General features: G+C 49.8%; 48 protein-coding genes (2 of these 48 running past the window's edge). 43 read left to right on the top strand and 5 right to left on the bottom strand.

Annotation, left to right across the window (positions count from 1 at the left end; genetic code table 11):
• The 8 genes from Q0090_RS06840 to Q0090_RS06805 form a co-directional block, all read left to right on the top strand.
• A protein-coding gene (locus Q0090_RS06840) for an ATP-dependent DNA helicase RecQ (protein ID WP_297949080.1) crosses the window boundary here: on the top strand, positions 1-72 show its 3' portion. The gene continues 2064 nt to the left of window position 1, outside the view; only the last 72 of its 2136 coding nucleotides appear in the window; its start codon lies beyond the left edge, outside the window; the stop codon is at positions 70-72.
• Between the two features lie 163 nt (positions 73-235).
• Positions 236-2893 (top strand): C10 family peptidase, encoded by a 2658-nt coding sequence (locus Q0090_RS06835; RefSeq protein ID WP_297949073.1) that lies wholly within the window; start codon positions 236-238, stop codon positions 2891-2893.
• A 179-nt stretch (positions 2894-3072) separates the two neighbouring features.
• On the top strand, positions 3073-3420 hold the full coding sequence (locus Q0090_RS06830) for a PEGA domain-containing protein (protein WP_297949067.1): 348 nt from the start codon (positions 3073-3075) through the stop codon (positions 3418-3420).
• A gap of 290 nt (positions 3421-3710) precedes the next feature.
• On the top strand, positions 3711-5435 hold the full coding sequence (locus Q0090_RS06825; protein ID WP_297949062.1) for a glutamine--tRNA ligase/YqeY domain fusion protein: 1725 nt from the start codon (positions 3711-3713) through the stop codon (positions 5433-5435).
• 12 nt (positions 5436-5447) lie between these two features.
• Entirely contained in the window at positions 5448-6104 is a 657-nt protein-coding gene (locus Q0090_RS06820; RefSeq protein ID WP_297949060.1) for a DedA family protein, read from the top strand.
• A gap of 13 nt (positions 6105-6117) precedes the next feature.
• Positions 6118-7047: a hydrogen peroxide-inducible genes activator gene (locus Q0090_RS06815; protein ID WP_297949058.1), complete on the top strand. Its 930-nt coding sequence runs from the start codon at positions 6118-6120 to the stop codon at positions 7045-7047.
• Between the two features lie 32 nt (positions 7048-7079).
• A complete protein-coding gene (locus Q0090_RS06810; protein WP_297949055.1) occupies positions 7080-8804 on the top strand; it encodes a phosphoethanolamine transferase in 1725 nt (574 codons plus the stop codon).
• A gap of 377 nt (positions 8805-9181) precedes the next feature.
• Entirely contained in the window at positions 9182-9436 is a 255-nt protein-coding gene (locus tag Q0090_RS06805; protein WP_040580449.1) for a GlsB/YeaQ/YmgE family stress response membrane protein, read from the top strand.
• A gap of 263 nt (positions 9437-9699) precedes the next feature.
• Here the strand turns inward: Q0090_RS06805 and Q0090_RS06800 are convergent, their stop codons facing one another.
• Complete coding sequence (locus tag Q0090_RS06800) at positions 9700-10359, bottom strand: methyltransferase domain-containing protein (RefSeq protein ID WP_297949052.1); 660 nt, start codon at positions 10357-10359, stop codon at positions 9700-9702.
• A 176-nt stretch (positions 10360-10535) separates the two neighbouring features.
• Between Q0090_RS06800 and Q0090_RS06795 the strand changes: the two genes are divergently transcribed.
• Positions 10536-13040, top strand: a complete 2505-nt coding sequence (locus Q0090_RS06795; RefSeq protein ID WP_297949049.1) for a ribonucleoside-diphosphate reductase subunit alpha — start codon at positions 10536-10538, stop codon at positions 13038-13040.
• 36 nt (positions 13041-13076) lie between these two features.
• A complete protein-coding gene (locus Q0090_RS06790) occupies positions 13077-14117 on the top strand; it encodes a ribonucleotide-diphosphate reductase subunit beta (RefSeq protein ID WP_004333130.1) in 1041 nt (346 codons plus the stop codon).
• Positions 14118-14328: 211 nt separating this feature from the next.
• On the opposite strand, the gene gcvP is transcribed toward Q0090_RS06790, so the two are convergent.
• The 3 genes from gcvP to rsmG all read right to left on the bottom strand — a co-directional run bounded on the left by gcvP (position 14329) and on the right by rsmG (position 18644).
• A complete protein-coding gene (gcvP, locus tag Q0090_RS06785; protein WP_297949045.1) occupies positions 14329-17220 on the bottom strand; it encodes an aminomethyl-transferring glycine dehydrogenase in 2892 nt (963 codons plus the stop codon).
• Between the two features lie 112 nt (positions 17221-17332).
• On the bottom strand, positions 17333-17986 hold the full coding sequence (locus Q0090_RS06780) for an MBL fold metallo-hydrolase (RefSeq protein ID WP_297949043.1): 654 nt from the start codon (positions 17984-17986) through the stop codon (positions 17333-17335).
• A 16-nt stretch (positions 17987-18002) separates the two neighbouring features.
• Positions 18003-18644: a 16S rRNA (guanine(527)-N(7))-methyltransferase RsmG gene (gene rsmG / locus Q0090_RS06775; protein ID WP_297949041.1), complete on the bottom strand. Its 642-nt coding sequence runs from the start codon at positions 18642-18644 to the stop codon at positions 18003-18005.
• A 384-nt stretch (positions 18645-19028) separates the two neighbouring features.
• Here rsmG and gap point away from each other — a divergent pair, with 384 nt between their 5' ends.
• From gap to prmA, 28 genes are all read left to right on the top strand, one after another.
• On the top strand, positions 19029-20033 hold the full coding sequence (gene gap / locus Q0090_RS06770; RefSeq protein WP_297949039.1) for a type I glyceraldehyde-3-phosphate dehydrogenase: 1005 nt from the start codon (positions 19029-19031) through the stop codon (positions 20031-20033).
• Between the two features lie 317 nt (positions 20034-20350).
• Positions 20351-21373: a phenylalanine--tRNA ligase subunit alpha gene (gene pheS / locus Q0090_RS06765; protein WP_297949037.1), complete on the top strand. Its 1023-nt coding sequence runs from the start codon at positions 20351-20353 to the stop codon at positions 21371-21373.
• Positions 21374-21462: 89 nt separating this feature from the next.
• Entirely contained in the window at positions 21463-21906 is a 444-nt protein-coding gene (locus Q0090_RS06760; protein ID WP_297949035.1) for a dCMP deaminase family protein, read from the top strand.
• 28 nt (positions 21907-21934) lie between these two features.
• On the top strand, positions 21935-23536 hold the full coding sequence (locus tag Q0090_RS06755; protein ID WP_297949033.1) for a S41 family peptidase: 1602 nt from the start codon (positions 21935-21937) through the stop codon (positions 23534-23536).
• Positions 23537-23561: 25 nt separating this feature from the next.
• The gene (locus Q0090_RS06750; RefSeq protein WP_297949029.1) at positions 23562-24107 is read left to right on the top strand and encodes a 5-formyltetrahydrofolate cyclo-ligase; all 546 of its coding nucleotides are present in this window, start codon (positions 23562-23564) and stop codon (positions 24105-24107) included.
• A gap of 24 nt (positions 24108-24131) precedes the next feature.
• Positions 24132-26135, top strand: a complete 2004-nt coding sequence (locus Q0090_RS06745; RefSeq protein ID WP_297949027.1) for a urocanate hydratase — start codon at positions 24132-24134, stop codon at positions 26133-26135.
• A gap of 479 nt (positions 26136-26614) precedes the next feature.
• Positions 26615-27151, top strand: a complete 537-nt coding sequence (locus Q0090_RS06740; RefSeq protein ID WP_297949024.1) for a hypothetical protein — start codon at positions 26615-26617, stop codon at positions 27149-27151.
• Between the two features lie 305 nt (positions 27152-27456).
• Positions 27457-28050 (top strand): hypothetical protein, encoded by a 594-nt coding sequence (locus Q0090_RS06735; RefSeq protein WP_297949023.1) that lies wholly within the window; start codon positions 27457-27459, stop codon positions 28048-28050.
• Between the two features lie 21 nt (positions 28051-28071).
• Positions 28072-31338, top strand: a complete 3267-nt coding sequence (locus tag Q0090_RS06730; RefSeq protein WP_297949022.1) for a hypothetical protein — start codon at positions 28072-28074, stop codon at positions 31336-31338.
• A 211-nt stretch (positions 31339-31549) separates the two neighbouring features.
• Positions 31550-34210: a DNA mismatch repair protein MutS gene (mutS, locus tag Q0090_RS06725; RefSeq protein WP_297949021.1), complete on the top strand. Its 2661-nt coding sequence runs from the start codon at positions 31550-31552 to the stop codon at positions 34208-34210.
• Positions 34210-35244 (top strand): tRNA 2-selenouridine(34) synthase MnmH, encoded by a 1035-nt coding sequence (gene mnmH / locus Q0090_RS06720; RefSeq protein ID WP_297949017.1) that lies wholly within the window; start codon positions 34210-34212, stop codon positions 35242-35244. Before mutS ends, mnmH begins: the two co-directional genes overlap by 1 nt.
• Positions 35245-35256: 12 nt before the next feature.
• Positions 35257-36708 (top strand): D-alanyl-D-alanine carboxypeptidase/D-alanyl-D-alanine-endopeptidase, encoded by a 1452-nt coding sequence (gene dacB / locus Q0090_RS06715; RefSeq protein WP_297949013.1) that lies wholly within the window; start codon positions 35257-35259, stop codon positions 36706-36708.
• Between the two features lie 28 nt (positions 36709-36736).
• Positions 36737-37327, top strand: a complete 591-nt coding sequence (pnuC, locus tag Q0090_RS06710) for a nicotinamide riboside transporter PnuC (protein WP_297949009.1) — start codon at positions 36737-36739, stop codon at positions 37325-37327.
• A gap of 9 nt (positions 37328-37336) precedes the next feature.
• Positions 37337-38485 (top strand): HAMP domain-containing sensor histidine kinase, encoded by a 1149-nt coding sequence (locus Q0090_RS06705; protein ID WP_297949005.1) that lies wholly within the window; start codon positions 37337-37339, stop codon positions 38483-38485.
• Entirely contained in the window at positions 38478-38837 is a 360-nt protein-coding gene (gene folB, locus Q0090_RS06700) for a dihydroneopterin aldolase (RefSeq protein WP_297949002.1), read from the top strand. The genes Q0090_RS06705 and folB overlap by 8 nt, the downstream gene beginning before the upstream one ends.
• A gap of 317 nt (positions 38838-39154) precedes the next feature.
• Positions 39155-39865 carry a UMP kinase gene (gene pyrH, locus Q0090_RS06695; protein ID WP_297948995.1) on the top strand — a complete coding sequence of 237 codons (711 nt, stop codon included), beginning with the start codon at positions 39155-39157 and terminating at the stop codon, positions 39863-39865.
• A 30-nt stretch (positions 39866-39895) separates the two neighbouring features.
• Positions 39896-40459, top strand: a complete 564-nt coding sequence (gene frr, locus Q0090_RS06690; protein WP_297948993.1) for a ribosome recycling factor — start codon at positions 39896-39898, stop codon at positions 40457-40459.
• A gap of 103 nt (positions 40460-40562) precedes the next feature.
• Positions 40563-41516, top strand: coding sequence for a ribosome small subunit-dependent GTPase A (rsgA, locus tag Q0090_RS06685; protein WP_297948989.1), 954 nt, complete (start codon positions 40563-40565; stop codon positions 41514-41516).
• Positions 41517-41588: 72 nt separating this feature from the next.
• Entirely contained in the window at positions 41589-43799 is a 2211-nt protein-coding gene (gene rnr / locus Q0090_RS06680) for a ribonuclease R (protein ID WP_297948987.1), read from the top strand.
• Between the two features lie 16 nt (positions 43800-43815).
• The gene (gene rlmN / locus Q0090_RS06675) at positions 43816-44835 is read left to right on the top strand and encodes a 23S rRNA (adenine(2503)-C(2))-methyltransferase RlmN (RefSeq protein ID WP_297948984.1); all 1020 of its coding nucleotides are present in this window, start codon (positions 43816-43818) and stop codon (positions 44833-44835) included.
• A 91-nt stretch (positions 44836-44926) separates the two neighbouring features.
• Entirely contained in the window at positions 44927-46027 is a 1101-nt protein-coding gene (locus Q0090_RS06670) for a DUF4831 family protein (RefSeq protein ID WP_297948981.1), read from the top strand.
• 49 nt (positions 46028-46076) lie between these two features.
• Positions 46077-47633: a peptide MFS transporter gene (locus Q0090_RS06665; RefSeq protein ID WP_297948979.1), complete on the top strand. Its 1557-nt coding sequence runs from the start codon at positions 46077-46079 to the stop codon at positions 47631-47633.
• Positions 47634-48022: 389 nt separating this feature from the next.
• The gene (locus Q0090_RS06660) at positions 48023-48763 is read left to right on the top strand and encodes a (Fe-S)-binding protein (protein WP_297948977.1); all 741 of its coding nucleotides are present in this window, start codon (positions 48023-48025) and stop codon (positions 48761-48763) included.
• On the top strand, positions 48760-50130 hold the full coding sequence (locus Q0090_RS06655) for an LUD domain-containing protein (RefSeq protein WP_297948975.1): 1371 nt from the start codon (positions 48760-48762) through the stop codon (positions 50128-50130). Before Q0090_RS06660 ends, Q0090_RS06655 begins: the two co-directional genes overlap by 4 nt.
• A gap of 8 nt (positions 50131-50138) precedes the next feature.
• On the top strand, positions 50139-50726 hold the full coding sequence (locus Q0090_RS06650) for an LUD domain-containing protein (protein WP_297948973.1): 588 nt from the start codon (positions 50139-50141) through the stop codon (positions 50724-50726).
• A gap of 205 nt (positions 50727-50931) precedes the next feature.
• Positions 50932-51306 carry an IS30 family transposase gene (locus tag Q0090_RS08005; RefSeq protein WP_366136524.1) on the top strand — a complete coding sequence of 125 codons (375 nt, stop codon included), beginning with the start codon at positions 50932-50934 and terminating at the stop codon, positions 51304-51306.
• 266 nt (positions 51307-51572) lie between these two features.
• Positions 51573-52562, top strand: coding sequence for an Ig-like domain-containing protein (locus Q0090_RS06645; RefSeq protein WP_297948971.1), 990 nt, complete (start codon positions 51573-51575; stop codon positions 52560-52562).
• Positions 52563-52696: 134 nt separating this feature from the next.
• Positions 52697-53584 (top strand): 50S ribosomal protein L11 methyltransferase, encoded by an 888-nt coding sequence (prmA, locus tag Q0090_RS06640; protein WP_297948969.1) that lies wholly within the window; start codon positions 52697-52699, stop codon positions 53582-53584.
• Positions 53585-53666: 82 nt separating this feature from the next.
• On the opposite strand, the gene Q0090_RS06635 is transcribed toward prmA, so the two are convergent.
• Positions 53667-55124 carry an aminoacyl-histidine dipeptidase gene (locus Q0090_RS06635; protein WP_297948967.1) on the bottom strand — a complete coding sequence of 486 codons (1458 nt, stop codon included), beginning with the start codon at positions 55122-55124 and terminating at the stop codon, positions 53667-53669.
• 55 nt (positions 55125-55179) lie between these two features.
• Here Q0090_RS06635 and Q0090_RS06630 point away from each other — a divergent pair, with 55 nt between their 5' ends.
• From Q0090_RS06630 to Q0090_RS06610, 5 genes are all read left to right on the top strand, one after another.
• Complete coding sequence (locus Q0090_RS06630; protein ID WP_297948964.1) at positions 55180-55392, top strand: hypothetical protein; 213 nt, start codon at positions 55180-55182, stop codon at positions 55390-55392.
• Between the two features lie 32 nt (positions 55393-55424).
• Entirely contained in the window at positions 55425-56060 is a 636-nt protein-coding gene (locus Q0090_RS06625; RefSeq protein WP_297948963.1) for an OmpH family outer membrane protein, read from the top strand.
• A gap of 89 nt (positions 56061-56149) precedes the next feature.
• Positions 56150-57169 carry a DUF805 domain-containing protein gene (locus Q0090_RS06620; RefSeq protein ID WP_297948962.1) on the top strand — a complete coding sequence of 340 codons (1020 nt, stop codon included), beginning with the start codon at positions 56150-56152 and terminating at the stop codon, positions 57167-57169.
• A 113-nt stretch (positions 57170-57282) separates the two neighbouring features.
• Positions 57283-57447: a rubredoxin gene (gene rd, locus Q0090_RS06615; protein WP_297948960.1), complete on the top strand. Its 165-nt coding sequence runs from the start codon at positions 57283-57285 to the stop codon at positions 57445-57447.
• A gap of 195 nt (positions 57448-57642) precedes the next feature.
• A protein-coding gene (locus Q0090_RS06610; protein WP_297948958.1) for a thioesterase family protein crosses the window boundary here: on the top strand, positions 57643-57671 show its beginning. The gene runs 346 nt beyond the window's last position; only the first 29 of its 375 coding nucleotides appear in the window; the start codon lies at positions 57643-57645; its stop codon lies off the right edge, out of view.

Genomic DNA, 57671 nt, shown 5'->3' with positions numbered 1-57671 from the left:
TTTGAGGCTTTGCAGCAACTTTTGGCAAGGGGGCGAGTCATTCTCGACGGAGATAGTTGCCGTATCGCCTAATTCTCTGCCGTATTATACACTTTTCACCTGACAAAGTGGTAGAAGTTGGCCTAGGATATGTATCTTTGTGGGATGGTTAGTCGGTTTGATACTAGCAACACACCTTAGTGCAACTACGGCAATAATAACGAAATCAATTAACTAAAGTATAAATATAGAACCTATGAGAAAAATTTTCCTCTCTACACTGGCGGCAGTGATCTCTCAGTTGGTGCTTCTGGCGGGGCCGGTTACTCCCGAGCAAGCACAGAAGATAGCAGAGAGCTATCTTAATGGGTCAGATCTCCGCAGTTCAACCCCTGTGGCATTGACTTATACGCACCGGGGTAGTAACGAGTTGCGCTCTGGCAATTCATCTCAACTACTCTCTTCACCGGCCTATTACTATGTATTCAATCGAGGTACCGATGAGGGTTTTGTAATTGTTTCGGCAGACGATCGTACCGCAGCCGTGCTAGGGTACTCAGAGACGGGTCACTTCGATTTGGCACAAGCTCCGGCACAAGTTCGTTACTGGATGTCTCAGTACGATGCTGAGTATCAGTATCTCTATACCCATCCCGAGGCTAATTACATTCAGCCTCGCCAGTCTCGTCTGGCATCGGTTCTGCGCCAAGAGAGTGATATTGCTCCCCTTCTCAAGGGTATTCGTTGGGATCAAGGCCATCCCTATAATAGTATGTGCCCCTCAGATATGGGAGGGCGTGCAGTAACCGGATGTGTGGCTACGGCTATGGCACAGATACTCCGCTGCTATCAATGGCCTGCCCGCTCAGTACCCGGAGACTATAGCTATAAAGATAGAGGTGTAACTCGCTCTATTACCTTTGGTCAGAAGGATTATGACTGGAGTCATATGCCGGAAAACTTCGGCAATGGCCGCAAGCCGACCAAAGAGGAGGCTGATGCGATTGGACTTCTGCTCAAAGAAGTTGGCTACGCTGTAGATATGAATTACTCTTCGTCGGCCAGTGGTGCTTTGGAGTCTGACGCTTTGGAAGCTTTTAAGACGCGTTTCCATTTTAAGAAACAGGCTCGTCTTCACTTTCGCTCTGCACACACGGTAGAGTCTTGGACTAAGATTATTCTCGAAGAACTTAAGGCTCAGCGTCCTGTCTTCTACTGCGGTGCAGGAGAAGGGGGTGGCCACGCTTATGTGTGCGATGGCTACAAAGCAAGCGACAATACCTTCCATTTCAATTGGGGTTGGAGCGGTATGGCAAATGGTTACTATCGCCTAAATGCCCTCGAGCCTGCTGAGCTAGGTACCGGTGCCGGTATGGGTGCTTACAACATGGGACAAAGCGTTATTGTAGACCTTATCCCCGACCGCGACAATAACCCCGGTGAGGAGCCTCGCCCCTCTGCTCCCAATCTCTATACACGTGCCTATGTATATAGCACCGGAGAAACCATTAGTGCCGATGTTCTAATATCTCAGGCTTCGTACAAACAATTGGAGATCAAAGCGGTAGCAACGATCTGCACTAAGGGTACTACAAATGTGGTCGATAGCAAAGAAAAGTCTTTTACGCTTAAGATGCAAGAAACCAAAAAGGCTGATTTCCTCTTTGGTGTGACCAAAGAAAAGTATCCTGATGGAGAGTATGAGATTAACTATACTTGGTACAACCAAGCCTTCCCCACACCGGAGCCTTTTATTGCTACCAACGATGAGCCCCAGGTGATCTACTTCTCGGTAAAAGATGGTAAGATTGTAGAGAACTCGGTTGCCTACGATAATACGTTGCTACCGATGGAAGCTAAGCTTGTTGCCGATCAAAAGTTCTATTCTTTTGCTCCCTCTAAGATTAAGATACAGGTTACCAACCCCAATAAGAAGGAGTATTATGGCCCCGTAGAGTTGTATCTCGTTGCCAAAGACAAGGGTGAACAATGGTATCCTAGAGAGGAAAAGATTCGCACCAACTTCATCTCCGTACCTGCCGGTGAGACCGTAGAAGTAGAGCTTGATCCTACGATCGACCTCTACGAAAACACTCAGATTTTCCCCTATGTTCGCTTTGCTAATCTTAGAGAAACCCTTGATCCGGAGTTGGTAGGTTACTTTACAGCTCGCCTTTCGGGCAGCAACGCCTTCCGTCTCTCAGATACTCCTGTAACGATTGTACGCCCTGACACCTATAAGGATGTTACTCTTGTGGTAACGAGTACTCAAGCTCCTGCGTTCTTGTACGACATTGATCCCGATGAACAGACTACACAGGCATTTGAGATCGAAAACCGTGGAGAAAAAGCCCTCCCCGACTCTTCGAAAGATGGTATTGTAGTAGGTTCTTTGCTAGCAGCAATAGCTGGCGGAAGAACACAACTCGTTGGCATTTCTTCGAACTTCCTCGAGACCGGTATCGGTGCTAAGGCTCATGCTACTTATACTCCGAAGTTCGAAAACTCGCGTTATGTGAAGAGTGCTTCGGGCCGTAAGGGTACTGTTGTTCTAGGAGTTTTCCGAAAAAATGAACAGGGTCAGATCTCTCGCTCTTTTTATAAAGTGTACCACCAATTCTCTTACGGGGTATCTTTCTACAGCAAGAGATCTAACGAGGAGATAGAAGTGACCATGGATGATACTATGATCGCCCCCAATCCGGCAGATGCTTCTACCACGATTCGTTGTGAAAAGGGCATCCAATACATTGCCGTATTTAGCACGGATGGTACCCAAGTAGCTGCTCTTGAGCTCAATGGCGAAACAAGCTATACGCTCGATACTTCTGCGCTAGCTTCGGGTAGCTACATCATTGGGGTTACCAAGGCTGATAATGCTCTTGCTACCTCTGTACTGATGGTTCGCCACTAATTCATAGGGCAAAAGAAAAACTTTTTTAGCTCACTACTTTTTCGCTAGGCACCCTCTTTTTTGCGAGATGGTGCCTAGTTTTCTTTTTGCTTTAGGGGGAGAGTGTGCGAGAATAGTGTGCTAAAACGATTTTTTTTACCTTTGCCTCATAGATTTTAGAATGAGTAATAGAAACAGAAATGAAAACATTCTTTAGGAACTTTGCCCTCCTCGTTGTAGGGCTTATCACCTTGGCAAGTTGTACAAGCACCACCATTATCAATAGTGTTCCACAGGGGGCGGCTGTCTATATCGGTCAGGAGCGAGTAGGTACTACGCCATTTACCTACAGCGACACAAAGATTGTGTCAAGCAAAACACCTATGGTTCTTAAGCTTAATGGTTACGAAGATTGCCATATACTACTCGTTCGTAACGAAAGAGCTGACGTGGGAGCCATTGTTGGGGGCTGCTTCTTCTGGGTACCCTTCCTCTGGACTATGCAGTACAACCCCTCGCATACGTACGAATTGGTGCCCGTCAAATAGTGTAAAGGTCGGTCTACTTTGTTAAGAGCATCCTTGCTCTTTTCCCTACAAGGGTTGGTGAAGTCTCGAGGCTTTTCCAACCCTTTTTGTATCCAAAAGAGAGCTGCCTCGCTAAGGGTAGACCGACCTCTTCTCCTCTCCCTCGGGGCCCAGGATCCTTGGCGATGCCACTCCCTTATCCCCACCTCTTGCTCGAGAGAAGATGCGAGGGAAGGGTAGGAGAAGGTAGCCCCAAACGTTCTATTTACTATCTTTGTGGCATTATATCCTATCGTAGCCGGTATAGAAAGATGAACGAAAATGCCCCTGCTCTTCCTATTGAAGAGCCTAAAGAAGAAAAACGCTCCCTTAATTTTGTGGAGCAAATTGTGGAGCAAAACCTTGCCGAAGGGCTTAATGAGGGTCGCGTGCAGACGCGCTTCCCACCCGAACCCAACGGCTATCTGCACATTGGGCATGCAAAAGCTATTTGCATAGACTTTGGTATTGCTCAGCGGTACGGAGGGGTATGCAATCTGCGCTTCGATGATACAAATCCCATTAAGGAGGACGTGGAGTATGTAGACTCCATCAAAGAGGATATCCATTGGCTCGGCTTTGAGTATGGCAATATATACTATGCCTCCGATTATTTTGAGCAGCTCTACGCTTTTGCCGAGCGGCTGATTATGGAAGGGCACGCCTATGTAGATGAGCAGAGTGCCGAGGATATTGCCAAACAAAAGGGGACGCCTACAGAGCCCGGGGTGGCAAGTCCCTATCGGGATCGCCCCAGAGAGGAGAGTCTCGACCTCTTCCATCGCATGAATGCCGGTGAGTTCCCCGAGGGCGCAATGACCCTTCGTGCCAAGATCGATATGGCATCGAGCAACATGCACTTCCGCGATCCAATTATCTATCGTATCATCAAACATCCGCACCATCGCACGGGGAATACATGGAACGTCTACCCCATGTACGACTTTGCCCATGGGCAGAGCGACTACTTCGAGGGGGTAACGCACTCTATCTGTACACTCGAGTTTGTACCCCACCGTCCCCTATACGATTATTTTATAGACCTATTAAAGCCTCAGGATAGCGACTATCGTCCGCGTCAGTATGAGTTCAATCGACTCAATCTAACCCACACGATGATGAGTAAGCGTAAGCTACTTGCTCTCGTAAAAGAGGGGCTCGTTGCAGGTTGGGACGACCCCCGTATGCCTACAATCTGTGGCTATCGTCGCCGTGGTTATACCCCTCAGGCGATCCGCAATTTTATTGATAGCATCGGCTATACCAAGTACGATGGTATGATCGATGTAGCCCTCCTAGAGCACGCTGTACGCGAAGATCTTAACCGCATTTCTACGCGTGTATCGGGGGTACTCGACCCTATCAAACTTGTCATTACCAACTATCCCGAGGGGCAAACAGAGGACTTTGAGGCCATCAATAACCCCGAAGATCCTGCATCGGGTAGCCACGTTATCACCTTCTCTCGTGAGCTCTGGATCGAGCGAGACGACTTTATGGAGGATGCTCCTAAGAAGTATTTCCGCCTCACCCCCGGGGGAGAAGTGCGTTTGAAGAATGCCTATATCGTACGCTGCACCGGCTGCAAAAAAGATGCTGATGGCAACATTCTCGAGGTATATGCCGAGTATGATCCTGAGACGCGTAGCGGTCTCCCCGGTAGCAATCGCAAGGTAAAGGGTACCATCCACTGGCTCTCTATTGCGCATTCTATGGATGCTGAGGTGCGTCTTTACGACCATCTGTTCTTAGACGAAGATCCCTCAAGTGTGGAGGGGAAAGAGCTGGCAGAGCTACTCAACCCCGAGAGTTTGAAGGTATTGCCTCATGCCAAAGTGGAGACCTTCTTGCACGATGCCGCTGTAGGCGCTCACTACCAATTCCAACGCATTGGCTACTTCGTAGTCGATAAGGATACGGCAAAAGAGGGGCGTCTTATCCTCAATCGTACAACCTCCCTCAAGGATACTTGGGGTAAGATTGCTACTAAAAAATAGTACCTCCTAGGGATGCAAGACCTTTCTTTTATCGCTTGGTGCCTAGAGCATCTCAACTATGGAACGATCTTCCTCTTGATGACCATCGAGAGCAGTTTCATCCCGTTCCCTAGTGAGGTGGTGGTGCCTCCGGCTGGGTATCTGGCCCGAGCCGGCGAGCTCTCTTCGTGGGGCGTTGTGCTGGCCTCTTCCTTGGGAGCTGTAGCCGGTGCCCTCATCAATTATTACTTAGCCCTCTGGTTGGGGCGCCCCCTTGTCTATCGCTTTGTGAATAGTCGCTTGGGGCATGCTCTTTTGCTGAGTGAAGCTAAGCTGATCAAAGCCGAGCAGTATTTCGATAAAAAGGGAGCTGTCTCTACGTTTATAGGGCGTCTCTTGCCGGGGATTCGCCAGCTTATCTCCATCCCGGCAGGGGTGGCAAAAATGCCTCTTCCCGCATTCCTTTTTTATACGTTGCTTGGTGCCGGCATCTGGAATACCATCCTTTTCCTTATGGGATACTTCCTTCCCTCCATGGTGCCGGGCATAGATACCAAGGAACAGCTCGTGGAGCAGGTTACCAAGTACAGCCATGAGATAGGCTTTACCCTGCTCTCACTCGTCGCTTTAGTACTAGCGATTTTAATTGTAAAACACTATCTAAAGCGCAGAAAAGTCCCCAACAACTAAATCTTTCTTTGCTATGACCCTCCAACAGCTAGAGTATTTGGTTGCCCTCGACAAGCATCGTCAGTTTGCCAAAGCCGCGGCTGCTTGTAACGTAACGCAACCTACGTTGAGTACCATGATACAACGCCTCGAAGAGGAGTTGGGGGTACAACTTTTTGATCGCCAGAGACAACCCGTACAACCTACGGCTATTGGAGAAAAGGTGATAGAGCAAGCACGGCGGACGTTGGGCGCATCGGCCCTCATTGAGGAGCTCATTGCCGAGAGCCGAGATACCCTATCGGGCAGCTTTACCCTGGCGGTCTTGCCCACAATTGCTCCCTATCTTATTCCCTTGGTGTTGCCCAAATGGAAAGCCCGCTTCAAGAATCTCAAACTCGAAATTGTGGAGCTTAAGACGAGTCAATGCCTTGCGGCCTTGCAAGAGCGCAGTATAGATATGGCCATCATAGCAAGTGCGCCCGAGGTAGAAGGGATGCAATACCGCCTCTTGTTTTACGAAGAGTTTTTGGGCTATGTCTCCCGCAACGAAAAGATTTATTGCTCGTCGGTAGTGCGTAGTAGTGAGGTGGATGCTTCTCGTCTCTGGCTACTTGATGAAGGGCATTGCTTCCGCGATCAGTTGGTGCGTTACTGCCAACTATCGGCCAGTGCCAAGCGCGCTATTCGCTATTCGGAGGGCAATCTCCTCTCCTTTATGCACCTTGTAGAGGGGGGGCAGGGGATGACTTTTATTCCCAAGTTGGCAGAGCGTTATTTGGGTACAGACCAACGCTCGCTGGTACGCCCCTTTGCGATCCCTCGCCCCGTGCGTGCCATTCATTTGGCCTTCAGAAGCGATTTTGTCCGCACCTCATTGCTGGATGCCTTCGCCAGTACTATATGTGCCTCTGTACCGCAGGATATGTTGCAGATGGCTCCCAACCAAGCGTTGGCGAAGTAGTACCCATCTACGTGTAGCATAAATACACACCCATGAAGTCTTTTTGTTGGCAGAAACTCTCTCGGCACATCCCTTATTTGCCCCCCTATGTAGCCCTCGGGGTGATGGGTTTTTTGTGTTTTGCTCCGATGATTGGGATCGTTTGGGCAGACGAAGAGGTGCGCTCTAGCGGGTATAGTCTGCTCGCTATCCTTGTGCTAGCTGCCCTATTGGTGGGGATGTTGGCCTCCATTGGCGGACGAAAATATGCCCCGTGGCTGGGGGCGGTATGCCAATTATTTTTCCCGGCGGAGCTGGCTTCTCTCATTCTTGCCGGCTCTCCCGTTTCGTTTGGTTTGATACAAGCCACTTTCCAGACCAACGCAGGAGAGGCGAGCGAATTGGGGGGGATGTATCTTTTGATAGGCGCTATTGTGCTGGTCGTTTGGGCTATTTACCTCTGGGCTTGGCTCTCCTGGCGTAGGGGGAATAAGCCTATCTCCAAATGGGTGCGAGGTAGCATTGCAGGCTCCTTTGTGCTCTATTCTGTGATTATTTTCGCCAAAGGATTTCCCGTTTCTGCTTCCGATGAACCGGCGTTGGAGCGAATCGACTCTGCCGCTTCTTCTACGTTTGCAAAGTACGTCAAGGTATTTCCCTACGATATATTCTACAGCACAGCTTCTTATTTACGGGTACGGAGGCGAGAGCTCTTCTACTCTTCCCGCATTGGGGAGGGCAACTTGGAGGTTACCACTACGCCTGCCTATGGCACGGATCGCCCTATTGTGATATTTGTAATAGGGGAGACCGGCAACGCCTCGCACTGGCAACTAATGGGCTACGAGCGAGAGACGAATCCTCTTCTCTCGAAGAGATCTCGGATTATTCTCTTCGAAGATGTGGCATCGGGAGCCGACCTCACCTCCCTCTCTATACCTATGCTGATTAGCCGCTCTAAACCGGAAGACTTTATGCGTTGGCAGCACGAGGGCTCTCTTATGCATCTATTTCGCAAGGCTGGTTTCTCCACCGCATGGATTGGGAATCAGGCTTCCGACTTCTCGGTGGTGCAGGCGGGGCTGGAGCAAACTGACTATCATTACTATTCGGGTAAGGAGGTTAATAGCCTCTCTTCGTACGATGAGATTTTGCTTCCACGCCTAGAGGGCTATCTGCGATCCGTTGTGCGGAGTAATAAAGCCGCCTTTGCCGTGGTGCATACCTTGGGCAGTCACTTCAGCTATGATGCACGTTGTCCGGAGAAGTTTGACGTCTTCCGGCCCACTACTCGTGGGTTACGTTCGATAGAGTCGCTCAACCGCATGCACCAAGAGGAACGGATCAATAGTTACGATAATACCATTCGTTATACCGACTATCTTTTGGATCAAATGATAGCCTCAATAGAGGCTCTGTCTCGTCCTGCCGTACTCGTGTACATCCCCGATCATGGCGAAGGGTTGGGAGAGATCAATCCACAGCACAAGTTACATGGTTCTGAGTTCCCATTAAAGGATGAGCTAGAAGTTCCGCTTTTCGTCTCCTATAATGAGGCTTACGCCAAGCGCAATGGTCCACTCCTTGCCACTCTCAGCAGGAATCGCCAAATGCCGATAAGTGCAACAGAAGTACCGGCCTTGCTGGTGCGTTTGTCGGGCGTGGTGTCGCCCCAATTCCCCATTTCGGTAGGCGATAGCACCTTCCGGCCTCAGCCTCGCTACTACCTAAGCCCTAGCTTGCAGGTGCGCTCGGCAGACGAAGTGCTTAGACGGTAAAAGAGAAAACCCCCGCATTTTTCTCCCCTTCTAGATATGATTGCGTTCCCTCTCTCCCTCGTGGATGAGGGCCTTGCCACGCATCCCAAATTATAACGAAAGCCCTCCTCCGATAGTTTCGGGGGGAGGGCTTTTTCGTTCGCTACCTGGTTTTGGATTTTTTCTTCCCTGATTTGTAAAACTTTTTCAGCTGGTTTAGGACTCCCTTTCCGGCTGATTTCTTTTTTTATTTCAGGCAAGCAGTTCCCGACTTTCTGGCGTGTTGTATTGCTCAACAAACTCATTTCTCTTGCCGTTGCGCCTGATTCTGGCCGTTGTACAATTTGTTTTGTGGATAATTGTTCTTACCTTTACTTCCCAAGTTAATGTTGAAGTTTATGGGTATTATTGCAACACTTATTATTGGAGCCATCGCGGGATGGTTAGGCGGAACTATCTACAAAGGCAGTGGATTAGGACTTATCGGGAATATCATTGTTGGTCTTCTCGGAAGTGGCGTGGGCTACTGGCTTTTAGGATCCGTATTTAATATCTCTCTTGGTGAAGGTTGGATTGCTTCCATCTTGACAGGGGCTATCGGGGCTATTGTGATCTTGTTCTTAATAAACTTGATAGTTAAGAAGAGGAAATAGGGAAAGGCCGTATTCGCTTCTGCTATATTTGTATCCTTAGAAGAGAAAGGCCTTGAAACACAGAATGTTTCTGGCCGCCATAGCTTACATATCCCGATTTTAGTATACTCATACGGAACAAGAGAGGGCTCTTGATAGATGCAGGAATCGGATTGTAGTTCCGATAGGTGGCATTTATCAGGGGCCTTTTTTCTTATTTCTTTTAGCCCTTTAATGTGTCCCTCCAGCGGCTAGAGAAGTTGGAGGTGCTGGGGTTGAGGGAGCTATCTCTTCGTGCAGCGGAAGGTGGCAACGGAGCAGGGTGCTTTGACCTCTACCTCGGATCCATAGAGTGCGGTGAGTCGCTCGTGAAACTCCGTAGGGGTGAAGTAGGGCGGCATAAAGAACCCCTTCTTCTCTAGTATGTTGCGTGCAAACCAATCTGCCACCGGGCGCATCCCTTTTACATATAGGCATCCAAAGAAAATCCCTCCGGGCTTTAGCACACGATACATTTCGCTAAGGGCACGCTCCTTATCGGGGAAGACATGGATCCCATTCATGGATAGTACGGCATCGAAGGAGGCATCCTCAAAGGGGAGGGCACCCACATCGCCTTGTACTAACTCTAGATTGTGGGGTATTTTTCCGTTGTAGCGAGCTCGGGTAATCTCCAGCATCTGGGGGGAGTAGTCAAGTCCAACGATATGGGCTTGCTTGAGCAAACTATATTTTTGATGGGTGAATACGGCAGTGCCTATGGGTACGTCAAGGAGTTTCCCCGAGAAGTCGTCGGGGAGTGTAGCGAGTACTTCGCGTGCTATTTGCTTGTCGTCTGTGTGCCAAATACCATGCATATAGAGCCACGACCACCAGCGTCGCCCCGTAAGGACATCGTCGTATCGATTCATCAGCTTGGCATAGGCGTTCTTTTGATTGCTCATACAAGTGCATCTCTATTTTAGGCTGCAATAGTACTTGATTTTCCACAATGCTGCAATACCCACATCGCGTTATGGGAGGCTGTTTTATATTCTTTCTTTTTATGTAGCGATAGATTTTGTCTATACGAGGAGGGGGGAGTTAGAAGTACCTTTGTTACAAATATAGGACCCATTCGATGAAGATAATTAAGCGAAATAAGCAAGTCGAATCTTTCTCTGTGGAGAAGATCAAAAACGCTCTGCGTAGAGCCTTCCGAGCAACCGAAACACGTGTTACCACGGCAGAGCTTAATGCTCTGTGCGAAAGCATCTTAGCGGAGCTTGGCTCCCCCGAAGCTGTGGAGGTGGAAATGGTGCAAGATATTGTAGAAACGCGCTTGATGGCTAGTGGCTACTATAAGGTGGCCAAGGCTTATATCCTCTATCGAACGAAGCACAGCGAAGCGCGTGAGGTGGTCAATCGCTTCCGCCAGTTTATTACCGATGAGGAGGTCATTTCCCTACTCAAAGAGCTGCAAGAGCAGTACACGGGTGCGGCTTATGCCCTAGATCTCCTCTATGCTAAGTTTTATGCCTTCTACAAAGAGGGGGCAGAGCCGTTGCAGATGCTCACCAAGGCTGCTGTGGAGTTGATTACCCCCGAGGCTCCCAAATGGGAGTTTATAGCGGCACGGTTCCTAGGGTTAGAGCTGCGTAAGGGCTTAGAAAAAGTGGAAGAGAAGTACCATCTATCGGGCTTTTATGCAAAGATCAAGTTCCTCACAGAAGAGGGGCTTTATGGCCGCTATATTCTAGAGCATTACACCAAAGAGGAGATTGACGAACTGGCCAAAGTAATAGACAACAGTCGTAGCAACCTCTTGACCTATAGCAGTTTACATCTTATTGCCAAGCGATACCTAATTCACTCTAGCGACCATATTATACTAGAGAGTCCCCAAGAGATGTTTATGGGTATTGCCATGCACCTAGCGATGCCCGAGCGGCATAGGGTGCAATGGGCGACGAAGATTTATGATATTCTCTCCCAACTGAAGGTGACTATGGCAACGCCCACAATGAGCAATGCTCGTAAGCCCCTCAGTCAGCTCTCGAGTTGTTTTATCGATGTGATGCCGGATAATCTTATCGGTATCTACCGCACGATAGACAACTTTGCCCAAGTCTCTAAGTACGGAGGTGGCATGGGTATTTACCTGGGTAAGGTGCGTGCCGTAGGGAGCGATATACGAGGCTTTAAGGGTGTGGCAGGCGGAGTGCTCAAGTGGGTGAAGCTCGCCAATGATACCGCCATTGCAGTGGATCAGTTGGGCGTGCGCCAAGGCTCTGTTGCCCTCTACCTTGATATATGGCATCGAGATATGCCGGAGTTCCTTCAGATTCGTACCAATAATGGGGATGACCGCATGAAGGCACACGACGTATTCCCCGGTGTTTGTATCCCGGATCTCTTCTGGCAACAGCTGGAAGAGGACCCCAACAGCACGTGGTATATGCTCTGCCCTCACGAGGTGCTTTCGGTTAAGGGGTATGCTCTCGAAGACTACTGGGGCGATGAGTGGACACGCCGCTACAAGGAGTGCTTGCAAGACAGCCGATTGGCCAAACGCCCCATTGCCATCAAAGATATGCTGCGCCTTATCATCAAGAGTGCAGTAGAGACCGGTACTCCTTTTATATTCAATAGGGATACAGTGAACCGCATGAATCCCAACGGCCATTGCGGTATCGTCTATTGCTCCAACCTCTGTAGCGAGATTGCTCAATCGCAGAGCGAGATCCGCCTCAAGCAGCAGACTGTAGTGCTGGAAGAGGGCGAAGAGGTGGTTATCGAGAAGACTATTGCCGGCGATTTCGTAGTTTGCAACTTGGCGTCTCTCGTATTGGGGAATATCGATACAGAGAGTGCAACCGAGTTGCGAGACACGGTGCATACCATCGTTCGAGCTCTTGACAACGTGATCGATCTCAACTTCTACCCTATCCCTTACGCCGAGATTACGAACCTAAAGATGCGCCCCATTGGGTTGGGTAGTAGCGGCTATCACCATCTACTTGCTAAGCGCGGTATTGCCTGGGAGAGCCAAGAGCACCTCAGCTTTATGGACAAGCTATACGAGCAAATCAACTACTATGCGATAGAGGCTTCATCTCTCCTCGCTGCCGAGAAGGGGCAATATGCTCGCTTTGAGGGGAGTGACTGGCAAACGGGGCAATACTTTGCAAAGCGCAACTACACGAGCGAACGATGGCAAAAACTTGCCGCACAGGTGGCAGAGTTGGGGATGCGCAACGCCTATCTCATGGCGATTGCTCCCACAAGTTCGACCTCTATCATTGCCGGTACAACGGCTGGTATCGACCCCATTATGAACCGATTCTTCCTCGAAGAAAAGAAGGGTTCGATTGTGCCACGTGTGGCTCCGGATCTCTCCGACGAGACCTTCTGGCTCTACAAAACAGCGCATCAGATCGATCAGAAATGGGTGGTGGATGCAGCCGGTATTCGTCAGCACCACCTCGATCAGTCCCAGAGCGTCAATCTCTATATAACCCAAGATATTACCTTTGGAGGCATCCGCGATCTCTACCTCCGTGCTTGGCACGAGGGGGTAAAGACCCTCTACTATATCCGTAGTCTCGCCCTAGAAGTGGAGACGTGCGAAACCTGTTCGGCTTAACAAATCCGTTCCCCTCACATAAATACATTCCCTCTTATGGATCTCAAAAAGAAGGCGCTCTTTAACGAGCATGGCGATATAGAGCTCTCGAAGCGTAGGCTCATCAATGGTAATACGACCAACCTAAACGACTTCAACAACATAAAGTATCCGTGGGTATCGAATTGGTACCGCACGGCGATGAATAACTTCTGGATCCCCGAGGAGATTAACCTCAGTCAGGATGTCAAAGACTACCGCATTTTGAGCAAAGCCGAGAAGACGGCCTACGACAAGATACTCTCGTTTCTGATTTTCCTTGATAGCATCCAGACGGCCAATCTGCCCAATGTAGGCGAATACATTACGGCCAATGAGGTAAACCTCTGCCTTACGATCCAAGCCTTCCAAGAGGCGGTTCACTCGCAGAGTTACAGCTATATGCTCGATACGATCTGTTCGCCCGAGGAGCGTACTTCTATCCTATACCAGTGGCGTGATGATGAGCATCTCTTGCGGAGAAATAAGTTCATTGGGGATATATACAACGACTTCCAGCTCCACAAAACCCCCGATCAACTGGCGCGTACAATGGTCGCAAACTATATCCTCGAAGGGGTCTATTTCTATTCGGGATTTATGTTCTTCTACAACCTCGGGCGCATGGGTAAGATGCCGGGTTCGGTGCAGGAGATTCGCTACATCAACCGCGATGAGAATACCCACCTGTGGCTCTTCCGCTCTATGATACTAGAGCTAAGGCGAGAGCAACCCGAGCTATTCACGCCCGAGCGTGAGGCGGAGTTCTTAGAGATGATTCGGGAGGGTGCTTTGCAAGAGATCGCTTGGGGTAAGTACGTAATTGGCGACGAGATAGAAGGCCTTACCTCGCAAATGGTGAGTGACTATATTATGTATCTAGCGAATTTGCGCAGTGCCAATTTGGGTCTTGGGGTGATATTCCCGGGGCACGAAGAGGAGCCTGCGAGCATGAGTTGGGTATCGCAGTACAGCAATTCGAACCTAATCAAGACCGACTTCTTCGAGGCAAAGCCGAGTGCTTATGCCAAGAGTGCTTCCATAGAAGACGACCTCTAATCTCAGCGGCTACCACCGGCGAGGCTTTACTTCCCCAGAAGAAGTGCCGCCCTCTTGCCGCCTTTGTAGCTCAGAGAGATCCTATATTTCGTTTTTCATAAGTGTGCCTTGGCGCACAAAAAGCCCACTAAAGGATTTCCTCTAGTGGGCTATGTTTTATAGATTCTCTCCCTACTTTATGTAGCAAAGTAGGGGAGAAAGTGGGAGAGAATTACTTGTCTTGCTCCTCTTTGAGCTTCGCAAAGAACTCATCGCAAGCGCACATCGTGGGCACGAGGTTACGGTCTCCGTAGCCGTTGTCTACCCGAGCTACATTGATCCAGAACTTATTATCCTGCAAGAAGGGGAGGGCAAAAGCGGCCTTCTGGCGCGAATAGCTGTGCTTCCACTCGTCAGCCACAATTTCGTATTGGGGGTGAGGTGCATTCTTGAGCACGTTGTCTTCTTTATCAGCCTTACCTTGGGCGATCTCTTGAGCCTCTTGGTAGATGCAATCCATTACCTCACAGAAGCGGTCGAGTTCGGCCTTGCTTTCGCTCTCGGTGGGTTCTATCATAAGCGTACCATGTACGGGGAAAGAGAGCGTAGGAGCGTGGTAGCCAAAGTCCATCAGACGCTTAGCGATATCGTTTTCGTCTACTCCGGTCTCTTCTTTTACCTTGCGGCACTCTAGGATGAGCTCATGCCCAACACGTCCCGTAGCACCGGTATAGACGATGCCGTAGGTGTCTTTGAAGCGTGATGCCATGTAGTTGGCATTGAGGATAGCGATAGCCGTAGCTTCACGAAGTCCCTCAATACCGAGGAGACGAATGTAGCTGTAGGTAATCACCTGTACCCCGGCTGAGCCGTAGGGTGCTGCGGATACTTGGTTGCTGCCATCGCCAAAGCGAACTACATGCTTGGGGAGATGCGGAGCGAGGTGGGCGCGTACGCAGATAGGACCTACACCGGGGCCACCACCACCGTGGGGGATAGCGAAGGTCTTATGTAGGTTGAGGTGGCATACGTCCGCCCCGATGAAGCCGGGGTTGGTATAGCCTACCTGGGCATTCATGTTGGCTCCGTCCATATAAACCTGCCCGCCACAGTCGTGGATACGTTGGCATAGGTCTATAATGTTGGTCTCGAAGATACCGTGTGTACTGGGGTAGGTAATCATCATGGCTGCGATCTGATCCTTGTGGGCTTCGGTCTGTGCCATAAAGTCTTCCCAGTCTACATTGCCTCGCTCGTCGGTCTTTACAATTACGGTCTTATAGCCACATTGTACGGCACTTGCAGGGTTTGTTCCGTGGGCAGATGCCGGTAAGATCACTACATCACGATGCCCCTGCCCGATGCTTTCGAGGTAAGTGCGGATGGTGCGTAGCCCCGTGTACTCGCCACTTGCACCCGAGTTGGGCTGGAGAGACGTAGCGTCGAAGCCCGTGATCTTCGCGAGGTACTCGGCAAGGTTGTCGAGCATTTCGGTATATCCCTCTACCTGATCTTCGGGAGCGTAGGGGTGGATATTGGCGAAGTAAGGGTTGCTGAGGGCAAAGAGTTCGCTTGCGGCATTGAGCTTCATGGTGCAAGAGCCGAGCGAAATCATAGAGTGTGCGAGCGAAATATCCTTGCGGTCGAGGCGTTTGATATAACGCATTAGCTCCGTTTCTGTGTGGTAGCTGTTGAATACCTCGTGCTGCAAGAAGTCGCTTGTGCGTTGCCACTTCTTATCCACATAGAGCGTATCTTGGGGTACATTGTCCACTTCGGGAGCCTCTTTGCCGGCAGCCTCTGCAAAAACATAACCGAGTACACCCAAATCGGAGGGTAGAGTGGTTTCGTCAATGCTGATACCTACACAGGTGCAGCAAGTGAAGTAGCGAAGGTTGATGCGGCAGTCGAGAGCAACCTCACGAAGGCGCTCCATGCTTACCCCCTCGGGTAGCCCAATGATAAGGGTATCGAAGTAGTCTTTGTTGTACTGCTTGTAGCCGAGCTTCTCGAGCATTGCAGCCAAATAGCCGGCATAGCTATGGATGCGGCGAGCAATGTTTCTGAGCCCTTCGGCACCATGATACACGGCATAGAATCCACTCATTGTGGCAAGAAGTGCTTGTGCTGTACAGATATTTGAGGTTGCCTTCTCGCGTTTGATGTGTTGCTCACGAGTCTGGAGTGCCAAGCGGTAAGCGGGGTGCCCGTAAGCATCCTTAGAGATACCAATGATACGTCCGGGTATCTCGCGCTTGTATTCCATACGGCAAGCCAAGTAACCGGCAGAGGGGCCGCCGAAGTACATGGGGATACCAAAACGTTGAGCCGAGCCGAAAACAATATCAGCGCCCCACTCTCCCGGAGGGGTGAGCATCACGAGGCTCATAAGGTCGGCAGCCACGGCAACCATAGAGCCATTAGCCTTGGCTTTGGCTACAAAATCTTCGTAGTTGTTGATGGCCCCTACCGAGTCGGGATATTGTATGATAACTCCAAAAATATCGGGGGTGAACTCGAGGGTTTGGTAGTCGCCCACTACGAGCTTCATCTCTTGGGGCTCTACACGTGTGCGGATTACGGCTTGGGTGGTCTCAAATACGCGCTTATCCACAAAGATGGTATTGGCTCCGGCTTTTACTTGCGCACGGCTTCGTTCGTTGAATAGTAGCATGGCAGCCTCAGCTCCGGCTGTTGCTTCGTCGAGGAGCGAGCAGTTGGTAAGCGGGAGGGATGTAAGTTCGCTGATCACCGTTTGGAAGTTGAAAAGCGCCTCAAGGCGACCCTGCGAAACTTCCGCCTGATAGGGTGTGTAGGAGGTGTACCAAACGGGGTTCTCGAGCACATTGCGCTGGATGGGAGCCGGAGTAACCGTGTCGTACCACCCCTGACCTATATAAGAAGTGAAGGGTTTGTTCTTAGAAGCAAGCTCTGCAAGATGCTCTGCAAGCTCTCGCTCCGTCATGGCTTCGGGGATGTCGATCTGCTCCTTGAGAAAAATATTCTCGGGGTAGACTTGGTGCATGAGTTCGTCTACAGACTTTACTCCAACGGCTGCAAGCATCTCGGGTAAATCCTTGTCTGAGATGCCCATGTGCCGCACAGAAAACTTATTTGTATCCATACTGACTATTATGATTTATAGTATTTCTTTTCTTGAGGATAGGTGCCGATATGCTCGGCATTGTGGGATAGATCTGATCTCATCTCCATAGATGCTCTCTACGAGGGTAGGGCTAGCGGATATAGCTATTCGCCTCCCGCTCAAAACCTATGGAGCTCTGGGGTCCATGCCCCGAGTAGACAATGGTATCGTCGGGGAGGGGCATTAACTGCGTTTTGATACTATTAATAAGAGTGGTGTAGCTCCCTCCCGGTAGGTCGGTACGCCCTATGTCGCCTCCGGCAAAGAGTACGTCGCCGGCGAATAGAAGGTGCTGCCGAGGCTCGTAAAAGGCAACATGCCCCGGGGTATGCCCCGGCACGAAGAGAACCTCCAGGAGAGTCTCGCCTAGCTTTAGCCTCTCGCCCGTCTCAAGGGGTTGGTAGGGGAGGTCGTGACGCTCGGGCGAGGGAGGCATCCCAAACATACGCATTTGTTCGTCGAAGGGAGGCATCAACTCGATCTCTACACGGTGAGCACGAGGGGTAAGTTCCCACTTCTGAGCCGCAAAGGGTACGCCCCACACGTGGTCGAAATGCAGGTGAGTTGCAATGAGTAGGGTGGGGGTAGCATTGAGCTCTTCTACCTTAGAAGAGAGTAGCTTTTCTTCGGCGGGAGACATGCACCCACAGTCTATAATAGCAGCTTCTCGTGTGGCTGTGTCCACCAATAGATAGGTGTTGACCTGCACGAAATTGAAGCTGAAGGAATGTACTTCTAAAGCCATAATTTTTTTGAGAATATCACTGCATGGGGAGGTAAAGCACTCGCTTCTCTTCGTAGTATTCATCCGAGAAGAAGGGATAGAGATCCTCTACGATCACTCTATTTTTATAGGCTGCACACTCGCCATCTAGGTTGCCGCCCTTGAGGGCAATGATGCCATTAGGGAGGGCATTGTGCCCTTCCGGAGAAAAAAGGTGGCGAGTAAGTTTGACGAGCTCTCCCAAAAGCATGGTGGCACGGGTCACTACAAAGTCGCACTTCTCCCGAAGTTCCTCTATACGGATATGATGTGTTGTGACATTTTGTAAGCCTAGAGAGTCGGCAACTGATTGGGCAACACGTACTTTTTTGCCAATGCTATCCACGAGGGTAAACTGCACCTCGGGGAAAAGTATTGCCAGCGGGATGCCCGGGAATCCGCCCCCGGTACCTACATCGATCACATGGCTCCCTGCCGTAAAGTGTAGCATGGTTGTAATCCCAAGAGAGTGTAGCACATGGTGCATATAGAGGTTGTCTATATCTTTGCGCGAGATCACATTGATCTTGCTATTCCAGTCTGTGTAGAGATCCCAGAGGGCGGCAAACTGCTCACGCTGTTGCTCATTTACCTCCGGAAACTTTTGGTAGAGTAATGCTAATTGCTCCTCGGGTGTCATTTTGTTGAATCTTGAAAGATTACTCGGATATCTACCGCAAATATACGCTATCTCCCGCAATTGAGAGGAGTTGTACAGGGCAAAGGATTGTATATTTTCTCCCCATCGTGCTGCCTTGCAAAAACTCACCTCTCCTCTCTTTTGGGAGAAAGTCTTTTTAGCCCTTGTGCTAAGGGAGTTTATTTTTTCCTTATCCGAGGCTTGGGGGTGGCTTGGTCACTAAAGATTTAGTACCTTTGTGGGGAGAGCAATAGGTACTTGTGTCGCAGTTCGTATGGCGGCTGTGGCAGATCGTTGCGATGGTGTGGATTGGAGAATCCGAATGCCATCCTTCTCGCCTAGGCTCTGTGGAAAAGATATTTCATACACTAAATAGAAAGCATTATGATTAAAGTAGGTATTAACGGTTTTGGTCGAATCGGTCGTCTTGTATTCAGAGCATCTCTTCTCAGAGACGACATCGAAGTTGTAGCTATTAACGACCTCATCGAGGTAGATTACATGGCGTACATGCTCAAGTACGACTCAGTGCACGGGAAGTTTGAAGGCACTGTAAGTGCAGAAGATGGTATGCTTGTGGTGAATGGTCGCAAGATCCGTGTTACCGCCGAAAAAGAGCCCGCCCTCATCAATTGGGGTGCTGTAGGTGCTGACTATGTGGTTGAGTCTACAGGACGTTTCTTGACCAAAGAGTTGAGCGAAGGGCACATCAAGGCTGGTGCTAAGTACGTGGTAATGTCTGCTCCTTCTAAGGATGATACCCCTATGTTTGTAACGGGTGTAAACCTCGATACTTACAAGAAGGGTACTCAGTTTGTATCTAATGCTTCTTGTACAACAAACTGTCTTGCTCCTCTTGCAAAGGTGCTTAACGATAACTTTGGCATCGAAATGGGGCTTATGACTACGGTACACGCTGCTACTTCTACACAGAAAACAGTAGACGGCCCCAGCAATAAGGACTGGCGCGGTGGTCGCTCTGCATTGGGCAACATCATCCCCTCTTCTACGGGTGCTGCTAAGGCTGTGGGAAAGGTTATCCCCGAGCTTAATGGCAAACTTACGGGTATGTCGTTCCGTGTTCCCACAATGGACGTATCTGTAGTAGACCTCACGGTAAGCCTCAAGAAGGGTGCTACTTATGACGAAATTTGCGCTGCCGTTAAGAAGGCTTCGGAAGGCGAACTCAAGGGTATCCTCGGTTATACCGACGAAATGGTGGTATCTACCGACTTTACCACAGACCCCCACACTTCTATCTTCGACGCTAAGGCCGGTATCGCCCTTACCGATAAGTTTGTAAAGGTTGTATCTTGGTACGACAACGAATGGGGCTACTCTAATAAGATACTCTGCCTCATCGCTCACATGGCTAAGGTAAACGCCTAAGCGAGACAATAGGGTGTAGATATGGCTTCGAGGCCGTGATAGCCACGAGGCCATAGCACCAAATTCTCAAAAAAAAACTCGGAGGGATCGTCTGTGGATAGTGCAGCTGTGCTCTACAGATGCCCGGAGAGATGGAGAGGATCCCTCCGAGTCTTTGATTTATATCGTCTCTAAGGGGGGAGAGGCGATGCCCATAAAAGAAGAGAGGAACAGCCGTTTGTCTCACCCTCTTCGCCCCGGGCGTATCGCACTCTTTTGCCCGCCCCACATGGTATAATAGAAGGATTTCAAACTCTCTCATAATAGAAGCAAAGCACGTGTCTTTAGCAGAAAAAATCAAAGCCCTCCAAGAGGAGGTGCGCTCACAGCAGGCCAAGAGCCACGAAGAAGTGGAGGCGCTACGCATTAAGTATCTCAGCAAGAAAGGGATTATCCCTTCTCTCTTTGAGGAATTTAAGAGCGTGCCCAACGAAGAAAAACGCACCTTGGGAGCACTTATCAATGAGGTGAAGACGCTGGCCACAGAGCACATCAATGCTTTGCGTGATGCCCTACAAACGGAGGAGGCGACTGAGCATCTCGATCTTTCGCGTTCGGCCTATCCCGCCGGTATCGGAGGGCGTCATCCTTTGACCCTAGTGCGTGAGGAGATTATACAGATTTTCGCAAAACTAGGATTTAGTATCGCCTTGGGGCCGGAGGTCGAAGACGACTATCATGTTTTCTCCGCCCTCAATTTTGCTCCGGATCACCCTGCCCGCGATATGCAGGATACCTTCTTTGTGGAGCGTAATCCGGATGTTTTATTGCGTACGCACACCTCTTCGGTGCAGGTGCGTGTGATGCAAAACTCTAAGCCTCCTATACGTGTTATTTGTCCGGGGCGTGTGTATCGCAACGAAGCGATTTCGGCTCGTGCGCACTGCTTCTTCCATCAGATTGAGGGGCTTTATATCGATAAGAATGTTTCGTTTGCCGACCTTCGCGAAGTGCTTTTCTACTTTGCTCGTGAGCTATTCGGCCCCGATACGCAAATCCGTTTGCGCCCGAGTTACTTCCCCTTTACGGAGCCAAGTGCCGAGATGGATATAAGCTGTAATATCTGTGGAGGAGAGGGCTGTGCCTTCTGTAAGCACACCGGTTGGGTAGAGATCTTGGGCTGCGGTATGGTCGATCCGAATGTGCTTCGTGAGAGCGAAATAGACCCCGAGGAGTACAGCGGCTACGCCTTTGGCTTGGGGGTAGAGCGTATCACCAACCTCAAGTATCGAGCAAAAGACCTCCGTCTCTTCTCCGAAAACGACAAGCGTTTCCTCACACAATTCCAAGGCGTCCACTAAGGAGAGAGGGGTGTGGTGGATTAACTATTTGTCACTACTTCTGCAGCAGAAAAATCGTAAGAACGGGATAAGCAACGATTCCCACACCTATGGAACAACAAGAAGACAAGCAATTAGTACTCGACAAACGCTATCTGAGGATGGCGCGTATCTGGGCGGAAAACTCCTATTGCACCCGCAGAAAAGTGGGTGCTCTTATCGTTAAAGATCAGATGATTATATCTGATGGTTACAACGGTACTCCCTCAGGGTTTGAGAATGTGTGTGAGGATGAGAGTGGCCTTACCAAGCCCTACGTGCTCCACGCTGAGGCAAATGCCATTACCAAGGTAGCCTGCTCGGGCAATAATAGCGATGGCGCTACTATTTATATTACGGCCTCCCCTTGTGTGGAATGTGCCAAACTCATCATCCAAAGCAAGATAAGGCGAGTGGTCTATGGTGAGGAGTATCGGCTGACCGATGGGATAGACCTGCTGAGAAGGGCGGGCATCGAAGTGGAGTTTGTAGCTCCGGACAAAGAGAGTGTGTGACTTTAGCAAATACGCTATATAAGGGGATATGAAAAAGAGATTCTCCTCGTTTACGATTGTAATTGTAGCCCTATTGGGGATACTTTTTGGGGGGCTGTTGAGTTGGATGGTTGCCACTCGTTCCCCATTTTTCCGCCCTGCCTTTATCCGTAGTCTCAGCCCCATAGATCAGGTCTTGGAGCTGATTTCTGAGCATTATGTAGACTCGATAGATGTGCGAGAGCTGCAGATGCGCCTCCTCCCCAAGCTGGTAGAGGAGCTAGACCCACACTCGGCCTATATCCCCAGAGAGGAGAGCGACCTGGAAAACCAGCGTCTCAATGGCAGCTTCTGCGGTATTGGCATCTCCTTTAATACCCTGATTGACACCCCCGTAGTGATCGAAGTCTTACCCGGAGGTCCCTCCGAGCGAGCCGGTTTGCAAGCCGGAGACCGCATTATAAAGGCCGGCACACGTTCTTTGGTGGGGCAAAAAATGTCCCCCGACTCCGTACGAAGCATTTTGTTGGGCGAAGAGGGTTCTGTCGTTTCTCTCCAGCTCCTGCGCAAGGGGCAGTCTCTTGCGAAGAAGGTGGTGCGTGGCGAGGTGCCCATTCACAGCGTGGATGTGGGCTATATGCTCGACAATTCCACCGGTGTGATCCGCATCGTTCAGTGGTCGCGCAATACGGTCGCAGAGTTCCTAGACAAGTACACAAAGTTGCGTGGAGAAGGGCTACGCAACCTTATTATAGACCTACGAGACAATGCCGGAGGGTATCTAGAACCGGCGATTCGTCTCTCCAACGAATTTCTTAAAGAGGGGCAGCTCATTGTCTACACGGAGGGTAAGGCCTATCCTCGTGAGGAGTACAAAGCCAATGGCAATGGCGTACTACAAACGCTCCCAGTGGCCATTCTTATCAATGAATTTTCAGCTTCGAGTAGTGAGGTATTCTCGGGGGCTATGCAGGATCACGACCGCGCAACAATCGTGGGACGGCGATCTTTTGGTAAAGGCTTGGTGCAAACGGCTTTTTACCTCCCCGATAGTTCGCAGCTCCGCCTTACCATCGCTCGCTATCATACGCCCTCGGGCCGTTGCATCCAAAAGAGCTACACGTTAGGCGATGGCATGGACTATCAACTCGACCTCCAGCGAAGATTTGAGGCCGGCGAGACCTTCGGCAACCAAATGGATAGCCTAAGGCTCAGCAAGGCACCTCGCTATAAAACGGACAAGGGACGCACCGTTTATGGGGGTATTGGCATCATGCCCGACCTCATCGTTCCGGCCGATAGCGTGGGAGTCAACAGCTACTATTTGCGTTGTGTGGAGAGCGGCACCATGACGGAGTTTGCCTTCCTCTATGCCGATAGCCACCGAGGCGCCCTTTCTTCTCTGGGGAGTGCCGGTGCCATTGTGGACTATTTGGATGATAACACTTCCCTAGTGGCCGATTACGCTCGCTTTGCTTCGGAAAAAGGGATTGAGCTACGCCCGGGTATGCTCTACGAGAGCAAAGATCTGATTCGTCGTGTGCTTTATGCCCAAATCTCCCAGTATATCCTAGGTGTGGAGGCGTTTTATCGAGTCTACTATGCTTCGGATGCAATGCTGGAGGCTGCCCGCAAATCCTTCAAACTATAGTATATTTGTACCACAATCTAGACTCATGCAGGGATCCAAACAAGATATTAGGGTTGCTCTACGTCAGCTTAATAAACTGACGCTGACAGATGCCTACCGAGCCGAGGCAGCGCAGAGTATTGTTCAGGCTTTGCTGGCAACAGAGATGTGGCAGAAGGCACGTCGTATAGGTCTTTATGAGGCGTTGCCGGACGAGCCCAGCCTGCAGAGCCTTTTGGCGGCACCCGGGGATAAGGAGTTTTTCATCCCTCGAGTAGAGGATGCCGAGACTATCGCTTTCTATTCGTACAATCCGGAAAAACTGCAAGAGGGGGGAGCTTTTGGCATTAAAGAGCCTACTCAGGCTCGAGAAGATGCCGTAGATCCCATGCTCCTCGACCTAATCATCGTGCCGGGGGTAGCCTTTACAGCCGAGGGGGTGCGCCTCGGGCGTGGAAAAGCCTACTACGATCGCTTCCTACAAAAAGCCCCACAGGCTCAGTTGATAGGAGTTACTTTCCGTTATCGTTTATTACCAAGTTTGCCAAGTGACCCTTGGGATCATCTTATGGACTTAGTCCTCACAAATTGAGTATAATTATTCTACTTTCATCATATGGAAAATAGTACAAGATCTTTTACTTTAGACGCTACGTTGCCCGCTTATCCCTCGTTTATCGAAGGGATTCGTCGTGCTCCCGACCGCGGCTTCCGCTTGACGCCCGCACAAACACGTGTTGCTTTGCGCAACGCTCTTCGCTACGTGCCTCGTGAGTTACATGCTCAGTTGGCTCCCGAGTTCCTCGAAGAATTAAAAACTCGTGGTAAAATCTATGGTTACCGCTTCCGTCCGGAGGGGGACCTCAAGGCTACTTCGATAGATGATTACAAGGGCCGTTGTTTGGAAGGGAAGGCTTTCCAGGTTATGATTCAGAATAACCTTTCTTTCGATGTAGCTCTCTATCCCTATGAATTAGTAACCTATGGTGAGACGGGTCAGGTGTGCCAAAACTGGCTTCAGTACCGTCTCATCATCAAGTATCTAGAGCAACTAACTGAGAACGAAACACTCGTTATTGAGAGCGGTCACCCTCTAGGTTTGTTTGCTTCTCACCCCAGCGCACCCCGTGTTATCATCACAAACTCAATGATGGTTGGGCTCTACGACAACCTCAAAGATTGGGAGATTGCCGCTCAGATGGGGGTTGCCAACTATGGTCAGATGACCGCAGGAGGTTGGATGTACATTGGTCCGCAAGGGATTGTGCATGGCACCTTCAACACGCTGCTTAACGCAGGACGTATGCAACTTCACATCCCCACAGGGGGCAACTTGGCAGGCAAACTCTTCGTTACCAGCGGTCTCGGTGGTATGAGTGGTGCACAGCCTAAGGCTGCCGATATTGCCGGAGCTGTGAGCATTACCGCAGAGGTGGATTCGAGCCGTATCGATACACGTCACGGACAAGGCTGGGTAAAGCACCGCACCGAATGCCGCGAAGAGGCTTTCCGTATGGCACTCGAGGCGCAAAAGAAGGGCGAGGCTTGCTCTATTGCTTACCATGGTAACGTGGTGGATCTTTTGGACTACGCTATCGAAAAGAATATCCATATCGACCTCCTTTCTGACCAGACAAGCTGCCATGCTGTCTACGAAGGTGGCTACTGCCCCGTAACCCTCTCGTTTGAGGAACGCACTCGCCTTCTCAAAGAAGACCGTGCTAAGTTTGAAGAAGAGGTAGACAAAGGTTTGCACCGTCACTTCGAGGCTATCAAAGCACTCGTTGCCCGTGGTACCTACTTCTTCGACTATGGTAATGCCTTTATGAAGAGCTGCTTCGATGCCGGTATTACCGAGATCAGCCGTAATGGTGTAGACGATAAGGACGGCTTCATCTGGCCTAGCTATGTAGAAGACATTATGGGTCCCGAGCTATTCGACTACGGATATGGCCCCTTCCGTTGGGTATGCCTTACCAATAAGCCTGAGGATCTCCGCAAGACGGATGCCGCAGCTATGGAATGTATTAACCCCGATCGTCGTGAGCAAGACCGTGACAATTACATCTGGATCCGCGATGCAGAGAAAAACGAACTCGTGGTAGGAACACAAGCTCGTATCCTCTACCAAGATGCTGCCGGGCGTTTGGCTATTGCTTTGCGCTTCAACGAAATGGTGCGTAATGGCGAAGTAGGCCCCATCATGCTCGGGCGTGACCACCACGACGTGAGCGGTACGGACTCTCCTTTCCGCGAAACCTCCAATATCCGCGATGGTAGTAACGTAATGGCCGATATGGCTGTACAATGCTTTGCCGGTAATGCGGCTCGTGGTATGAGCCTTATTGCTTTGCACAATGGCGGTGGCGTAGGTATTGGTAAGTCTATCAATGGTGGATTTGGTATGGTACTCGATGGTAGTGAGCGCGTAGACAACATCCTTCGCTCGGCCATGACTTGGGACGTAATGGGCGGTGTAGCTCGTCGTGCTTGGGCTCGCAATGAGCACGCTATGGAGACGAGTGCCGAATTTAACAAGACGCACGCCGATGGCTACCATATCACCATGCCATTCCTTGCTGATGATGAGCTAATTAATTCTCTTATCCCCCTTAAGTAAGAGAATCGCTTAGATCAAAATAACCCTCGCACTGTGCGCCATTCTGAGGGAGACTAGTCCCCACCCAAGAGGAAGCGCATAGGTTGCGATAAACACTTCCCCCTAGAGAGTATGGAAATGCTCTTTAGGGGGATTTCTTTTTTCTCTCTGGGTGAAAAAGCGATCCCCTTCTGCTTGGAAGTGAGGGGCGAATCTGCCTGAGAAACAGAGAAAAATAGGCCTAGAGTGCGCACGTTTTAGACCTGTTTCGCTCCGCTTTTTGGCTGGTGAATGGCAGGCTTACAAGGGTTGGAGTTTCTTGGTTTCTTTTCTTTGTGTGGAGAGGTTTTTTCCTCTCGCCTTTGTCTTGCTCTAAGTGTTAAAGTAAGTCGAAGAAGTATAGGAAACCTCTTGCCGAGGAGATAAGTCAATTTGTTTTATATCTTTGCCCCCGGAACCAAGCGTTGTGTTCCCTAGAGAAATAAACCAAACCTTGTAGTATGAAGAAATTTGCATTAGCTCTTGTAGCTACCCTTTTCCTCGGAAGTCTTACAGTACAAAGTGTTAACGCTCAAACGAGACGAGGACACTATTTCCTTACGGGAGCCTCTCAGCTCTCCTTCCAGACCACGTTTAACTCAGGCTCGAGCGAAGAGTTCGTATTCTCCTTTTCACCCTCTTTTGGAGGCTTTGTTGCCGATAATTTGGCACTTGGCTTGAATGGAAATATATTCTACGTTTCCTCTGCAAGCTCTGTAGTTTACTCAGTCATGCCCACGATGACCTACTATTTCAATCAGGGGAAAAGCTTTATTCCCTATATTGGAGGCCAAGTAGGGTATGTAGGAGTATCTTCCTATGGTGTTAGCCTTAATGGCTTTGGCATGGGCGTTGGCGCTGGCGGTGTTTTGATGCTCAATAAGCATGTCGGTGTTAACCTGGGGCTTCAGTATCTCCACAGCAGATACCCCTCAAGATATCGCACGAATACATCTAACTCACTCACCACATCTATTGGTTTGACAACCTTCTTTTAACGTCTTCATCTGAGTGAAATCGTGTAGACCGAGAGTCTGCACTTCTCTAGGAAAATCTTTTATCTCCTAGGGTAATAGGTCTTCCTTCCTAATGCGTCGGGAAGGGAGACCTTTTTTTGTAGGGGAGTGGAGGGGAGGCCCTGCCTCTGTGTGGATGTTGTACCGGGGCTCGCAACGAGCACGCATGTCGGTAGCCTTTACTAGGTTACTAAGGAAAACATCTGACTTCCTTTGCCAATAGCTTGCGTTTTTGATTTTTTTTGTAGATTTGGCAGGACAGAACACACTGACAAAAAAGAAACATTATGCGTAGTACTCGAATTACAGCCTTAGGAATAGTTGTTTTCCTGTTCCTGCAAGCCGCCCTCTCTAGCTGTCTTCGTATAGGTGGCAAACCCAAATATGATATTGACGAAGATTCCCTCTTCTTTAGTCGAATGCCCCCACGCACCGAGACGGGTGCCAATATCGTTGCCTTTGAATTGGATGGCAAACCCTATGTCTTTCCCAAAGAGGGAATGCGTCAATCAATCTTTCAAGCTCCACCTTGGGTGTGTAATATGGAAAAGACGAAGATAAATGGCATTGTTGAAAGTGAAATCTTTTGGATGTCGTGGAGGAAGGGAAAGAAATACAATAATTCGTACTCTGCTATATGTATACATCTATCAGAGGAGAATGTAGATCAAGCGTCATTCGTGGCAAAAGGATATGTTATTTTAGGGGAATGGTCTTCTGAGGATAATGAGATTTCCTTTGAGGTGACTAAGCATGTCCCCTTGGAAGGTCTCATTTGTGGGCGTTTTTCTGGTGTGTTGAAACATGAAAGAGAAGATACCTATCAGCGAATAGAAAATGGTTTCTTTGACCTTAAGTACACAATAACTGAGGTATATTAGAGTATACAAACAACTAATGTTATGAATAAGAAAATACTATCAGTTGCTATTTTGCTGCTCTTTGTAATCCAGGCAATTAATGCCCAAGATTTTGCAAAATTAAGATGCAATCTAGATGCACCATTACAAGGACTCGACTTTAGTAAGATCCCCACGGGGATACTTGCCGAGCGAGCCGTGGAGCTCCTCCCCTTTGATGCCTATGATGGAGTATTGAGGGATAGTAATTACTCCGACTATTCCTCTCAAGCGATGCTCTATTTGTCTCTTGCCTCCTCTAGAGATGATATGCTCAAGGATATGTCTCCCGAGAGCTATTTGTCGATTATGAAAAAAGCTCCCAACGAAAGCTTGAGTTTATTACTCTTCCGTTATAGTACGCTTCGGGAGCAAGCTTATCAAGAGGGTTTGATCAAACGAAATGGCAATAGTCTATCTTTTATGAAGCCATCGTCACAACGGTTATACCAACAACGAGAGGTCTTCTCCTTAGCTCCCAAGCGAGTGGTTTGGGATACCTATGATGTGTCATTTGTATTACCGCCCAATTTAATTTGGAGTAATATGCAAGGTGAAATCAGAGACATAAGAATTCGCTTTGAAGAAAATGCTCCTTTTAAGGAGGTTAAGCCCTCACAACCCGTCTCTCATCATTACCAACGGGAGGGGATTCATCGTATCGTTTTTCAGATCAGACTCAAAGATGGACGCTCTCTGCAGAGTCAGACAAATATACAAATAGCTCTTCCCAAAGAACTGAAGTCCGGGTCAAGTACAACGAATTACATTCACAACGAAGTGCCTATTCCCTCAAAACGCAGAGTGCATAAAGGGGGAACTCTTCAGATTTGTTATGCAGATCCAACGGTTCGAAAACTGAGAAAGCCTGTGATCATTGCAGAGGGTTTTGAAGTCTCAAATCTAGGGCTTCAAGAGAATTGTACTCTAAATGATTTTATGAATATAACACTGTATTCTAAAAAGAAGAACCCATTTCCAGGGTTTGACATAGTTTACTTGGATTACAATTGCCCGACAGATGATATTTGGCGGAATGCAGAATTGATGCGTGATGCTATTCGTTGGGTGAATGAGCATAAGGAGGGTTCTGCTGAAAACATTGTGATGGGGTATAGTATGGGAGGGTTGGTCGCTGCCATTGCACTTCGTCAAATGGAGCTGGCAAACGAAGATCATGATACCAAGAAATATATCTCTCTGGACTCCCCTCATTGTGGAGCTACTGTTCCTTTTGCCGTATTTGCTGCTTATGATTATTTCTTTCCATTACTTCCCCAATCGCACTTGTATGCTCTTATAAAGAGCATTAATCCTAAAATCCAGACTTCTGTACTCAACTTGCAAGCTTTGCGAGAGGCTCCTGCTGTTCGTCAGATGGTTATCGCAGAAGGACGAGAGAAAGATCGTAGGGTTTATCTCGATTTTCAAAAAAAGTATAGAGAGCTAGGATTACCAACCAAAACGATCAATATTGCCTTTAGTAATTCTTCTCAAGAGGCAAAATACCCGAAGATAGAGGATAATAGATTATTAGATTTACAAGGAAAGGGGCATGCAGGACCTCTTATCCCCAAGGCGCTTTTAGATTGTCTTTTACAAGATTTTTCTCCTCCTCACTATATAAACATTATTCCCAAAACAACAGATCTCTCTCTTGATGTAAAGCTTCGATTGATAAATCGGTCAGATCCTGAGTTCGAGTGTGTGTGTAAGGTCAAGAGGAAAGCACTCGGCTTTCTCCCAACCGATTCTCCCTTGGATGGTTTCATGTGGAGTGTTAACTATCCGTATGATGAATATGGTGTCTCAGAGCGCTCAGTGTGTTCTACTTTGGGGATTAAATCCAATATGAACGTCAATGAGAAATATCTTTCTAGAGAGTTGTCCTTTGGGGATGGACTCTTATCAGGTATTCTTAACTGGTTCATTGGCGCAGTTAAATATGGTGTGTATATCACGAACTCAATTGGCTTTATCCCGAGATATAGTTCATTATATACACCTCTAGCAAGCGACTCAAAAGAATCTCCCTTTGACCGTTTTTACTGTATTCAAGCAGATACTTCTGCGGGGCACGAATACTTAAATCATTATCGGAGCGAATTGCAAAATGAATTGCTTGAGGAGGATTACCACGTAGAGGTTGAGGGTAGTAATGTCCTTAACAAAGAGATGATTGTCAAGATCAAGAATCCCCTTGCAAATGCTCGTTATGAGTTCTACGCCCACCCCAATCTAATGACAGATCAGTTAGATGCAACTTCTGCAAGAGTTGTTAGTCTGGTAGATCCCTCAAATTATCAAAATATCTATCTTTTCAAGAAGGTTTATGTGTGTGCAAAATCTACTAGAGAGGTAAATGGACACACCATTGTGGATAGTGTCGTACACCCCATATATAATGGTTCTCCACATAGTGATGACTTCGAGATAAAACAACTCTCGATGACTTTTAAATTGAGTGACAATCAGTGCTTACGCTATGCCATGCCTGCCGTATTGGTGAAGTGGAAAGGTCATGGAGACATTTTGAATGCCCACTGGAGATATAGTGATAGTAAACAGCCCATTACAACAGAAAATCGTGTCGGACAATCAAAAGATGGAGTAGTTAATACCTCGGGTAATGAGAACAAGATGTTGCTTGTCGGTGCCTTTGAAAAGGATCCTAAAACCGGCGGGGTGCGTAAAATGAACTCTTGGACCGGCTCTTTAGTGGGGGATGATGGACTCCCGTACCTCCCCGGAGGAGATGACTTCGAACCAGACCCTCCGGTGGCAGGGCCCGGTTATCCTCCAGGGTGGGAGAATGTTATTAAAAATGTTCCCGGGACGCCAAAGGTATATCTTTTTGTTCCCGCACTTCAATACCTGTCAGGATGGGATCAGGTTAAGCTAGAACTACAATTGGAGAATGAGGCTGGGGTTGGCGATTGGAGCAAGCCTTTTGTCCTTTCTCTCAAAAAGGAGGGAGAGGATGCCGGACTCAAACCCATCATAATCCCCTCTGTATTCCTCGAAGAGACCTCCACAATACGTTGGATCAATCACGAAAATGAATTTGTCAATCATCAAGATGGGGGTAAGTACTCATGGCTCGATCTGGAAATTGAGATGTTTGTCAAGGATCCGAGTGGCAGATTGCATCATCATGCCAAGGTTAAAACCAATCAAACCATAGATCTTAGATTCTTGGCTCCGGGGCATTACTTCGTCGAATTTGTTTGCAATGGCAAACGTTTTATGCAACATGTTATAAAGCAGTAAGACGCTTTCGTCTCTGTCCTCTTTGAAGAGGACAAATCCACTTCATGTAAATAGTGCATCTCCCCTTGGTCTCTTTATGATGATCTAAGGGGAGATGTTACGATATGAGGTGTGGGAGCCCTGGGTGGTGTGGGGGCAGAGGTGCCGAGTTTGGCACTAAAGCCCTATCTTTGTAAGGCGTTAGCAGAGTGTAATATAGTGAGTTATTGTTGTGGCAAAGAATGTAGTTGAGACCCCTCTGATGAAGCAATTTCTGCAGATAAAAGGGAAGCATCCGGATGCGATACTTCTCTTTAGGGTTGGCGATTTCTACGAAACCTTTCTAGAGGATGCCGTAGAGGCCTCGCGCATCTTGGGGATTACACTTACACGCCGGGCCAACGGCTCTGCACAGCATGTAGAGCTGGCAGGGTTCCCTCATCACGCCTTAGAGACGTACTTGCCACGCCTTGTGCGAGCCGGTAAGCGAGTGGCTATTTGCGACCAACTGGAGGACCCCAAGCAAACCAAAAAGCTGGTAAAGCGAGGGATTACAGAGTTGGTTACCCCCGGGGTTGCCGTTAGCGACAATGTTTTAGAGAACAAAGAAAACAACTACGTAGCTGCCGTCTCGTTTGCCAAAGAGCGTATGGGGGTTGCCTTTCTAGACCTCTCTACGGGCGAGTTTGCCACTACGGAGGGCAATGCAGCCCTTGTCGATAAATTACTCGCAGGCTACCGACCCAAAGAGATCCTTGTAGAGCGGAGTACACGCCTTCTCTACGATAGTCAACTCATCTACCGCACCTATATATTCGAGGCGGACGACTGGCTCTTTATCCCGAGCAACAATCAAGAGAGACTTCTACGCCATTTTGCCGTGCGCAACTTCAAAGGTTTCGGGCTTGAGGGTATGGAGTCCGCTCTCACTGCGGCAGGAGCCATTTTGCATTATCTAGACCTTACGCAGCACAACGAACTGGGGCACATTACCTCACTGCACCGCATAGATGAGGAGCAGTATGTGCGTATTGATGGCTTTACGGCACGTAGTTTGGAGCTTCTCTCCACGATGAATCCAGAGGGATGTAGTCTGAAAGATATTTTGGATCGCACCTATACGCCCATGGGGGCACGCCTCCTCCGTCAGTGGATTGCCTTCCCCCTCAAGAGTGTTGCAGCGATAGAGGAGCGGCAGTCGGTGGTACGAGCTTTGGTGGACGACGCCCAAGCGAGGTTTGTACTCGAGGAGCATTTGAGGGAGATGGGCGACCTAGAGCGCACCGCTTCTAAAGTATCTATGAAGCGTATTTCGCCTCGCGAGATGGTGCACCTAGCCGATGCCCTCACCGCTTTAGAGCCCATCAAAAAAGTGGCAGAAGAGAGTGCTTGTCCCTCCCTTCAGGCTTTAGGGAAAGAGTTGGCACCCTGTACTGAACTAAGAGACCGCATTCGATACGAATTAAATCCGGATGCCCCTCCCCTCGTAAATAGGGGCGGAGTGATCGCTACGGGCTACAACGAAGAGTTGGACGAGCTGAGGAGTCTTGCCTTCTCCGGCAAAGACTACTTGCTCTCCCTACAGCAGCGCGAGATCGAGCGTACGGGTATCACAAGTCTAAAGGTGGGCTTTAATAACGTCTTTGGCTACTACATAGAGGTGCGTAATACCCATAAAGATAGGGTGCCGCCCGAGTGGATTCGTAAGCAAACCCTTGTGAGTGCCGAGCGTTATATCACCGAAGAGCTCAAAGAATACGAAAGCAAAATCTTGGGGGCTGAGGAGCGGATTCTTGCTCTAGAGACGATGCTTTTTGCCGAGTTGGTGGACGATGCTCAACCTCAGGTTACGGCACTTCTCCGCAATAGTCATCTCCTTGCGATGCTCGATGTGCTTCGTTCTTTTGCAGAGGTAGGGGAGGCCTACAACTATTGCTGCCCGCAGGTGAACGATTCACTCGCGATAGATATAAAAGAGGGGCGCCACCCCGTAATTGAGCGTCAGCTACCTCAGGGCGAACCCTACATTGCCAACGATGTGCATTTGGACAATAACGACTGCCAAATCATGATCGTTACGGGGCCCAATATGAGTGGTAAAAGTGCCCTCCTCAGGCAGACTGCTCTTATTACCCTTATGGCACAAATCGGGAGCTTTGTACCGGCACGAGAGGCCTCTATTGGTTTGGTCGATAGCATTTTTACCCGAGTTGGGGCGAGCGACAATATCTCCATGGGAGAGTCTACCTTTATGGTAGAGATGCAAGAAGCTGCAAGCATTCTCAATAACTTAACCCCTCGGAGTTTGGTGCTTTTTGACGAGCTGGGGCGCGGTACGAGCACTTTCGACGGAGTCTCCATTGCGTGGGCTATTGTGGAGTATCTACACAATCATCCGGCACACCACCCCAAAACCCTTTTTGCCACCCACTACCACGAGCTTAACGAGCTGGCCAAAAAGCATCCGCGTGTACGCAACTACAACGTTTCGGCTCGGGAGGTTGAGGGTACCATGATCTTCCTTCGCAAGTTGGAGGAAGGGGGCAATGAGCATAGTTTTGGTATCCAAGTGGCTAAGCTTGCGGGGATGCCTCGGCAGATTGTGGAGCGTGCCCAGGTGGTGCTACAATGCCTAGAGAAGGAGCACGCCCAAGAGGAGTCTTGCACTTCGGCAGACGCCGAGAAAGCCATAGAGACGGCCGGACTCAAAGCGACCCACCACTCATCCGCCCCCTCTCGTGAGGACTTGGTGCAACTCTCTTTCTTTCAATTAGAAGACCCTCTACTCGTGGAGATTCGAGACGATCTCCTCGGTATCGACCTCAATAATCTGACCCCTCTAGAAGCACTCAATCGCCTCAACGAGATTAAGCAGAGACTATCCAAAATCTAATGTTGGAGACCTGTTCGCCTAGAAAAATCCTTGCCTTGCGTGCCGAGGAGGTACCCATCGTGGATGTGCGTTCTCCCGGGGAATTTTCTCGAGCCCATCTCTTGGGAGCCCATTCGCTCCCCCTTTTTTCTGACGAAGAGCGCGCTGCCGTTGGCACCCTCTACGCTCAAGAGGGGCGAGATGCTGCCGTGGAGTTGGGGCTGGAGTACGTAGGAGGTAAAATGCACTCCCTTGTACAGGAGGTCAAGAAGCTCGCCGGCGAGAGTGGGCGAATTGGCGTCTATTGCGCCCGAGGAGGTATGCGCAGCGAGGCGGTTGCATGGCTCCTTTCTATTGCCGGGCTATCGGTGTATCGTATGGAGGGAGGCTACCGCGCCTATCACCAGGAGATGATGCAGGAGCCTCTGCAATACGCTCTTATCGTATTGGGGGGAGCTACAGGCTGTGGCAAAACGGAGGTACTGAGCGAGCTTGCCGGCCTCGGTCAGCAGGTGGTAGACCTTGAGGGTTTGGCACGGCACCGCGGTTCCGTCTTTGGCGGGCATCCTGATCGGCCCCAGCCCTCGGGCGAGGAGTTCTTGAACCTCCTAGGCGAAGCCTTTTTGCCCCTAGACCCCAAGAGACCTGTATGGGTGGAGGGCGAGAGCGAAATGATAGGGCATTGTGCCCTTACGCCCGGCTTTTGGCAGAGGATGCAATCTGCACCCTTTGTTGAGTACGCTACCCCAAGAGAGGCTCGTGTGGAGCGCATCGTTGCCGAGTATGGCGTACTGGGCAAGGAGGCTTTGTTGCACGCTTTTGGGGTGATTCGCAAGCGTCTGGGGGCAGAGCGTTTTACGCAAGCTCGAGAGGCTGTAGAGGCAGGAGACCTCCATACGGCGGCTAGTCTCGCCCTTGTCTACTACGACAAGGCGTATGCCAAATGTGGTCAAACGGGTTCGTGGCAACACCCTGTTTGGCGTTATTTCCCAACAGAAGACAATCCTAAAATGGCAGCACGGGCTATTATTGCCCGGCTCGAATACCTACAATAAACACAATCCATTATGGTTTTACGAAATATCTTTTTTCTACTCCTTGCGGCGCTCCCCTTAGGGCAGTCTGCTGCTCAAGGGTTTGCTCCTAATCCCCTTGCCTTGGCGCGTGTGGATAGCTTGGTTCGTGCGAGCGAAGAGTCCGGAGTTGCGCGTTATTCTTTCGCGGTGCAGGATGTGAGTCAGGATACACTTTGGGCTGCCTATCGCCCCGAGGAGATGTGTACTCCAGCCTCCATTACCAAACTGTTTACTGCGGCTACGGCACTCGAGTCGCTGGGGGCGGACTATTCTTTTTGTACCGAATTGTACATGGAGGGAGAGCTGAAAGGTGGAGTGCTCTACGGCAATCTACTTGTGATAGGGAGCGGAGACCCCTCTATCGATTCTAAGTTCTTTGAGCAAGACAAAGAGCGCTGGCAGCAGAGTGTACTCCAGACCGTACAGGCAAAGGGTATCCGCAGAATAGAGGGGAATATCGTGATAGATGCCTCTCGCTTCGAGCGCATGGGCATTCACCCCCGTTGGGCTCCCGATGATCGTGGGGACTACTACGCCGCAGGGGTGTATGGCTTCAATTTGTACGACAATTGGCTCGATCTCTATTTCGCAACCGGGGGTGTAAAAGATAGCATCCGCCTTGTAGGTACCTACCCCAAAGGGGTTCAACTCACGCTCGACAATCGCCTAAAAGTAAACTGCAAAACGCAGGGTTGGGAGGGAGATGGTACCAACCTTGTAGAGCATCGCACGCTATTGGGCACGCTCCCTTGCAATAGAGAGAGTGTGCGTGTGGCTATAGATCTTCCGCATCCACCTCTGCATGCAGCTCGTTTGCTTCGTGCTACACTTGAGGGGCAGGGTGTTGAAATCTTGGGGCAAGAGGAGGCGCGTTTTGAGTCTTCCTCTCATCCTCGTACTCTGATAGGGCGTTACTACTCCCCCTCTTTGAGGGATCTTTGCCGAGAAATGAACTACCGAAGTCTCAATCACTATGCCGAAGCACTTTTCAAAGCCCTTGTAAAAGAGAATGGGGCCACTAGTGAGCAGGCTTGGCTTCGGGAGCAGGAGATCTTGAGCAGCTTGGGCGTACGTCTCTCTCCAAAGGCGCATCTCTACGATGGCTCGGGGCTCACTCGTGCCAATAGACTATCTGCCCAAGATATGGTAGCTTTGCTCGTGGGCGTCTCTACTAAGGCTCGTGGGAATACGCTTGATGCCTTTGCCCAATCGCTCCCCAGGGTGGGCCGGGAAGGCACGGTCAAAGGTTTTATGCCGGGAACTTCTCTTAAACTTTACTGCAAAAGCGGATCTATGAGAGGGGTGCAGACCTATGCCGGGTATCTTTACTACCAGAGGCGGGTGTATGCTGTAGCCCTTCTGGCCAATGGTTGTGCCAATAGAGCAAAGGTGCGCGGGGTGATGCAGCAATATATCGAGGGGCTCTTCCCTCCCAAATTCTAAGTATAAATCCCTAACCCTTTCACTTCTTGTGGACTATATTCAGATTATCGAACTTGTAGCAGCTGCCCTCGGGGTACTCTACCTTGTACTTGAGGTAAAGGCAAGTATGTGGCTCTGGCGGGTGGGGGTACTGCTCCCCTTGTTCTATATTTATATCTCATGGCAGAGCAAGGTGTACGGCAATATTATTGTCAATCTTTACTACCTCATTACCTCTATTTGGGGCTGGTGGCTCTGGGCAAGGCAGGGAAAAACTACGGAAGACGAAGGGGCAATTAGGAGTTTTGTACGGCAACAGCGAAAAAATCGGGTGCTTACTCTCGCCGCACTTCTTGGGGGAGTCGTGGCTTTGTCCTGTGCTCTGTTGCCTCTTTTTGCCTACCTGACGGATAGCCCCTATCCCCTATTGGATAGCATTGCCACCTGCTGTGGCTTTGTGGGGATGTGGCTATTGGCGAAGAAGTTCCTAGAGAATTGGTATTGTTGGATTGTCTCCAATGCGCTCTATTGTACGCTCTACTTCTTACAGGGTTTCTACATTACGGCCGCTTTTTTTGTCGTCTATACGGTTCTGGCCATTGTGGGGCTTATTCGCTGGAGTAAGCAAGCTGTACTCTAACTTTGCAGTATGAAGCATTATAGTCTTTCCCTCAATATCTTGCTGGCTCTCCTAGCTATTGCGGTGGCTACGCTGCCTGTGGTGCTATCGCAGCAACTGCACCGCAAGATGGTGGCGGACGAGCGAGCCAAAATGGAGTTGTGGGCGGAGGCAACGGAGGGGCTCGCTAGTGATGGTGAGCAGAATGCCCTCAATCTGATGCTCCATATCATACAAAGCAATGAGACCATACCTATACTCCTCGTGACCGATAGGGATTCGATTGTCTCTTTTAACAACATTTCTATTCCGGAGGGGCGCGATACTTCGGTGTTCCTGAGTCGTTATTTGGCTCAAGTGCGAGGAGGCTATCCGCCCATTGCCATAGACTTGGGTGCGGAGGGGTACCAATATCTCTACTATTCGGATAGCTCTACGCTGGAGAGTTTGACGCTCTTCCCTTGGCTGCAGGGCGTTGTTTTCATCCTCTTTGTCGGCATCGTGATTATCGCCGCCGTGTGGGCAAAGCGCAATGCACAAAACCGCCTTTGGGTAGGCCTCTCGAAGGAGACGGCACACCAGCTGGGTACGCCCATTTCGTCTCTCTTAGCATGGCTCGAATTGTTGCGGGCTGAGGGCATTGCAGAAGAGTCGCTTGTGGAGATGGACAAGGATGTGGAGCGCTTGCAGACCATTGCGCACCGATTCCAAAAAATAGGGTCGGAACCCCATTTCGAACGATGCGACCTTGCCGAAGAGGTGGCTGCCTCCGCTCGCTATATTTCCACGCGCATTAGCCGTGGGGTCACCCTCTTTTACGACTTCCCCTCGGAGCCGCTGCCGGTTATGCTTATCCCTGCTCTGTGGAGCTGGGTTATAGAGAATCTCGTGAAGAATGCCGTCGATGCCATGCAGGGTAAGGGAGAAATCACCATTGCCATAGAGCGTAGGGGCCATGTCGCCCTTATTGATATAACCGATACGGGTCGCGGTATCGCTCCTCGCCATCGCAGGCGCATCTTCAATCCCGGATTCACAACCAAGAGTCGCGGATGGGGCTTGGGCTTGTCGCTGGCTCGCCGCATTGTCGAGACCTATCACCATGGGCGTATTACGCTCTTGCGCAGTGAGGTCGGTATTGGCACCACATTTCGTATAAAAATCCCTCTTAATGACTAGTAAAATCTCGCTCAATGCCATGCGTTTCTATGCCTACCATGGCGTACTCCCTCAGGAGAAAAAGGTGGGCAATTGGTTCTCTGTAGATTTGGAGCTATCGGTCGATCTCGCTCGTGCTGCGCTCTCCGATCAACTCCAAGATACGCTTAACTATGCCGAGGTGTATGCGGCTGTGGAGGAGGAGATGGCTATCCCTTCGGAGCTGCTGGAGCATGCTGCAGGGCGTATCTTGCGGCGTATTCGTGGGCAGTTCCCCCAAGTGGAGGGGATTATGGTACGGCTGACGAAAGAGTATCCTCCCTTCAAAGGTCAAGTGGGAGGGGCTAGTGTCACCCTCTCCGAAGGCGTGTAGCTGCTCCGTCGCTCTCCTTCTCTTTTTCTTACCTTGTGTGACTTCGTGGACGAAGTCCGGTGTCTTTTGAATTTTTTCCACCCAAAAAACGAGGAAAGTATTGGGTGAAAAATTTCCCCTTTTCAGCCAAAAAAGAGGGGCATTTCTGCCCAAGAAAAATTTTTGTTTCGGGCAGAAACGGAAAAAGTTTTACCCTGTGGTTTTTTCTCCATCCAATTGATTCGCTTTCTACCTGCAATCTGTACCGTCTGCTACGTTCCCTTTGGGCAGAAAACAATTGCTATCTTTGTGGCATATAATTGTAAGAGAAGAAAGCAATGCAGAAACCCCGAAGAGTACTACTAAAGTTGAGCGGAGAGTCGCTCGCCGCCGGTTCCGGTCATGGTATAGATGATGCAAGACTGGCCGCTTATGCCCAAGAGATCGCTCAAGAGGCAGCCCGTGGTTGCCAAATAGGTATCGTGATAGGCGGAGGCAATATCTTTAGAGGAATGAGTGGCGCCGCACGTGGATTCGATCGAACGACGGGCGACCAAATGGGGATGCTTGCCACCGTAATCAATGCACTCGCTCTAGGCTCAGCCCTCAAGGCTATTGGCTGCAAGGCTATCGTATACACGGCTATTCGCATGGAGCCGGTGGCTCGCTTCTACAGTTCGCATGAGGCAATAGAAAAGCTAGAAGAGGGATATGTGGCTCTCTTCGCCGGTGGTACGGGTAATCCTTTCTTCACAACGGATACTGCTTCTGCCCTACGTGCGGTGGAAATCAAGGCAGACTACCTACTCAAAGGCACGCGTGTGGATGGTATCTATACTGCCGATCCCGAGCGAGACCCAACAGCGACACGCTTCGACGAAATAACCTTTGACGAAGTCTATACACGCAATCTTAAGGTAATGGATCTTACCGCTATGACCCTCTGCAAAGAGAACAATCTCCCGATTATGGTGTTTGATATGGATACCCCCGGCAACCTATCCAAACTACTCGGTGGAGACCCGATAGGTACCCTTGTACATAACTAACAAATACACATTCCCCCAACAATAGAAAATATGAGTGACGTAAAGCAATATCAACAGCAGGCAGAAGCAGGGATGCAAAATGCCATTGAGTACCTCGACGAAAAGCTCGCACACATACGTGCCGGCAAAGCCAATCCCAAGATACTCGACGACATTATGGTGTCTTACTATGGCACGATGACTCCCCTCAATCAGGTCGGTACCGTGACCGTACCCGATGCCCGTACTATCGTTATTACACCTTGGGAGAAGAAGATTATCAAGGATATTGAGAAGGCCATTATCGACTCTCCCCTTGGGATCATGCCCGAGAATAATGGCGATCTTATCCGCATTGGCATTCCCCCTCTTACCGAAGAGCGTCGTAAAATGCTCGTAAAGCAGGTAAAGGGTGAGGTAGAAGAGGCAAAAATAAGCGTGCGTAATGCGCGCCGCGATGCCATAGATGCCGTTAAGAAGAGCGTAAAGGCAGACGGTACTCCCGAAGATGTGGCCAAGGATGCCGAGGCAGCTATCCAGAAGCTCCACGATAAGTATATCTCTCGCTGCGACGAGCTTTTCGCCGCTAAGGAGAAAGAAATCCTTACCGTTTGATTTAGATCTTAGAGATGCAACGGCGGGGCAAGAGGCTTGAAGCCTTCCTCCTATGAGGGAACTTTAGCCCCCGAGGCTTCTTCTCTAACGTCTAACAATTAGAATGACAGGGCTCGTACTTCGCTGCGTTGGCAATCTGTGTCGAGTACTACTCGATGGTGACGGAGGAGAGTGTGATGCTCTCGTTAAGGGGAATTTGCGGCTCAAAGGGATCCGCTCTACCAACCCCGTAGTAGTGGGGGATAGGGTAGAGTTGCAGCCTACTCGGGAGGATCTAGAGCACCCCTACTACATTACTGCGATCTGCCCTAGGCGTAACTACATCATCCGCAAGGCTTCCAACCTCTCTAAGGAGTCGCATATACTTGCGGCCAATATAGATGTGGCTTTGCTCGTGGTTACGATGATACAACCCGAGACAAGCTTTACTTTTGTCGATCGTTTTTTGGCAACAGCGGAGGCGTATGATATCCCCGTTGTTTTGCTTTTTAATAAGATAGACCTCTACGGAGAGGCGGAGAATAAGCGGCTAGCCGAGTGGCAAGCGATTTACACTCCCTTGGGGTATCCTACCCTCTCCATCTCGGCAACCGAAGGGATAGGTCTGGAGGAGGTCTGGAAGCACATTGCCGGGCGTATTGTGCTCCTCAGCGGGCACTCCGGAGTGGGCAAGAGTAGTCTTATCAATGCCCTGCTCCCCGGCTCTTCTTTGCGTACCCACAGCATCAGTTTGGCTCATGGTACGGGTATGCATACCACTACTTATAGCGCTATGATTCCCCTTGCTGCAGAGCGTGGTGGTGGGTATCTTATCGACTCTCCCGGCATCAAAGGTTTTGGCACGTTGGAGATGAATGAGCGCAACGCACATCACTATTTCCGGGAGTTTTTTGCCCTAAGTGAAGGGTGCCGATTCGGTAATTGTACCCACATCAATGAGCCTGGGTGTGCCGTCTTGTCCGCTCTAGAGCGAGGCGAGATTGCCCCCTCACGTTACGTGAGTTATTTGGGTATTTTGGGGGATGAAGAGGGCGGTAAGTATCGCCCGGAGCAGTGATCTTTTTACCGATTCTCCCCCTCTCCTTCCCTCTCTCTTACTGAGAGGGGCAGAGTAATATGACAAAGCAATATGAAAAAGAAGTCAACAAAATCTACAACGACATCCGGACGGCGCAAAACAGTAGCGCGCAAGTCGGGTACTAAACGGCTTGCACGGAATAAGCGTCTCTCGGGTCATAAGATTGTGGATAGCATCATAGATTATTTTACTCGCCACCCTCGCGAGGTGGTAAACTACAAGTCCGTAGCCGCAAGTCTGGGCTTTACCACCATGTCTGAGAAGCAATTTGTGGTGCGTACGCTGGAGTCTCTCGTAGAGCAGGGTATGCTCACACAAGTGGAGATTGGGCGTTACCGCTACCAAGTGGGCGCCGAAATGCTGGAGGGCGTCTTCGAGTCTCGCCGGAATTATTGCGTGGTGGTGCCCGACGATGAGAGCCCGGAGGTTATCATTTCTGATAGAAATAATCCGGAGCATGCGCTGGCGGGAGACCGAGTGCGCGTGGCTCTTTTCCCGCTCAAGGCGCGCCGCACTCGCACGGGGCAGGTAGTGGAGGTCTTGCAGCGCCGCCGCTCTACCTATGTAGGTCGTGTGGTGATTACGAAAGGTTTTGCCTATCTGCATACCGAAGATCGTGCCCTCGATAGCCGCATCCTGCTCCCCCGAGAGGCGTTGGCAGGGGCTAAAAACAACGACAAGGCCATTGTGCGAATCGTACATTGGGGCGCACGAGAACCCGAGCCTACGGGCGAAGTGGTAGAGGTCTTGGGAGCAGCCGGGAACAACAATACCGAGATGCATGCTATCCTGGCAGAGTACGATCTCCCCTATTCCTACCCCGAAGAGGCCGAAGAGGCTGCGCGTCAGATCCCCTCAGAGATCCCCAGTGAGGAGATGGCAAAGAGGGAGGATTTTAGAGAAGTCTTCACGCTTACCATAGACCCTGCCGATGCCAAAGACTTTGACGACGCCCTCTCGTGGCGTAAGTTAGAGGGCGGCCTTGTGGAGGTAGGTGTGCATATTGCGGACGTAAGCTACTATGTAACCCCGGGGAGCGTGATTGACAAGGAGGCTTATGAGCGAGCTACAAGTATCTATCTTGTAGACCGTACGATCCCCATGTTGCCGGAGCGGCTCTGTAACGATTTGTGCAGCCTTCGCCCCAACGAGGTGCGCCTTGCCTTCTCGTGTGTATTCGTGCTTAACGAAGTGGCTGAGGTGCAGTCGTATCGTATTGGGCGTACCATCATAGAGAGCAACCGGCGCTATGCCTACGAAGAGGCGCAGCAAGTGATTGACACGAAGGAGGGCGACGATGCCGAGGTTATCCTCTCACTGCATAGTCTCGCACAGCTCCTTCGGAAGCGTCGCTTTGCCCAAGGGGCAATCAACTTCTCGAGTCAGGAGGTACAGTTTGTACTCGATGCCGAGGGGCGTCCTGTAGATGTAATGGCTCGCCCTCATGGCACAGCCAACGAACTTATTGAGGAGTTTATGCTCCTTGCCAATAGAACGGTCGCTACCGAGTTTGGCAAAAAGCAACGCAATAGTAATGGGGACGCCAAGACCTTTATATACCGCATCCACGACCTCCCCGATGGGGATAAACTGAATCAGATGGGGGCGTTTATTCGTCGCTTTGGCTACCAGTTCAAAAACGCTACCGAGGCTAGCGCCATTAGCAAGAACCTCAATGCCGTGATTGAGGCTTCGCAAGACAAGCCCGAGGCAACACTCATCCAAACGATGGCTGTACGCACGATGGCTCGAGCTGAGTACAGTACAGAAAATATCGGGCACTACGGGCTGGCTTTTGAGTATTACACCCATTTTACTTCGCCTATCCGCCGTTATCCCGACCTTTTGGTGCATCGTCTTGTTGCGCGCTACATGGCAGGCGAGGGCAGTGTGCCGCAAGCCGAGTACGAGGCGTATGCTCAACATTGTAGCGATCAGGAGCAAGTGGCCGCCAAAGCCGAGCGAGACTCCGTGCGTTACAAGCAGGTAGAGTATATGAGTACGCGCTTAGGCAAAGTATTTGATGGGGTTATCTCCAATGTGGCGGAGTGGGGGTTCTATGTGGAACTAACCCATTCGCATTGTGAGGGGTTAGTGCCGATGCGACTTCTTAATGACGACTTCTACGACTACGACGAGAAGAATTTTGCCCTTGTGGGTCGGCGGTATAGACGTAAGTTTACCCTGGGAGATACGGTGCGCGTACGTGCCATCCATAGCGACTTTGAGCGTCGGCAAATCGATTTTGAATTGGTAGATTAGCCCCCTTTCACTCTGTATGATTACCCTATTAGGGATGCTACCCGAGGAGCTTACCGGCTTTGCTCTCTCCATAGGGATGCCTAAGTTTGCAGGTCGGCAGTTGGCAGATTGGATCTACAACAAACGCGTCACATCCTTTGACGAAATGACCAATATCTCCCTTCGCCACCGCGCTTTGCTGCAAGAGAAAGCAACGATAGGGCGAAAGGCTCCTGTAGCACGAGCCGACTCCAAAGACGGTACGCGCAAGTTCCTCTTTGCCGTGGGAGATGGGGCGCAGTACGTGGAGAGTGTTTACATCCCCGAGGGGGATCGGGCTACGCTGTGCGTCTCCTCCCAAATCGGATGCAAGATGGATTGCCTCTTTTGTATGACCGGGAAGCAGGGATTCAAGGGTAACCTTACCCCTGCCGAGATTGTAAATCAAATCCTCTCCATACCCGATAGTGACAAGCTTACCAATATCGTTTATATGGGAATGGGGGAGCCGCTCGACAATGTGGAGGCCGTACTCAAGAGCATTGCCTGTCTTACGCATCCCTCGGGGTTGGCCATGAGCCCCAAGAGAATCACGTTATCGTCTATCGGATTGGAACCGGGGCTTTCTAAGTTCTTGGAGCAATGCTCTTGTCACCTTGCGATTAGTTTGCATAATGCCCTCCCCGAGGAGCGACTCTCGATGATGCCCATAGAGCGAGCCATGCCTATAGAGAAAACGATAGAGACGCTCAAGCAGTATAACTTCTCGGGGCAGCGTAGACTTACTTTTGAGTACATCGTTTTCGGGGGGCTTAACGACGATATCGCCCATGCCAAAGCACTCCTGCGGCTTATCCGTCCTCTCGAGTGTCACATCAATCTGATCCGTTACCATCGTATCCCTAATGTGGCTTTGCCCTCTTCCCAAGAGGAGCGAATGCAACGCTTTGCAGACTATCTCAACGGGGCGGGAGTACCTACAACGATACGAGCTTCGCGAGGGGAAGACATCGCCGCCGCCTGCGGAATGCTCTCGGCACAGCATCAGACGAAATGAGCCCTTTAGAGGGGTGTGAAAAGAGATTTTTTGTCATAAAGGCTAGCCAATATAAGGGAATTGATTAGTTTTGTTCTCACGAATTTGGCAAATGGTAATCATGCATAAGGCTTTACAGCAACTCGCCCTCTTGGTGGCATTCGTCGTTTTATGTCCTACGATGGCGTGGGCGCAAACCGATGTCGTGCGCTACTCCGCTACCGAATACCAAGACCGAGGTGTTGTGTACTACCTGCCTAAGAGCCAGTTGGATATTGCTCTAAGGGTTGTAAAGACAACGGTGACTCCGGGAGAATTTTCGGAGTATGCCCCGCTTCTTCTTGGGCAGAAAGTGGCTACCGAATTGACCGTATCGTATGAGATTGAGTCGGCAGAAGTTCGTTCGTTGGGAGTCCCCGACGAAAACTATAGTTACCTGGTGGAGTTTAAGGCAGCACAGCCCTATAGCTACGTCTCGCTGACCAAAAATGGAATACTATCGGGTATCAACGGCTATTCTATGCCCCTACAAGAGGAGGTTGCATCTCCGCCGTTTGCCCCTAGGCAAGAGGGCGTAGATCCCTTGCTCCCTCGGGAGTTCGCTTTGGCTACATCGCGTGCCAAGAAGGCTCAAATTGCCGCCAATCATCTTTTTTCCCTTCGTGAAGATCTTATGAGTCTGCTCTCGGGGAAGGCCGAGTTTGCCCCCCGTGAAGGAGACGCCTACACCTTAGCTGTTTCTCGCCTTGAGGGGCAAATTGCAACAGTGGAGCGTCTTTTTGTGGGGACAACGGAGAGAGAATCCCTTACGCAACACTACAAAGTGGAGCCGGAGGAGGAGATAAACCACCGCACCATCGCTCGCTTTTCTCCCGTCGTGGGACTACTGCCTGCAACGAGCCGTGAGGGCGAAGCGATTACCCTAGACCTGAAGGCAACGCGGCGAGCCCCCTTGCTCTCCCCCGAGGAGCTGGCAAAACAGGAGCGGAAGTTGCATGGTATCATATATAACTTGCCGGGGAGTGCTACTGCTCGGCTCCATAAGGGCTCTCGCCTTCTTGCCGAGGCGGAGTTGCCCATTACTCAGTTTGGCACGCGGGCTTCGCTCGCTAATCAGATTCCGAAGAGCAAAGACAATATCTTTTCCATCCTCTTTGATACGGATACGGGGGCTTTGCTTGGTATCAATCCACTAGCAATGCCCATGCCATAGGGTACGTGTAAATACAAAATCATTAATCATATTAATCCTAGTAACCAGTATGTTCAAAAATCATCCGAAAGGACTTGTAGCGGCAGCCCTTAGTAACATGGGGGAACGCTTTGGCTACTACATTATGAACGCAGTGCTACTGCTATTCCTCTGCTCCAAGTTTGGGTTGGACGACACCACGAGTGGTGTGATCTACTCTGTCTTCTACGCATTGATCTACATCCTCAGCCTTGTTGGGGGGATTGTTGCCGATAGAACGCAGAATTATAAGGCAACGATCATCTCAGGTCTTTCCGTTATGACGTTGGGGTACGTCTTGATCTCTATCCCCATCATGTCTACATCCGACAACATCAGCTGGCTGCTCCCCTTCACTTGCTTTGCTCTGTTGCTCATCGCATTTGGTAATGGGCTTTTCAAGGGCAACCTGCAAGCCATTGTGGGTCAGATGTACGACGACTTGGAAACCGAGGCTGCCAAAGAGGGAGAAGAAGCGCTCCGTCTTGCTAAGGGTAAGCGCGACTCCGGATTCCAGATTTTCTACGTTTTCATCAACATCGGTGGTCTCATTGCTCCCTTCGTTGCACCTCTTTTGAGAAGCTGGTGGCTCGGAGTTCATGGCTTGACTTACAACGCAAGTTTGCCCGAATTGTGCCATAAGTTTATCAATACCGGTGGCAACTTGGTAGGACAAGATTTGGACAATATCACCAAGTTGGTTTCCGAAGTTGGTGGATCTGAAGTTACTCTTGAATTCTGCCAAAGATACCTAGACATCTTCAACGCCGGGGTGCACTACTCGTTTATTGCATCGGTTGTTGCTATGCTTATCTCTATGGTGATTTTCGTTGTAACAAAGAAGCAATTGCCTAATCCTACTAAGAAGGAAGCACAAAAGGCAGTAGACTATACACCCGAAGAAAAGGCTGCTATGGCCTCTGAGATTAAGCGTCGTTTGTATGCTCTCTTTGCTGTATTGGGTGTTGCCATCTTCTTCTGGTTCTCTTTCCACCAAAACGGACAATCACTCTCTGTTTTTGCTCGCGACTTTATCGTAACCTCTTCTATTCCCCCCGAAATTTGGCAGGCTGTGAATCCCTTCTTCGTGATTGTACTCACACCGATCATCATGGCCATCTTTGGGGCGCTCGCACGCAAGGGCAAGAGCATCTCTACCCCTCGTAAGATTGCTATCGGTATGGCTATCGCTGCCATTGCCTATGTATTCTTGGCCATCTTGTCTATGATCCAAGGATTCCCCTCGGGCGACGAATTCCGCGCAATGGACCATACGGCTCAAAATGCCATGAAGTCCGGAGCATGGGTGCTCATCGTTACCTATTTCTTCCTTACGGTGGCAGAGCTCTTTATCTCGCCTCTAGGGTTGTCGTTTGTATCTAAGGTGGCTCCCAAGCACTTGCAGGGTTTGTGCCAAGGTTTGTGGCTCGGTGCAACTGCCATCGGTAACCTGCTTATTTGGATTGGCCCGTTGATGTACAACAAGATCCCCCTCTGGCAGTGCTGGACAGTATTTGCTATTGTCTGCCTCATCTCTATGGGAATCATGTTGGCCATGGTTAAGTGGCTTGAGCGTGTAGCTCGCTAATCCCCATCCTATTTCTCTTCATTGAGAATGGCCCCTGCCCTCCGTATGTGAGAGGCAGGGGTTACTTGTTTCAGGGGGTGCGGCTCTCTGCCAACGTAGAGCCCCTGCATTTCTCCTTCGTCTGCAGCCTAATTTCTCTTGAGATATAGGCTGTTTTTTATTCCGATTCTGACTGAGAAATCGCGAGATTTCACCCTGCAACGACGGACATTTCTGGGCGGATTCTAACTTTTTATTGGCGGAAAATACTTCTCTATCCGCACCATTATTGCAACACTTTTGCTACTTTTGGGTGCCTTTATAGGCGAAGATTTTTTGGAAAGCAGGCGGAGAGTTCCCTCCAAGAGTGGTGATGGAGCTTTCTTTTCTGAGAGAGAAGAGTTATACAAATGAAAGTAGGATTATTTATCCCTTGCTACGTCAATGCAGTCTATCCTCAGGTAGGTATTGCTACCTATAGGCTGTTAGAGTCCTTGGGCTTAGACGTGCATTACCCCCTAAACCAAACCTGTTGTGGGCAACCTATGGCGAATGCAGGCTACGAGCCTAAAGCCCGTCACTTGGCAGAGCGATTTGAGGAGCTTTTTGCCTCTCACGATGTAATCGTTGGGCCATCAGCCAGCTGCGTTGCCTTTGTAAAGGAGAATTACCCCCACATACTCCACGAGGGAGACCATCGGTGTCAGGCTCCAGGGAAGATTCGTGATGTGATAGAGTTTTTGCATGACGACCTTAAAGTGACCTCGCTGCCCTCACGTTTCCCACACTGTGTAAGTCTGCATAATAGTTGTCATGGCGTGCGAGAGTTGGGGCTTTCTACCCCGAGTGAGCGCAATGTTCCCTATCAAAATAAAATACGCAACCTACTAGAGCTGGTACAAGGCATTGCCATTGTAGAGCCTAAGCGCATAGATGAGTGTTGTGGCTTCGGGGGTATGTTTGCCGTAGAAGAGCCAGCCGTTTCTGCCTGTATGGGGCGAGACAAAGTGCGGGATCACATGCAGACAGGTGCCGAGTACATCACCGGTTCGGATAGTTCGTGCCTAATGCACATGCAGGGAGTAATAGATAGGGAGCAACTATCCATCCAAACCATTCATGCCATTGAGATATTAGCAGCAAACCTATGAGTACATCACATGCAAAGGCTGCGGCTACGTTTCTAGAGAATCGTCCGCGTGTAGCTTGGCACGACCAAGCCCTATGGTTCGTACGAGAGAAGCGGGATAAGATGAGCCATGCAGTGCCCGAGTGGGAAGAATTACGCCAAATGGCGCACGACCTAAAACGATACAATATAACGCACCTTGCCGAGCTACTGCAGCAGTTTGAGGCGAATGCACAGAAGAATGGAGTAGTGGTACACTGGGCAGCTGATGCGGAGGAGCATAACCGCATTGTGCACGAGTTGCTACAGAGCCACAAGGTGCATTGCCTAGTCAAAAGTAAGTCAATGCTCTGTGAGGAGTGTGGGCTTAATGAGTACCTTCTAGAGCGAGGGATTGACGTGGTAGAGTCTGATCTAGGGGAGCGTATTTTGCAGTTAATGCACGCTAAACCTAGCCATATTGTACTCCCAGCTATCCACATTAAGCGTGAGGAGGTAGGCGAGCTATTCGAGCGAGAAATGGGCACGGAAAAGGGTAATTCAGACCCTACCTACTTGACCCATGCTGCCCGTAAAAATCTCCGTAACTACTTTCTACATGCCGACGCAGCAATGACGGGCGGCAACTTTGCTGTGGCTTCTACGGGAGAGGTGGTCGTCTGCACCAATGAGGGGAATGCCGATATGGGTATGGCTTGTCAGAAGCTCAATATCTGTTCGTTTGGTATAGAAAAGGTCGTTACCAACCTATCAGCCCTAGGGGTTTTCACACGATTGCTGGCACGTTCTGCCACGGGACAACCCACTACTACCTACACATCCTCTTTCCGTACACCCCAGAAGGGGGGCGAGCTGCACTTTATTATCGTGGATAATGGGCGCACTGAGATGCTTGCCAATCGAGAGCACGAGAAGATGCTTCACTGTATTCGTTGCGGTGCTTGCATGAATACGTGCCCTGTGTATCGCCGCTCAGGAGGCTACTCTTACAGCTACTTTATCCCAGGGCCTCTGGGTATAAATCTAGGTATGCTGCGTGACCCCAAACGCTATAGTGGCAATGTATCTGCCTGTTCGCTCTGCCTCTCGTGCAGTAATGTTTGCCCCGTGAAGATAGACTTAGGGGAGCAAATCTACCGATGGCGGCAGCAGATGGATGCCCTAGGAGTAGCCAATCCCGAAAAGAAATGGATGTCAAAAGGGATGAAGTTTCTTATGGATGCACCCTCGCTTTTCAACACAGCACTCCGTATGGCTCCCATTGTAAACAAGATGCCTCGTCCCCTAATTTACAATAGGCTTAACGCTTGGGGAGAGGCTCGTGACCTGCCTAAATTTGCCCGAGAGTCTTTCAATGATTGGTGGAAGCGTACGCACAAGACTAAATAGCATACCCTATGGACAGTAAAAGCAAGATACTAGATAATATACGCCGCAATAGCCCACAGGCGGTACCCTACCCCGATATAGAGCATTTTGTAGCCGTTGCATACCCCGATAAGGTAGAGCAATTTATCCAGATGGTAGCGGCTGTTGGCGGACGGGCAGAAGTGTTGGCTCCCGATGCTGATATAGCGGCTACCATACAAGCACTTTACCCTGAGGCAACACGCTTCATAAGTAATTTAGAGCTGCCAGGGCTGCCTGTAACGCACCCCAAAGAGGTGGCTACTGCCGAGGCTATGAACGGTACCGATGTCACCATTCTAGCCTCTCCCTTGGGCGTTTGTGAGAACGCGTGTCTTTGGGTAGAGCAGACAGAGGAGTGGCGTGCTCAGTTCTTTATCTCGGAGAATTTGGTCTTTATCGTAGAGCGCACAGCCCTTGTCAATAATATGCACGAGGCTTATAAAAAGGTAGAGGAGATGGCACCTCGTACTCCCTATTCAGGCTTTATTAGTGGTCCTAGTAAGACAGCCGATATAGAGCAAGCCCTTGTAATGGGGGCGCATGGAGCCAGAGGCGTTGTGGTTTTGATTCGCTAAGGACGCTCCTTTTTATCCTATAGAAAAAGGGTGTACAGCCAATAGTGTCCTAAACGTTTTTGGCGGGCGATGGGTGTAAGATAGCTGTCAAGCGAGTCAATCGCCCCTTGACATTTGCGGTAAAAACGGGGGTATCCCCCCCTATGCTATTTCGGGCTTGTCTGGAGGTGGTGAGAACGGCTCATTTATCCACTGAATTGAAAAGTTGCCTAATGGCAAGAATGCCAAGTCGTTGGCTCGGGTCGTCAATCGGAGTTTGGCTTACTTCAAGAGGATGGGATTGTTGTATTCCATAACGACGGACAACGGATCGGAAATTATGGCTTTTAGATCCATTGAGAGGGCACTCCGTGTTCCCGTCTTTTTTGCCAAACCCTACTGTTCTACAGACAAGCCCCATGTTGAATTGCTCAACAAACTCATTCGACAATACATACCCAAAGGAACTTCGTTCAAAGACATCGATGACAAGCAAATACGAAATATCAGGAGACTCCTAAACAACAGACCGGGGAAAAGTTTGGACTTTAAATCCCCGAATGAAGTACTAGCATTACTTTTGTCATACCGTTGCACTTGATGCTGGAATCTGCATTGGAGAAGTATTTGTCCATATAAAAATAAATACTATCTTTGTCTCGTAAAGAGGACCGACCATGGACACAACGGTGAAAAATACAACGCAGCCCTCGTACACAAATTAAATAATAGGAAGAAGAGTTTTGTGCTCTAAGAATTGATATTTTCATCCTCTTTTCTCCGAGCATTCTCCCCCTCGAGGTATCGGAGGAATAGAGGCGGAAAGATAAAATAGAAATAGATTAATCACTTAAAACTACAAGTACTATGAACAAAATGAAAACATGGATGTCCCTACTGGTTACCGTAGCTTCGCTCGCTTTGATGGGTGTGGCTTGCTCTGGATGTGATCCTAAGAATGGAGGTGGTAACGATCCGGATCCTAATGGGGCGACAGGAATTACCCTCAGTGCCACTGAGATGACCCTCATGGTCAATGAAACTAAACAACTCACGGCTGTACTCAATGCCGAGGCCAAAATTAAATTTGTTACTTGGTCTTCGGACAACGAGAGTGTTGTTTCTGTTACCCCCGATGGTACCATAGCGGGGATATCAGAGGGGAAGGCAAAGATCACAGCTTCTGCCGGATCTGCTCGTGCCGTGTGTAAGGTACAAGTAAAAGGAGTGAAGAAGCTTGAGCCTATTGATGTTACAATGACCGGAGAAATAGATCATGAAACGCACACTCCTGGGCAAAGTGGCTCAGTAAGCTTCAATCGTTTCCCTGCCTCTGTTGCCGAGTTCAAGGAGGTGCGTGAGAAAATCGGGAAGGAGCCTCAGGGCGCTGTAGCTTTGGAAGTTATGGCTATGGAAATGTACCGCCGCGATCGCAATGTTGGTACTGAATGTCTTAAGTGGTGCAATACGTCTACCAACACGAATGCCTGCCTAGGGCAACTTAAAGAGACTTTTGGCAAGGATGTAAACTATGCTCGTCCCTATCAGATGGCTGCATTCTTAGAGGGAGCTACTCCAGACAATGGCTATAAACCTAATGAACCCTACACGGTAACAATAGATGTTCGTGAGAATAGACCTTACGAATATTCGAAGATTTACCAGGCAAATGTTCTTACTTTCTGGATTCATTGTGGGGGTGCAAGGTCTGGTACAAAGAGGAGTATTCAAGTCGTTAAAACGGCGAAAAAAGATGAAGTGAGCAAGGACCCATATTTTGTTGTTTTTAATTGCCCTGATCTCTACACTCAAGTGGAAGAGGTTAGTTTTAAGACTCCTTTTGAAGGCCTGAAGTAAGGATTTACCACTCTAGGGGGGGGAGAAAGCCTTTCCGGAGAGGGTGGTTTTAGTAGACGGGAAACCGAGAAGAGCGCTTCTTTTGCTCCTATCGGTTTCCCTTTTTGTCTCTTTCTGTACTTTTGTGTCCCAGGATGAGATACAAACAATACACTTTTACCTTGAGCCACGAGGCCCATGCTGCCGAGTGGGACGCCTCGATTTATCTTCCAATTCTGAGCCAAAGTCTGGCAGATATTGGCTTCGAAACCTTTGAAGAGTACCCCGAGGAGGGACGTCTCATAGGCTATGTGAGTGAACGCTTTTTCGCCGCTCTCCCTAGCGAAGGTGTGTGGTCTTTGGAGTTTCTCCCCTTGTCTTTTACCTATACTTCTTTGGATTGTGCCAGTGAGAATTGGAATAGCCGTTGGGAAACGGAGAGCTTTACCCCGCTGGCTCTGGGTCAAGAGTTGTATGTGCGGGCGCCCTATCACACCCCCTCGACTGCCGTCCGTGAGTTGCTGCTAGAGCCGCGTTGTGCCTTTGGTAGTGGGGCGCATCATACAACGCAGATGATGCTCTCCCTTCTTCTTGAGAAGCGCTCGTATCTTGTTCATGCACGTGTGCTGGATGTAGGGTGCGGTACCGGGGTCTTGGGGATTGCTACAGCCCTCTTGGGGGCTGATTGTGTCGCTTTTGTGGATATTGACGCCACAGCCGTAGAGAATGCCCGGCATAATGCGGAGCTGAATGGACTCACCATCCCCTGTTCTTTTTACGAAGGAATACTAGAAGAATTGGTCTTGGGCGAACGCTCATTTGACTGCCTTGTAGCCAACATTCACCGCAATATCATACTGCACGACCTGCCTCGATATAAAACACTTTTGTCCCCCGGAGGCCTTTTGTTGGTGAGTGGGTTCTATGCCGGAGAAGACGAGCAGATCATCACCACCGCCCTAGAGCAGAGCGGTTTTGCTCCTAGAGGACGAAAAGAGAGTGGCGAATGGGTGGCTCTCTCTTTTGCCTCCCCTTGTTGCTGATGTAAACGAAATGACCCCACAGCAACAGAACATTGCTATGGGGCCAACAATTGGATTCAGGTGAGAAGTCTTTCCCGGATGCTTATGCTTCGGGGATGTTCTTCAGTACCTCTACAAGGTGACGCCAGAATAGGTCTACGGTGGCGATCTCCATCTTTTCTACGGGAGAGTGAACGTCGCGTAGCGTAGGACCAAACGAAACCATATCTAGGTAGGGATATTTGCTAAGGAAGAGTCCGCACTCTAGCCCTGCATGGATCGCCTTAACGGCAGGTTCTTTGCCAAAGAGCCTCTTGTAGGCATCCACCGTAACCTTGAGGATGGGCGAATCCGTATTGGGGCTCCAACCGGGATAGCCGTCGCGTACTTCCACTTCGGCTCCGCTCAATTCGAATACAGCCTTTACCATATTACCAACATCCGTCTTGAGGGATTCGCTAGAGGAGCGTTGGCTCGTTTCTACGCGGATCACGCCCTCTTCTTTCATCTTGATAGAGGCGAGGTTGGTAGAGGTTTCTACAAGACCTTCGATGCTGTGGCTCATGCCCATCACGCCGTGGGGGCAGCTGTAGAGCCCCAAGATAAGGCGACGTGTTGTATCGGCATCCACAACGTGGGCGGGAGCATCCGCTGTATTTACCGTGATCTTAACGTTAGGATCTACGGCTTTTAGCTCTTGACGAACATCGCCGTCAAGCTCATTGATAATCACGCTGAGGGCTTCTTTTTGATTCATGGGCACCCCGATTACGGCAGTTGCCTCGCGAGCGATGGCGTTGTGTAGGTTGCCGCCGTCGATATGTGCAAGCACCATGGGCATCTTTTCGCGTACAGCGTAGAGTGCGCGTGTGATGATCTTGGTGGCAGCGCCAAGCCCTACATGGATGTCACCTCCTGAGTGTCCCCCCTTGAGCCCACTCACCTTGACGGTAGCATAGTAGTACTCTTGGGGAGCCTTTTCTTGGGTGTATTTGTAGTAAGCCATTGTACCCATACCTCCGGCGCAGCCGATAAACATTTCGCCTTCGTCTTCGCTGTCGAGGTTCAGAAGAATGGTACCTTTTACAAAGCCGGGGGCTAGGTTCATAGCACCGGTTAGGCCGGTTTCTTCGTCAACGGTGAAAAGACATTCAATAGGGCCATGCTCTAGCGTATCGTCTGTTAGTATCGCCATTTCTGCAGCAACGCCTATTCCGTTGTCGGCGCCCAGTGTTGTACCATCGGCGCGCACCCAGTCTCCGTCGATGATGGTGCGGATGGGGTCGTTGTCGAAGTCGTGTACGGTGTCGTTGTTTTTCTCACAAACCATATCCACGTGGCTCTGAAGAATTACCGTCTTGCGGTTTTCATATCCTTTGGAGGCAGGCTTGCGAATTACGATATTACCGGCAGCGTCTTGATCGTATTCTAGTTTGTGCTCTTCGGCAAACTTCTTGAGAAAAGCAAGGATCTTTTCTTCTTTTTTGCTGGGACGAGGCACTTGGGTAATTTGGTGGAAGTAGCCCCATATTGCAGAGGGCTTGAGTTCAGTGATGTTCATAGCGTTTCTCTATGTTCTATTTATACTTATCTTTGTGCTACAAATATAGAACAAAATGCCGATAATACTGATAATTGCCCTCATAATCGTGCTCTTGGCAGTGCTTCTTTTGGGGGTTCGTGTCTTTTTTATTCGTGGGGGCAAGTTCCCTAGTACGCACATAGAAGCAAATAAGGCGCTCAGGGAGAAGGGAATCCATTGTGTCAATAGCCAAATGGAGAGCGAGGCACGCCGGAAAAATCTTTTCGACCGCATCGATGCCGAATAACAAATAGGAAACAGATAGATTAGACAATCCTCATGCAATCATTCAAACAAGCCCTAGTGGCCTCTTTTGTAGCTCTTGCAATACTCGCCTTGGGTACTGCGTGTCAAAGTAAAAATGGAAATGCCAACGTGTCGGACTCATTGGCTTCTCCAGCCTCAAACGCCCTTAAAATTGCCTATGTAGAGCTAGACTCGGTGCTCAACAACTACGAGCAATACACCGAGATGAAGGCCACTCTTGAGAAGAAGAGCAACGATAGTCGTGCTTCGCTTACGGCTAAGATGAATAATCTACAGCGTGCCGGAGCTAACTTCCAGCAGAAGTTGCAGAGCAATCAATTTGCCACCCGCGAAGCTGCCGAAGCCGAGCAAGCTCGCCTTATGAAGATGCAACAAGAGTTGGAGACCCTCAATGCCAATCTGTCCGAGCAACTCATGAAGGAGCAGGAAGCCGCCGAAGAAAAACTCTATAAGACCATCAAAGAGGAAATCGCCAAGATGAATAAGGATTGGGGTTTCGACTTGATCCTTTCTAACGTAAAGGCCGATAATATCCTCTATGCAGCCGATGGGCTTGATATTACCGCACGTGTAATTGAGGAGCTTAATAAGGCCTACAAAAAGGAGACTCCCGAGGCAACTCCCAAAAAAGAAGAGGCAAAGAAATAGGAGTTTCTTTCCTGCTCCCGAGCTCTTTTGTATTGAGCTTCCGTTCTCTCCCCCTCACCGAAATATCCTCTTAACTCGCATTATTAAGTATGGAACGCACCTATTACATCTTACGCAACAACCAGCAAGAGGGCCCTTTTACGCGTCAGGAAATTGTGCAAATGGCCCTGCCCGATCATACATTGCTATGGAGTGAGGGGTGGACTCGCTGGCAACCGCTCTCCGAAGTGGGAGATTTTGTGTCGCCGCAAGGGGCTGCGGATCTTCCACCGGCCATCCCGGGGATGGATTCGGCAGAGTCTGTTCGCAAGTACCATTTGGCAAACCTGCGTGAGCCTATCGGGATATTCACGCTCGAAGAGTTGCGTCGAGATCCTTCTCCGCTAAAGCAAACAAAATGGGTTTGGTACCAAGGGCTTGCCGAGTGGATTGCCTTGGATCAGGTGCCCGAGATAGAGGCCCTACTTGCCTCACAGTGCGAAGAGGGGAGTGCAACGCCCCCTCCGGTTCGTCCCTCTGTGGCCACTCCGCCGTCCTATCGTGGGGGTGCGAACTTTTCCCAAGGGCCCAGCTACTCCAATCCTATGGGGGCAGGAGCCGGATTTCAAGGGCGAGTATCCGCTCCCGATCCATCGCTTTGGAGCTGTTTCGTAGGCTGTCTCACCAAGCGTTTTGCGCAATTCTCCGGGCGAGCCAGACGACGAGAGTTCTGGGGATTTGTGCTCTATTCGCTTATATTTAGCTATCTGGTTCAGTTCGTTTCGAACCTCTTTGTCTTCCCAATCTTCCTGTCCGATGTTTTTGAGGATAGTCTGGCCGATGCCTTTGTAAGTGGCGGTGTAATGGGCGTGTATGGGGCGATCTTTAGTAATCCCGGCTTCCTTGTCTCTTATGGGCTTGTTACGTTGGTGTCCCTATTCTTCTTGATTCCCTCGCTGGCTGTCTCTGTGCGTCGTTTGCACGACATTGGCAAGTCGGGTTGGTTCATCCTGCTTACGCTTATTCCCTTGGTGGGCTCGATTATTTTTATCGTCTATGCAGCCCAAGAGGGAGAGCCGCATGCCAACCAATACGGAGAGGATCCCAAGGCGCCCCAAACGTCTAATTAAGATGCGATTTATAGGGGTATAGATAGAGTCTTAATACCCTATGCTCTCACAACAATTATCTTTGCTCCCAGAAGATAACAACTGAAAGAAAATAATAGAAAGAGAAAAGAATTATGAAGAAGTACATCTGTGAACTTTGCGGGTACATCTACGATCCCGAAGTAGGAGATCCTGATAGCGGCATCGCTCCCGGCACACCCTTTGAAGAAATCCCAGACGATTGGTCTTGCCCCCTCTGTGGTGCTGAAAAGTCTGACTTTGCCCCCTATAACGGTTAAGGCACCTATCCCCCGCATGTGAGTGGGGATGTTTATAAGAAATAAGAGTCCCCTGTCTTGAGAGTGTTGGTCTATCGGCCACTTCTCTTAGGGCAGGGGGCCTTTTTATTGTCCCTTCTTGTGAAGGGGCGGAGGGCACCTGCAGGATATTTGTACATTTGTATCCGGAATATAAACAACCGAAAATAGAAAGATATGCTACCCATCCACCAAACTTGTCAGCT

The organism is uncultured Porphyromonas sp., from assembly GCF_938023125.1.
In the GTDB taxonomy this organism is placed as follows: Bacteria; Bacteroidota; Bacteroidia; order Bacteroidales; family Porphyromonadaceae; genus Porphyromonas.
This window is presented reverse-complemented; position numbering and strand designations above follow the sequence as displayed.

Excerpts from the sequence above, each read along its gene's own strand:
- gap (WP_297949039.1), top strand. The coding sequence starts at position 19,029 with ATGATTAAAGTAGGTATTAACGGTTTTGGTCGAATCGGTCGTCTTGTA.
- mnmH (WP_297949017.1), top strand. The coding sequence starts at position 34,210 with ATGTTGGAGACCTGTTCGCCTAGAAAAATCCTTGCCTTGCGTGCCGAG.
- Q0090_RS06750 (WP_297949029.1), top strand. The coding sequence starts at position 23,562 with ATGCAGGGATCCAAACAAGATATTAGGGTTGCTCTACGTCAGCTTAAT.
- folB (WP_297949002.1), top strand. The coding sequence starts at position 38,478 with ATGACTAGTAAAATCTCGCTCAATGCCATGCGTTTCTATGCCTACCAT.
- Q0090_RS06825 (WP_297949062.1), top strand. The coding sequence starts at position 3,711 with ATGAACGAAAATGCCCCTGCTCTTCCTATTGAAGAGCCTAAAGAAGAA.
- prmA (WP_297948969.1), top strand. The coding sequence starts at position 52,697 with ATGAGATACAAACAATACACTTTTACCTTGAGCCACGAGGCCCATGCT.
- Q0090_RS06810 (WP_297949055.1), top strand. The coding sequence starts at position 7,080 with ATGAAGTCTTTTTGTTGGCAGAAACTCTCTCGGCACATCCCTTATTTG.
- Q0090_RS06620 (WP_297948962.1), top strand. The coding sequence starts at position 56,150 with ATGGAACGCACCTATTACATCTTACGCAACAACCAGCAAGAGGGCCCT.
- Q0090_RS06820 (WP_297949060.1), top strand. The coding sequence starts at position 5,448 with ATGCAAGACCTTTCTTTTATCGCTTGGTGCCTAGAGCATCTCAACTAT.
- Q0090_RS06805 (WP_040580449.1), top strand. The coding sequence starts at position 9,182 with ATGGGTATTATTGCAACACTTATTATTGGAGCCATCGCGGGATGGTTA.
- Q0090_RS06655 (WP_297948975.1), top strand. The coding sequence starts at position 48,760 with ATGAGTACATCACATGCAAAGGCTGCGGCTACGTTTCTAGAGAATCGT.
- Q0090_RS06660 (WP_297948977.1), top strand. The coding sequence starts at position 48,023 with ATGAAAGTAGGATTATTTATCCCTTGCTACGTCAATGCAGTCTATCCT.
- Q0090_RS06760 (WP_297949035.1), top strand. The coding sequence starts at position 21,463 with ATGGAACAACAAGAAGACAAGCAATTAGTACTCGACAAACGCTATCTG.
- dacB (WP_297949013.1), top strand. The coding sequence starts at position 35,257 with ATGGTTTTACGAAATATCTTTTTTCTACTCCTTGCGGCGCTCCCCTTA.
- Q0090_RS06830 (WP_297949067.1), top strand. The coding sequence starts at position 3,073 with ATGAAAACATTCTTTAGGAACTTTGCCCTCCTCGTTGTAGGGCTTATC.
- rd (WP_297948960.1), top strand. The coding sequence starts at position 57,283 with ATGAAGAAGTACATCTGTGAACTTTGCGGGTACATCTACGATCCCGAA.
- rlmN (WP_297948984.1), top strand. The coding sequence starts at position 43,816 with ATGATTACCCTATTAGGGATGCTACCCGAGGAGCTTACCGGCTTTGCT.
- Q0090_RS06645 (WP_297948971.1), top strand. The coding sequence starts at position 51,573 with ATGAACAAAATGAAAACATGGATGTCCCTACTGGTTACCGTAGCTTCG.
- Q0090_RS06790 (WP_004333130.1), top strand. The coding sequence starts at position 13,077 with ATGGATCTCAAAAAGAAGGCGCTCTTTAACGAGCATGGCGATATAGAG.
- Q0090_RS06625 (WP_297948963.1), top strand. The coding sequence starts at position 55,425 with ATGCAATCATTCAAACAAGCCCTAGTGGCCTCTTTTGTAGCTCTTGCA.
- Q0090_RS06755 (WP_297949033.1), top strand. The coding sequence starts at position 21,935 with ATGAAAAAGAGATTCTCCTCGTTTACGATTGTAATTGTAGCCCTATTG.
- frr (WP_297948993.1), top strand. The coding sequence starts at position 39,896 with ATGAGTGACGTAAAGCAATATCAACAGCAGGCAGAAGCAGGGATGCAA.
- Q0090_RS06630 (WP_297948964.1), top strand. The coding sequence starts at position 55,180 with ATGCCGATAATACTGATAATTGCCCTCATAATCGTGCTCTTGGCAGTG.
- Q0090_RS06780 (WP_297949043.1), bottom strand. The coding sequence starts at position 17,986 with ATGGCTTTAGAAGTACATTCCTTCAGCTTCAATTTCGTGCAGGTCAAC.
- Q0090_RS06835 (WP_297949073.1), top strand. The coding sequence starts at position 236 with ATGAGAAAAATTTTCCTCTCTACACTGGCGGCAGTGATCTCTCAGTTG.
- Q0090_RS06745 (WP_297949027.1), top strand. The coding sequence starts at position 24,132 with ATGGAAAATAGTACAAGATCTTTTACTTTAGACGCTACGTTGCCCGCT.
- rnr (WP_297948987.1), top strand. The coding sequence starts at position 41,589 with ATGAAAAAGAAGTCAACAAAATCTACAACGACATCCGGACGGCGCAAA.
- Q0090_RS06800 (WP_297949052.1), bottom strand. The coding sequence starts at position 10,359 with ATGAGCAATCAAAAGAACGCCTATGCCAAGCTGATGAATCGATACGAC.
- gcvP (WP_297949045.1), bottom strand. The coding sequence starts at position 17,220 with ATGGATACAAATAAGTTTTCTGTGCGGCACATGGGCATCTCAGACAAG.
- Q0090_RS06665 (WP_297948979.1), top strand. The coding sequence starts at position 46,077 with ATGTTCAAAAATCATCCGAAAGGACTTGTAGCGGCAGCCCTTAGTAAC.
- Q0090_RS06815 (WP_297949058.1), top strand. The coding sequence starts at position 6,118 with ATGACCCTCCAACAGCTAGAGTATTTGGTTGCCCTCGACAAGCATCGT.
- Q0090_RS06705 (WP_297949005.1), top strand. The coding sequence starts at position 37,337 with ATGAAGCATTATAGTCTTTCCCTCAATATCTTGCTGGCTCTCCTAGCT.
- Q0090_RS06735 (WP_297949023.1), top strand. The coding sequence starts at position 27,457 with ATGCGTAGTACTCGAATTACAGCCTTAGGAATAGTTGTTTTCCTGTTC.
- rsgA (WP_297948989.1), top strand. The coding sequence starts at position 40,563 with ATGACAGGGCTCGTACTTCGCTGCGTTGGCAATCTGTGTCGAGTACTA.
- Q0090_RS06635 (WP_297948967.1), bottom strand. The coding sequence starts at position 55,124 with ATGAACATCACTGAACTCAAGCCCTCTGCAATATGGGGCTACTTCCAC.
- Q0090_RS06670 (WP_297948981.1), top strand. The coding sequence starts at position 44,927 with ATGGTAATCATGCATAAGGCTTTACAGCAACTCGCCCTCTTGGTGGCA.
- Q0090_RS06730 (WP_297949022.1), top strand. The coding sequence starts at position 28,072 with ATGAATAAGAAAATACTATCAGTTGCTATTTTGCTGCTCTTTGTAATC.
- pyrH (WP_297948995.1), top strand. The coding sequence starts at position 39,155 with ATGCAGAAACCCCGAAGAGTACTACTAAAGTTGAGCGGAGAGTCGCTC.
- Q0090_RS06740 (WP_297949024.1), top strand. The coding sequence starts at position 26,615 with ATGAAGAAATTTGCATTAGCTCTTGTAGCTACCCTTTTCCTCGGAAGT.
- Q0090_RS06795 (WP_297949049.1), top strand. The coding sequence starts at position 10,536 with ATGAAGATAATTAAGCGAAATAAGCAAGTCGAATCTTTCTCTGTGGAG.
- rsmG (WP_297949041.1), bottom strand. The coding sequence starts at position 18,644 with ATGACACCCGAGGAGCAATTAGCATTACTCTACCAAAAGTTTCCGGAG.
- Q0090_RS06650 (WP_297948973.1), top strand. The coding sequence starts at position 50,139 with ATGGACAGTAAAAGCAAGATACTAGATAATATACGCCGCAATAGCCCA.